Below are 54332 nucleotides of genomic sequence, written 5' to 3'. Positions count from 1 at the left end.
GGGACGAAGGTCACGATTTCACACTGCCAAGAAAAGCCTCTAGCGAGGTGGAAGGCGCCAGTACCGTAAACCGACACAGGTAGGCGAGATGAGAATTCTAAGACGCGCGGGATAACTCTCGTTAAGGAACTCGGCAAAATGGTCCCGTAACTTCGGGAGAAGGGACGCTCCGCCTCAGGCGGAGCCGCAGTGAATAGGCCCAAACGACTGTTTAGCAAAAACACAGGTCTCTGCTAAATCGCAAGATGACGTATAGGGGCTGACGCCTGCCCGGTGCTGGAAGGTTAAGGGGATGGGTCAGCGCAAGCGAAGCTCTGAACCGAAGCCCCAGTAAACGGCGGCCGTAACTATAACGGTCCTAAGGTAGCGAAATTCCTTGTCGGGTAAGTTCCGACCCGCACGAAAGGCGTAACGATTTGGGCACTGTCTCAACGAGAGACCCGGTGAAATCATAGTACCTGTGAAGATGCAGGTTACCCGCGACAGGACGGAAAGACCCCATGGAGCTTTACTACAGCCTGATATTGGGGCTTTGTGCATGATGTACAGGATAGGCGGGAGACGTCGAGCCCGGAGCGCCAGCTTCGGAGGAGTCACCCTTGGGATACCGCCCTTCATGCATAGAGTCTCTAACTCGCAGCCGTGATCCGGCTGGAGGACCGTGTCAGGCGGGTAGTTTGACTGGGGCGGTCGCCTCCTAAACAGTAACGGAGGCGCCCAAAGGTTCCCTCAGAATGGTTGGAAATCATTCGAAGAGCGCAAAGGCAGAAGGGAGCTTGACTGCGAGACCTACAAGTCGAGCAGGGACGAAAGTCGGGCTTAGTGATCCGGTGGTTCCGCATGGAAGGGCCATCGCTCAACGGATAAAAGCTACCCTGGGGATAACAGGCTGATCTCCCCCAAGAGTCCACATCGACGGGGAGGTTTGGCACCTCGATGTCGGCTCATCGCATCCTGGGGCTGGAGTAGGTCCCAAGGGTTGGGCTGTTCGCCCATTAAAGCGGTACGCGAGCTGGGTTCAGAACGTCGTGAGACAGTTCGGTCCCTATCCGTCGTGGGCGCAGGAAATTTGAGGAGAGCTGTCCTTAGTACGAGAGGACCGGGATGGACGCACCGCTGGTGTACCAGTTGTTCCGCCAGGAGCATCGCTGGGTAGCTACGTGCGGACGGGATAAGTGCTGAAAGCATCTAAGCATGAAGCCCCCTCCGAGATGAGATTTCCCTTTGAGCAATCAAGAAAGACCCCTCAGAGACGATGAGGTAGATAGGTCACGGGTGGAAGCATGGCGACATGCGGAGCTGAGTGATACTAATCGGTCGAGGCTTTGATCTAATCGATGTTTGTTGATGGCTTCAGTTTTGAGGGCGCGAGCCCGATCGTCTGGTGGCGATGGCCAGGTGGCCACACCCGTTCCCATGCCGAACACGGAAGTTAAGCACCTGAGCGCCGAAAGTAGTTGGGGGTTTCCCCCTGTGAGGATAGGACGCTGCCAGGCAAGAAAAAGAAGGCCGATTCGCAATAAAGCGAGTCGGTCTTTTTTTGTGTTTCAGAAAAATTCGCTTTGCTTGCTTTTCGAAAGCGAGATGATTACTATTAAAACAAACAATAGTCAAAGAAGGTCAGAGAGGTGGTGCCGATGCAGAATATTACGGATATCATCGAGGCATATCTGAAGCATATTTTGAATGAGACCGAATCAATCGAGATCAAAAGGCAGGAAGTCGCCCGTCAATTCGATTGTGTCCCTTCGCAGATCAACTATGTCATCAATACCCGATTCACTGTAGAAAAAGGATATTTCGTAGAGAGCAAGCGCGGTGGCGGTGGATATATTCGGATTCAAAAAATCATCATCCCGGACACCCACGATCTATTGAACGAGATGAATACGTTGATGGGTAATCGTGTATCGGAGCAGATGGCTGAAGACTTGCTGGTGCGTCTCTATAATGAGCAAATTTTGACGCAACGCGAAGCACTCTTGATTCAGACGATGATGAAAAAGGAGAGCTTACCAATGGCGCTGGATGACCAACATCTCTTACGGGCTCATATGCTAAAGAGTTTATTCCAGACATTGAAGCGTCTTTAGTGATGGAGGGATCAACATGCGTTGTCAGCGTTGTGGTAAGCGGGAGGCAGTCGTACGTGTCAAACTTCCAGAGGATATGGGGCAAACTGAACAGGCACTTTGCGAAGTGTGTGTCAGAGAAATCGCCCAGCAACATAAAGAGCGCCGCTGTCCGAATTGCGGAATGACGAGAAGGCAACTTCTTCATCTCCGTAAGGTAGGCTGTGCGAACTGCTATTCTTTCTTTAGTGAAGAAATTGAAAGCATGATTCGTCAGTTTCAGCATGGACATTCAAAGCATTATGGCACAAGACCGGAAGAAGAGTCTCCAGAACGTCGGCTGACTCAGGAGCTCAGTCGCTTAAAAGAACAACTGAACCGGGCTGTCTTGTCGGAGGAATATGAGGAAGCAGATAAACTGAAACGGCAGATTTTAGCGGTCGAGGAGGACTTACGCCATGTTTGAGAAACTGCTCGAAAGTCCGCTCAGTAAGAAAATGGATGAACGTGCACCATTTGACGACATCGTCGTATCGACACGTATCCGCCTCGCACGTAACTGCCGGAACTATCCTTTCTCGACGATGATGACGGAGCAGCAAGCAGAACAACTGATCAAGGAAACACAACACCAGCTCGAAGGGATGAAAGGTTTTTCGTTCGGGCGTGTCGACGGAGAAGATGCTTTGACAAGAACTGCTTTAGTAGAAAAACATCTTATCAGCCCTGCCTTAGCTTCTCACCCAAGGACGGCACTCTTCATCAGTGATGACGAGACGATCAGTGTGATGGTGAATGAGGAGGATCATTTTCGGATTCAGACCCTCCTGCCGGGTTTGCAGGCGGAGGAAGCTTTTAAGATTGGCAAGCAAGTGGATCAGTTGATCAGTGAACGTTTTCCGCTTGCGTTCGATGACAGGCTCGGCTACCTGACCACCTGCCCGAGCAACGTCGGAACCGGCCTGCGGGCATCCGTTATGTTGCATCTGCCCGGTCTCGTCCTGACGAACCAAATTCATGGATACATCAAGCGGCTCAGACAACTCGGATTCGCTATACGCGGGCGATACGGGGAGGGGAGCGATGCTGCCGGGCGGATGTTCCAGCTCTCGAATCAACGCACGCTCGGAGCAAGTGAAGAGATGCTGATCACGGACTATCTGTTTGCAGCCGATTCGCTTATCGAAGCAGAACAGGAAGCACGGAAAGGATTATTGGCGACCTATCAAGAAGAACTAGAGGACAGACTGTACCGTTCCTATGGAATCCTCACCTCTGCCCGATTGATAACGGCACGTGAGGCGACGGAACGACTTTCCGATATCCGGCTTGCCGACAGTCTGGGACTTGATGTCAAAGTTTCGCCAGTGTTGTTTCATCAACTGCTTGTTTCCATCCAAACAGGTTTTTTACAAAAGCAATTCGGGAAACAATTAACATCTAGAGAACGGGATATCGAGCGTGCAAGGTTGATTCGGACGACGCTCGCCGAACAGAAGAACAGGGATAACACACAAGGAGGTTTTGCGTAATGATGTTTGGAAGATTCACGGAACGTGCCCAGCGTGTACTCGCACTCGCACAAGAAGAGGCCGTTCGTCTCGGACACCATAATATCGGCACAGAACACATTTTACTTGGTCTTGTAAGAGAAGGAGACGGAATCGCTGCAAAGGCACTCGTCGCTCTTGGACTTAGTTCAGATAAGATTCAAATGGAAGTCGAAGCACTGATCGGTCGCGGTCAAGACGGGGCGACGACGATCCACTATACGCCGCGTGCGAAGAAGGTAATCGAGCTTTCGATGGATGAAGCACGGAAACTTGGACACTCTTATGTGGGAACAGAGCATCTCCTTCTCGGTTTGATTCGTGAGGGCGAAGGCGTAGCAGCACGTGTCCTGAACAATCTCGGCATCAGTTTGTCGAAGGCACGACAGCAAGTTCTTCAGCTTCTCGGAAACAGTGAGACGACAGCGAATGCTTCTCAAGCAGGTTCGGGCGTCGCGACACCTACGCTGGATGGCTTGGCTCGCGACCTGACACAGCAAGCACGCGAAACGCGCCTCGATCCGGTCATCGGACGGGCGAAGGAAATTCAACGAGTCATCGAGGTGCTCAGCCGCCGGACGAAGAACAACCCGGTGTTGATCGGAGAGCCGGGTGTCGGTAAGACGGCCGTCGTCGAAGGGCTCGCGCAGCAAATCATCAATAACGAAGTGCCTGAGACGTTGCGTAATAAGCGCGTCATGGTGCTTGATATGGGGACACTTGTTGCGGGAACCAAGTACCGCGGTGAGTTCGAAGATCGCTTGAAGAAGGTCATGGATGAGATACGGCAAGCAGGGAACATCATCCTCTTCATCGACGAGCTGCATACGTTGATCGGAGCAGGCGGAGCAGAAGGCGCGATCGATGCCTCGAACATCTTGAAACCGTCGCTTGCCCGCGGTGAGCTTCAATGTATCGGTGCGACGACGCTTGACGAGTATCGTAAGTATATTGAGAAGGATGCTGCGCTCGAGCGTCGCTTCCAGCCGATCCAGGTCGCAGAACCGACAACGGACGAAGCGCGTCAGATTCTATTCGGCCTCCGTGACCGCTATGAAGCCCACCACCGCGTCACGATCACCGATGAGGCGATCCAGGAGGCAGTAACACTCTCCGACCGTTATATCTCGGATCGTTTCCTCCCGGACAAAGCGATCGATTTGATCGACGAGGCAGCTTCGAAAGTCCGACTGCGTTCGTATACAGCTCCGCCGAACTTGAAGGAAGTCGAAGCACGTCTCGAATCGGTACGCAAGGATAAGGACGAAGCAGTCCAAAGCCAAGAATTCGAAAAAGCGGCAAGCCTTCGCGATACGGAACAGAAGCTCCGCGATGAACTTGAACGCCTGAAGGAAGAATGGCAGAACAAGCAAGGAAATGAGAAGCTCGAAGTGACGAAGGACGACATCGCACAGGTCGTAGCGAACTGGACGGGTGTCCCGGTCACGAAGATCGCGGAAGAAGAAACAGAACGTCTGCTCAAACTCGAAGAGATCCTTCATAACCGGGTGATCGGACAGAACGAGGCAGTCAAATCGATTTCACGGGCAATCCGCCGGGCACGTGCAGGTCTTAAGGATCCTAAACGGCCAATCGGTTCGTTCATCTTCCTCGGGCCGACCGGGGTTGGTAAGACGGAGCTCGCACGGGCTGTTGCGGAAGCGATGTTCGGAGATGAGGATGCGATCATCCGGATCGACATGTCGGAATACATGGAGAAGCATGCGACGAGCAGACTCGTCGGTTCGCCTCCGGGATATGTCGGTTATGAAGAGGGCGGCCAGTTGACTGAGAAGGTACGCAGAAAACCGTATTCCGTCATCCTGCTCGACGAGATCGAGAAGGCGCACCCTGAAGTGTTCAACATCCTGCTTCAAGTGCTTGACGATGGTCGCCTGACGGACTCGAAAGGCCGTACGGTCGATTTCCGCAATACGATCATCATCATGACGTCGAACGTCGGGGCAAGTGCTCTTAAGCGAAACAAATATGTCGGCTTTGCGGTTTCGGATGATACGGACCGCGAGTACAAGGACATGAAAGGGAAGGTCATGGAGGAACTGAAGAAGGCGTTCCGTCCAGAATTCCTGAACCGGATCGATGAGACGATCGTCTTCCATGCGCTCGAGAAGCAGCACATCGAGGAAATCGTCAAATTGATGGCGAAGACGCTCGAGAAACGCCTCGCCGAACAAGAGATCCATTTCGAATTGACGCCGAGTGCGCTCTCGAAGATCGCGGATGTCGGATATGACCCGGAATACGGGGCGCGTCCTCTCCGCCGTGCACTCCAGCGGGAAGCGGAGGATCGTTTGTCAGAGTCGTTGCTCTCCGGTGACATCAAAAAAGGTGAACGTGTCGCACTTGATGTCGAAGGTGACGAGTTCATCGTTCGACGAAACCAACCGACAACTACAGAGTAATCGTTCGAACCGTCCGGCTTTCTAGTTTCGAAAGCCGGATTTTTTCACGAACGGGAAGGATGACAGCAAGTGGCTAAAATCAAAACGAAATATGTCTGCCAGAGTTGCGGGGCGGAGGCACCTAAGTGGATGGGGCGCTGTCCGGGCTGTGGTGAGTGGAACACGATGGTGGAGGAGTTCGTCGAGGAGAAGAAGGCGAGACGCGGAGCGGCGTTCGTCCATACGACGACGAAACAGCTGAAACCGGAGCGCCTCGCGAACATCGTCTCGCAGGAGGAAAGTCGCGTCTTTACGGGAAGCGGAGAGTTCGACCGCGTTCTTGGCGGCGGGATCGTTCCGGGATCGCTCGTCCTCGTCGGCGGGGATCCTGGTATCGGTAAATCGACGATTCTTCTCCAGACGAGCGCTCAGCTCGCACACCGGGGGGAGAAAGTGCTTTATATCTCAGGCGAAGAATCCCTGAAACAGACGAAATTGCGGGCGGAACGCCTCGGACTGCCGACCGAGGAACTCTATGTCCTGAGCGAGACGGATATGAACCTGATCGAACGTGTCGTCGATGAGGAAAACCCCGGATTTCTGATCATCGACTCGATTCAGACGGTCTTCATCGACGAGATCCAGTCAGCACCCGGCAGCGTCGCCCAAGTAAGGGAGTGTACGGCGCTTCTCATGAAAATGGCGAAAAGCCGCGGTATCGCAGTCTTTATCGTCGGGCACGTCACGAAACAGGGATCGATCGCCGGTCCCCGTCTCCTGGAGCACATGGTCGATGCCGTGCTTTATTTCGAAGGGGAGCGGCACCATACGTTCCGTATCCTGCGGGCAGTGAAGAACCGCTTCGGCTCGACCAATGAGATCGGGATTTTCGAGATGCGGGAATCCGGGCTCGAGGAAGTACTGAACCCTTCCGAGATATTTCTTGAAGAGCGGACATCGGGCGTTTCCGGCTCGACCGTCGTCGCTTCGATGGAAGGGACACGGACCGTCCTCGTCGAACTGCAGGCCCTCATCTCCCCGACCTCGTTCGGAAATCCGCGCCGGATGGCGACGGGAATCGATCAGAACCGGGTGGCGCTGCTGATGGCCGTCCTTGAGAAGCGATCCGGACTGTTGCTTCAGACGCAGGACGCGTACTTGAAGGCTGCGGGCGGCGTAAAGCTCGATGAGCCGGCAATCGATCTCGCGATCTGCGTTTCGATCGCCTCGAGCTTCCGGGACAAACCGACACGTCCGACCGACGTATTGATCGGTGAGGTCGGATTGACGGGGGAAGTTCGCCGTGTATCAAGAATCGAGCAGCGCGTCGCTGAAGCGGCGAAACTAGGGTTTACGCGTGCCATCATCCCGAAGAACAATCTCGGCGGATGGACGCCGCCTAGCGGCATCACGGTCATCGGTGTCGAGACGGTGGACGAGGCGCTTCGAGAAGCGATTCCTTTTTAACTGAGATGAAGCTTTAACTGAGATGAAGCGTTAGGACGGTAAGAACGCGGGGGTTGTAACGGAATAGTAACCGTTATCCCCGCCTTTAGCCGTAGGTAAAGCTGAAAAATTCATGTTACAATGAACTCGAAATTAAAAAAGGAGGTGGGAAAGTTGAAAACGATCGTGCGCGTATTTTTCGCGTTGCTAGGACTTGCGCTAGGAATTTTGTTGCTTCCACAGCTCTTTAGCCTGATCGAAAAAAGCGGAATGCAATTGCCGGAATGGATATCTTCTGTCTACGTGACAGGAGCGATTGGTGCACTCATATTTTTTATAATCGGACTGTTCGTCGCTGATTCGGTCATTCGACTTCTCCGTTATTTAGAAGAAAAACTTGTTAAAGCGCCAGTTGCGGATTTGTTCTTCGGAACGTTCGGTCTGTTGCTCGGACTCGTGATGGCGTTTCTCGTCAGCATGCTGATCGAGCTCGTCGGGATTCCTTTGCTCAGCAATGTATTGACGATTTTCGCGACAGCCTTGTTCGGATATCTTGGTTTTACGGTAGGGTACCGAAAACGGCATGAACTGACGAAAATCTTCCTTCGCAACTCGAACAATCATGAGAAGAAGGGGAATGAAACCGAGGCGAGGGTTCCGAAGCGGACGAATGACAAAGTGCTTGATACGAGCGTCATCATCGACGGGCGGATCACGGACATCGCTCGGACCGGTTTCCTTGAAGGAAAGCTCATCGTGCCACAGTTCGTCATCGGAGAGCTGCAATACATCGCGGATTCATCCGATACGTTGAAGCGCAATCGCGGACGACGCGGCCTCGACGTCCTAAAGGATCTCCAGTCGATCCCGGGTGTCGAGGTAGAGATCTATGACGGAGACTTCGAGGATCTCGAGGTCGACATCAAGCTGATCAAGCTCGCAGAACAAATCAAAGGAATCGTCGTGACGAACGATTACAACCTGAACAAAGTATGCGAAGTACGGAACGTTCCAGTACTTAACATCAATGACCTTGCGAATGCAATCAAGCAGGTCGTCATACCGGGTGAGGAGATGACGGTTCTCGTGATCAAGGAAGGCAAGGAACAAAAGCAGGGCATCGCTTATCTCGAGGACGGGACGATGGTCGTCGTCGAGGAAGGGAAGCATCTGATCTCGAAGACGGTGCCGGTCGTCGTCACGAGCGTCCTGCAGACGTCTGCAGGGCGAATGATCTTTGCACGGCCACAAGGGAAATGAAAAACGGAACTGCCAAGTCGACTTGGCAGTTTTTCCATGTGAAAAGGGGAAATCAGAAATGAAGCAGACATATCGTGTCGTCATCCCTGCCGCCGGAGCAGGTAAACGGATGGGAGCAGGACATAACAAACTGATGCTTAGGCTTCAAGGGCGGACCATCATCGAGTGGACGCTCGACGTGTTTGACGCGGACCCTGCATGTACGGAAATCGTACTTGCGATCAACCCGGAGGAGGCAGACTGGTTCGTTGCCCGTGTCGCGGAGTACGAAACGACGATCCATCTCGTCGCAGGCGGAAGCGAGCGCCAGGAGAGTGTACGCAAAGGGCTAGAGGCACTGAAGGGGCAGGGGATCGTCCTGATCCATGACGGGGCACGGCCGTTCGTCGACCGTCATTCGATCGAGGCCGTCGTCGCGAAAGCGCATGAGACGGGCGCCGCCATCCTTGCCGTACCGGTGAAGGACACGGTCAAGCGGGTGCAGGGAGATACCATCCTCGATACGGTTCCGCGGGAAGAACTGATGGCGGCACAGACGCCGCAAGCGTTCGATTTGACATTGATCCGTGACGTCCATGAACGTGCCATGAATTTTTTAGGTACGGATGATGCCAGTTTGGTAGAATGGGACGGAGGAAAGGTGGCCGTCGTCACGGGCCGCTACGAAAACATAAAAGTCACGACACCGGACGACCTGGTGTTCGGTGAGGCGATTTTAAGGAAACGGGAGGAACAGCTATGATTCGGATTGGACAAGGGTTTGATGTACATGCGTTCGCAGAGGACCGGAAATTGATTCTTGGAGGAATCGAGATTCCACATACGAAAGGGCTGCTCGGGCACTCGGATGCAGATGTCCTGTTGCATACGATCGCAGACGCGGCACTTGGCGCGATCGCTGAAGGGGATATCGGCAAACACTTCCCGGACACGGATGCGGCGTTCAAGGACGCGGATTCGGCAAAGTTGCTTCAGCACGTCTATGCGCTCGTCAAGGAGAAGGGCTACGTGCTCGGGAATCTCGATGCGACAGTCATCGCTCAAGCGCCGAAACTCCGTCCTTACATCGATACGATGCGGGAGCGGATCGCGGAGTTGCTCGAGTCGGACGTCTCGCTGATTAACGTCAAGGCGACGACTACGGAGTGGCTCGGCTTCACGGGGCGGGGAGAAGGAATCGCCGCCCAAGCCGTGATCCTGCTGAAACGAATCGAAGAATAAGGTATACTAGATAGGCAAATTTTGAACTGACTGAAAGGTGTGCATACAAATGAACGAAGTACGCGTTCGCTACGCGCCGAGTCCGACGGGTCATCTCCATATCGGAAACGCGCGGACGGCATTATTCAACTATCTCTTCGCCCGCCACGCCGGCGGGAAAATGATCCTCCGTATCGAGGACACGGACCAGAAACGTAACATCGAAGGCGGCGTCGAAAGCCAGATGAAGTATCTGGAATGGCTCGGGATCGAATGGGACGAAGGTCCTGGACGTGGCGGCGACTACGGTCCTTACTTCCAAATGGAGCGGCTCGACCTCTACCGCAAGTACGTCGACCAGCTGCTTGAGAAGGGGATCGCTTACAAGTGCTACATGTCTGAGGAAGAGCTCGAAGCAGAACGCGAAGCGCAGATCGCGCGCGGTGAGGCTCCACGTTATTCAGGTGCGCACCGAGACCTCTCAGAAGAGCAGGAAGCCGCATACGTCGCAGAAGGACGGCAGCCGTCGATCCGGATTCGTGTGCCGGAAGGCGTGACGTACAAGTGGAACGACATCGTTAAAGAAGACGTCTCGTTCGAGTCGAAGGACTTCGGAGACTGGGTCATCGTCAAGAAGGACGGCATCCCGACCTACAACTTCGCAGTCGTCGTCGATGATCATCTGATGGCGATCAGCCACGTCCTCCGCGGAGATGATCATATCTCGAACACGCCGAAACAGATGATGGTCTATGACGCGTTCGGTTGGGAATATCCGACGTTCGGCCACATGACGCTCATCGTCAACGAACAGCACAAGAAGCTGTCAAAACGTGACCAGTCGATCATCCAGTACATCGAGCAATATAAAGACCTCGGTTACTTGCCTGAGGCGCTCCTGAACTTCATCACACTCCTCGGCTGGTCTCCGGTCGGCGAGCAGGAGATCTTCACGAAGGAAGAGTTCATCGAAATCTTCGACGCGAACCGCCTCTCGAAGAGCCCTGCCGTCTTCGACCAGAACAAGCTCGCCTGGATCAACGGACAATACATGAAACATCAATCATTCGAGGAAGTATTCGAAGCGAGCCTTCCGTTCCTCGTTGCAGCAGGTCGCTTGTCATCAGAACCATCAGCAGAAGAGCTGGAATGGGCGAAGGACCTCGTCGGACTCTATCGGGAACAGATGACGCACGGTGCAGAAATCGTCGAGTTGTCTGAGATGTTCTTCGAGGATGAAGTGGTGTATGATGAAGAAGCCAACACAGTGCTCGCAGGTGAGACGGTACCGACCGTGATCGCTGAGTTTGCGGAGCAGCTGCGTGCGCTCGAAGAATGGACACCGGAAGCAGTGAAGGGTGCGATCAAAGCGACCCAGAAGGCGACCGGACAAAAAGGAAAGAACCTTTTCATGCCGATTCGTGTCGCGACGACAGGACAGACGCATGGACCGGAACTTCCGAACACGATTCAACTGCTCGGAAAAGAGCGTGTGCTTGCACGCCTCGTGAAATTAATAGAAGAATAACAAAAGCGTAGACGAGGAAAGTAGATCGATTCAGCTGCCATAAAGAGAGGAGCCCACCTGGTGAGAGGGCTCTTGGCGGCGACCGGTTGAAATGCCCCTCTGAGTGCCGCCCGAAATCTCGAGAGAGTAGGCGCGGACGTACCTCCGGCGTTAACGGACCGAGGGGGACACGAACGTGTCCAAACAGAGTGGAACCGCGCTTTTTTTGCGTCTCTGTGCAGAGATGCACAGGGGCGCTTTTGTTTTGTAACGAGGAAGGAGAACAGACATGACGCGGATACGCGAAGATATCCAAAACGTATTTGAACAGGACCCCGCCTCAGGAAGCCGTCTGCAAGTCTTTTTGACATATCCAGGCCTTCATGCGGTGTGGCTGTATCGAATCGCTCATTTTTTCTGGGGACTGAAATTACCCCTGCTCGCACGGATGATCTCCCAGTTCGGTCGCTTCCTGACCGGGATCGAGATCCATCCCGGCGCTACGATCGGAAGACGTTTCTTCATCGATCACGGGATGGGCGTGGTCATCGGGGAAACGACGGTCATCGGTGACGACGTGACGATTTTCCAAGGGGTCACGCTCGGCGGGACCGGCAAGGAAGAGGGAAAGCGGCATCCGACGCTTGAGAATGGCGTGCTGGTCTCGGCCGGTGCACGCGTTCTAGGAAATATCACGATCGGTGCCTATTCGAAGGTCGGTGCGAGTTCCGTCGTCTTGAAGGATGTCCCGCCGAACTCGACGGTTGTCGGGATTCCGGGACGTGTCGTCATCCAGGACGGCATCAAGGTAGACGCACCGCTCGATCACAAGTTGCCCGATCCGGTCAGCGAATGCCAGGAACGCATGGAAATCGAACTCGAAAGACTGAGACAAGAAGTGGAATTGATAAAAGGAGGGCTTCATAAATGATTCAGATCTATAACAGCATGACCGGCAAAAAGGAAGAGTTCCGGCCGATCGAAGAAGGAAAGGTCCGCATGTACGTTTGCGGACCGACCGTCTATAACTATATCCATATCGGCAACGCGAGACCGGCAATCGTCTTCGATACGGTACGCCGCTATTTCACTTATCGCGGATATGACGTCAAGTACGTCTCGAACTTCACGGACGTCGATGACAAGATCATCCGGGCAGCGAACGAACTCGGAGAAGATTTCCATGACCTGACGAAGCGCTTCATCAAGGCCTATCATGAGGATACGGGCGCACTCAACGTCATGAAGGCGGACGTCCATCCGCTCGTGACGGAGACGATGGACGACATCATCGAGTTCATCAGCGTCCTGATCGAGAAGGGCCATGCCTATGCGGCTGGAGGGGACGTCTACTTCCGTACGCGCAGCTTCGAGGGATACGGCAAGCTCAGCCAGCAGTCGATCGATGAACTGCGGTCCGGCGCACGGATCGAGGTCGGCGACAAGAAGGAAGACCCGCTCGATTTCGTCCTTTGGAAAGCGGCGAAGCCGGGTGAGCCTGCTTGGAAGAGCCCGTGGGGAGAAGGGCGCCCCGGCTGGCACATCGAGTGCTCGGCCATGGCGAAGAAGTACCTCGGAGAGACGATCGACATCCATGCCGGCGGACATGACTTGAAGTTCCCCCACCACGAGAACGAGATCGCCCAGTCAGAAGCGTGCAACTCGAAACAATTCGCGAACTACTGGATGCATAACGGCTTCCTCAACATCGAGAACGAGAAGATGTCGAAGTCGCTCGGTAATTTCATGATGGTCCACGACGTCCTTCAAGTCATCGATCCGATGGTGCTTCGATTCTTCATGCTGTCGGTCCAGTACCGGCATCCGATCAACTACAGCCGCGAACTGATCGAACAAGCGGCGAACGGTCTCGACCGGATCCGGGAATCGGTCGCGAACCTCGAGCATCGTCTTGGCGTCACGGCAAATCTTGCGCCGGTCGACGCTAAATGGATGAAACGGATCGATGCGATCAAGGAGCACTTCATCGTCTCGATGGACGACGATTTCAACACGGCGAATGCCGTGACGGATCTGTTCGACCTGTCGAAGGAAGCGAACGTCTACCTCGGCGAGGCGCATGTATCGAAGGAAGTGCTGGAACATTTCCTCGCCGTCTTCCGGGAACTGTCGGATGTCCTCGGCGTGACGCTCACAATCGACAAAGGACTTCTCGATTCGGATGTCGACCGTCTGATCGCAGAGCGTGAGGAAGCACGTAAGAACCGTGACTTTGCCCGTGCGGATGCGATTCGTGACGAGTTGAAAGCGAAAGGCATCATCCTTGAGGATACAGCACAAGGAATGCGGTGGAAGCGGGCATGACAGATGCGAAACAACTGAATGCCCAGGCGCTCGCTTACATGGGGGACGTCATCTATGAGGTCCATGTCAGGCAGCGCCTGCTTGAGAAGGGATACGTCAAACCGAACGAGCTCCACCGGACCGCGGTCCGCTACGTCCGGGCGCAAGCCCAGGCGACAGTCATCACTGCCTGGCTCGAACGGGGCGTACTGACGGAGGAGGAGCAGGCCATCGTCCGCCGGGGAAAGAATGCGAAATCCGGTTCGATCCCGAAAAACGCGGATGTCCACACTTACCGGTACGCGACAGCCTTCGAGGCATTGCTCGGCTACCTACATCTTTCAGGAGGAGGAGATCGACTTGAAGAACTCGTCAGACAAGCGTTCGACATTCTCGAAGCGGAAGCAGACGGAACGAACGAATGACAAGAAGACGCCGCTGAGCCAGGAGCGGAAACACCAAGGGAAGCACCAGGAGCGCAAACAGCAGGAAAAGCCTCAAAAGCCGCGTGAGCGTGCAGAAAAAGAGCAGGACGCAACACCGGTCGTGCCGGAAGAAGGGACGGACTTCCTCTACGGGCGAAATCCGGTGCTCGAGGCACTCCGGAGCGGGCGTGAGATGAACAAGCTGTTCATCCAGGAAGGGCAGCAGAAAGGTCCACTCGCCGTCATCAATGCGATGGCGAAGGAGGCGGGCGTCCAAATCCTGACGGTACCGCGCTCGAAACTCCATGCATTGACTGGAAGCGACAACCACCAGGGTGTCGTCGCAGCGGTCGCTGCGTATGAATACGCAGAACTAGATGACATCTTCGCGCTCGCTGCGAAGAAGGGCGAGGAACCGCTCGTGATCCTGCTTGATGAGCTCGAGGATCCGCACAACCTCGGATCGATTCTCCGAACGGCTGACGCGGTCGGTGCCCACGGGATCATCATCCCGAAGCGCCGTTCCGTCGGCTTGACTCAAGTCGTGGCGAAGGCATCGACAGGGGCGATCGAGCATATCCCGGTCGTGCGCGTGACGAATCTTGCCCGGACGATGGATGACCTGAAGAAACGCGGCCTTTGGTTCGTCGGTACGGACGCACGCGAGAGCGATGACTACCGGACGCTCGACGGTTCGATGCCGCTCGGGATCGTCATCGGAAGTGAAGGGAAAGGGATGGGACGTCTCGTCCGTGAGAAGTGTGACTTCCTCGTCCACCTGCCGATGGTCGGTCACGTCACATCGCTGAACGCTTCAGTCGCGGCGTCACTCCTGCTGTATGAAGTGTTCCGGAAGAGAAAGCCGTTCGAGCGATGAACCCGACACGGCTGATCGTCGACGGCTATAACATCATTGGGGCGTGGCCCGAGTTTCGCGAGCTGAGGGACCAGGACTTCGAGCTCGCACGAGAGCGCTTGATTCACGCCATGGCAGAATACCAAGCCTTCACCGGCATCAGCGTCACGATCGTCTTCGATGCCTACCTTCAGGCGGGACGGGAGTCCCGCCTGAAGAAGGGCGGGGTCGAAGTCGTATATACACGAGAGAACGAGACGGCGGACGAGTGGATCGAGAAGACGGCCGCCGAGTGGCTCGAGGACATCCGCGTCACCCTCACCGTCGCGACGAACGACTATACGGAACAGTGGGTCATCTTTGCGCTCGGTGCGCTCCGGATATCCGCGCAGGAACTGAGGCGGGAATGGAAGTCGGCCGTCGCACAAATCCGGAGCCAGACTGGTGATCGGGCGGAGGCGAAACGCCCGAGAACAAAGATCGATTTGCCGGACGATGTCATCGAACGGCTCGAGAAGATCCGCCGCCGCAAGAACGGGGATACGTGAAAAATGGCATGGCCGAAACTGGTCATGCCATTTTTCATTGTGTGAAGATAGGGAATTATTGTATAATTGCGTATAATTGATTTCAGATCGCCACATGATGTTGGAGGGATGAAGGATGGGTCTCGATTCGTTCGAACAGTTTGAGTGCATGACCGATGAAGCGCTTGTGGAGCAAGCGAAAGAGTTCGACAACAGCGATGCGCTCGAATTTTTGATCGAGCGGTATCGAAACTTTGTGCGCGCGAAGGCCCGGTCCTATTTTTTGATCGGAGCGGACCGCGAAGACATCATCCAGGAAGGGATGATCGGACTCTACAAGGCAGTCCGGGACTACCGTACGGATAAGCTGGCCTCGTTCAAAGGATTCGCCGAACTCTGCGTGACGCGCCAGATGATCACTGCGATCAAGACGGCTACGCGCCAAAAACATATTCCGCTCAATTCGTACATCTCGCTCGACAAGCCGATCTTCGACGACGAGTCGGACCGGACGTTGCTCGATGTCATCACGTCGACGTACCCGAGCGATCCGCAAGTCCTCGTCGTCAATCGTGAGGCCTATGCCGATATCGAGACGAAGATGGAGGAGGTTTTGAGTGACCTCGAACGAAAAGTCCTCGCTCTCTACCTCGATGGGAGGACCTATCAGGAAATTTCGGAGGATCTCGATCGCCATGTCAAATCGATCGATAACGCTTTGCAGCGAGTGAAACGTAAACTCGAACGCTATCTCGAGGCACGCGAACTGACGGTTTGAACCGAAGGTGAGATTGACCGATACACCTAAGTATGCTACTGTGTGAATAGCGCCTTACTAGCGAGACGCCGCTCCTAGGCGTTTTTTTTTACGCTTTTTTTCCATTATGTCCAATCGTCTGAAAGGACTGGCGGACGGGAAAGGAAACGTATAGAAGGAGGTCATGCGTGTGGCGAAGAAAGTAGGCCTTGCTTGTGAAAAATGCGGTGCCCGCGATTACACGACGATGAAGAAGGAGGACGTCACCGTCCGCCTCGAACTGAAGAAATTCTGTCGGCGATGTAACGCGCATACTATTCATAAAGAAGCGAAATGACGGCTTTATCGATCCCGATTTCATACATCTTTGGAGGGAAAGTACGATGAATTTTTTGCGTGACGTATGGAAAGAATTGAAGAAGACGAGCTGGCCGAAACGACAAGAACTGACGAAGTACACGCTGACGGTCATCGGGACCGTCATATTCATGGGTGTGTTCATTTTCGGAGTCGACTCGGGTATCAACGCGTTGATCAACTGGTTGATCAAGTAATCAAGAAGAGGTGACGTACCATGGAAAAGCAATGGTTTGTCGTCCAGACGTATTCTGGATTCGAAAATAACGTCAAGGCGAACCTTGAGCGTCGGATCGAATCGATGAACATGGACGAAAAGATCTTCCGTGTACTCGTTCCAATCGAAACGGTACAGGAAGAAGTGACGAACAAAAAAGGCGAGACGAAAATCAAGGAACGTGAAGTCAAGATCTTCCCGGGGTACGTCCTCGTAGAGATGGTCATGACGGATGATTCTTGGTACGTCGTCCGTAACACGCCGAACGTAACCGGCTTCCTCGGTTCTGTAGGGGGCGGTTCGAAACCGACCCCGCTCCTCCCGGAGGAAGTGGAGAACATCCTCGGCTCGATGGGACTCATCGACAAGAAGAGCCGTTACAACTTCGCTGTCGGCGAAATCGTCCGGATCAAAGAGGGCGCGTTCAAGAACTTCGAAGGAACGGTCGAAGAGATCGAACTCGAGAAGGAAAAGATGAAAGTCTCAGTCGACATGTTCGGCCGCGAGACGAAAGTCGAAGTCGATTTCGTCCACGTCGAAAAAATCGACTAAGTTTTTACTGCTACTTTTCGTTTTACATGTTGCGCGTTCTTTTATTTAATGTTACAATTTTTCCTGTTTGATGTTGTGCTTATTTCGATAAACAACTCGTCGAATAGAATGAGTGGGAGGACGCGCAACGTCCAATTAAACCACATTAAAGAATTAAGGAGGTGTGTCCTGTGGCGAAGAAGGTTATCAAACTCGTTAAACTTCAAATTCCTGCGGGCAAAGCAAACCCAGCTCCACCAGTTGGACCGGCACTCGGTCAAGCAGGTGTGAACATCATGGGCTTCTGTAAAGAGTTCAACGCTCGTACACAAGACCAAGCCGGCTTGATTATTCCTGTAGTCATCACGGTTTTTGAAGATCGTTCATTTACGTTTATCACAAAAACTCCTCCAGCAGCAGTTCTCTTGAAGAAAGCAGCTGGAATCGAGAGCGGTTCAGGTGAGCCTAACCGTAAGAAAGTAGCGACTGTCAAGCGTGACAAAGTTCGTGAAATCGCTGAAACGAAAATGCCTGACCTCAATGCATCATCTGTTGAAACAGCAATGTTGATGGTTGAAGGTACAGCACGTTCGATGGGTATCGTAATCGAAGACTAATCGTTTTCGAAAAAATGGGGTCGCAGGCGGATAGTTTTTGAAGCCTTGCTACCCTTTCATTATGTGGGAGGATTTTCCGCACAACCACAAAGGAGGAACCTAATCATGGGTAAGAAGTACAAAGAAGCTGCTAAACTCATCGACCGTACGGTTTCGTACGACCTCGCTGAAGCAGTAGACCTTTCTAAAAAAGCAGCTACTGCGAAATTCGACGAAACGATCGAACTCGCTGTTCGACTCGGCGTTGACCCGAAGAAAGCTGACCAACAGATCCGTGGAGCAGTCGTATTGCCACACGGTACTGGTAAAACACAAAAAGTTCTCGTCTTCGCGAAAGGTGAGAAATTGAAAGAAGCTGAAGCAGCTGGTGCAGACTTCGCTGGCGATGCAGAGTACATCACTAAAATCCAACAAGGATGGTTCGACTTCGACGTTATCGTCGCGACACCTGACATGATGGGTGAAGTTGGTAAACTCGGTCGTGTCCTCGGACCAAAAGGCCTCATGCCTAACCCGAAAACTGGAACAGTTACTTTCGATGTGACGAAAGCGATCAACGATATCAAAGCTGGTAAAGTTGAATACCGCGTCGACAAATCAGGTAACATCCACGTACCAGTCGGTAAGAAATCGTTTGACAACGAGAAGCTCGTCGACAACATCAACACTGTCATCGAGACACTCCTCAAAGTCAAACCAGCTACTGCGAAAGGTGTTTACCTTAAAAACATCTCGATCGCTTCGACAATGGGTCCTGGCGTTCGCGTAGCATCTGCTGACTTCACGAAGTAATTCCTCGTTAAAAACGAACTTGACAACGTTGATAGAACGCTGTTACAGTATTAAACGTTGATATAATCGACATTACCGTAGACAGAAGGTGCTCCTAGCCGAGCGTAATTCCTTCCGAGGTGTTCTTGCTCAGAGAGCCTGCTTGTTCAGGTATCCTTTTTGACGATTACGCCTCCTCTGTCCTCGGACGGACGGAGGCTTTTTATTTGAAAGCGAGCAGCCCCTCGTACCGGTATATCTTAACGACCAGGAGGTGCAAACAGATATGGCAAGCGAAAAAGTTATCGCCCACAAATCAGGTCTCGTCACTGAGATCGCTGAGAAAATGCAAGCGAGCGTTGGAACGATCATCGTCGACTACCGTGGTCTCACAGTAGAAGAAGTAACTGAACTTCGTAAACAACTCCGCGACGCGGGTGTTGAGTTCAAAGTTTACAAAAACGGTCTTCTCCGCCGCGCAGCAGCTCAAAACGGTTTGGAAGGTCTTGACGAAGTGTTCACAGGCCCGACTGCAGTAGCATTCAGCAACGAAGACGTTGTAGCTCCTGCTAAGATCCTCAACACATTCTCGAAAGACCACAAAGCGCTCGAGCTTAAAGGTGGTATCATCGAAGGCAAAGTCTCTTCACTCGAAGACGTCAAAGCACTTGCAGAACTTCCATCGCGCGAAGGTCTCCTTTCGATGCTCCTCAGCGTGCTTCAAGCGCCAATCCGCGGACTCGCGGTGGCAACGAACGCAATCGCAGAGCAAAAAGAAGAACAAACTGCTTAATGTCCGCTTAGCGGGATAGGCAAACACATCATTTCAACCCCAACGTGGGAAAAACAAGGAGGAAAACCAAAATGGCTTTCAACAAAGAGCAATTCATTGAAGACCTCAAGAACATGACTGTTCTCGAACTTAACGAACTCGTAAAAACAATCGAAGAAGAATTCGGCGTATCTGCAGCAGCTCCAGTAGCAGCAGCAGGCGGCGGAGCAGCAGTTGCTGAAGAGCAAACTGAATTCGACGTAATCCTCACAAACGCTGGCGCTGGAAAAATCAACGTCATCAAAGCTGTTCGTGAACTCACAGGCCTCGGTCTTAAAGAAGCGAAAGCACTCGTTGACGGAACTCCGGCTCCAGTTAAAGAAGGCGTTTCGAAAGAAGACGCTGACGCAGTCAAAGCTAAGCTTGAAGAAGCTGGCGCTACTGTAGAAGTGAAGTAATTCCTTCTATTTCGAAGACAAAAGAAGCTCGCGCTGCGAGCTTCTTTTCTTTTCACGATTATTTCGAAAGGGGAGCAGGGCATGGCAGACCATTATTATTCGAATGATCCCTCGTCAAAGAGTGATCCGAAGACATGGAGTTACGAGCTCCGGGGCGAGACGTTCCGCTTCACGTCGGATTATGGCGTCTTCTCGAAAGGGGATGTCGATTTCGGCTCGCGTCTGTTGATCGAGTCGTTCGCAGAACCTGAAGTCGGAGGGGATATTCTTGATGTCGGTTGCGGTTACGGACCGATGGGGATTTCACTCGCGAAGACGACGGGACGTGGTGCGATGCTCGTCGACGTGAATGAACGTGCGCTTGCGCTTGCCGCCTCGAATGCGGTTGCGAACGGTGTGTCCGTGACGACCGGTGTGAGTGATGGATATGCAGGTGTAGGGAATAAGGCGTTTGCAGCGATCGTGACGAACCCGCCGATTCGCGCCGGGAAACAAGTCGTCCACCGGATTCTTCGGGAAGCGTATGACCATCTCCTTCCGGGCGGTGCCCTCTGGGTCGTCATTCAGAAGAAGCAGGGTGCTCCTTCCGCGAAGAAGTTGATGGAGGAAGTATTCGGATCGTGCGAGACGATGGCTAAGGATAAAGGATATTTCATTTTTCGGTCAATTCGGTCTTGACAAACTGCTCAGTTTGTCGTTGACCTGCCTATTTGTATATGATAGTATTATAAAATGCCATTGGAGTGATTTTTGGATAAGAAAGGTGAAGCAGCTGGCGTTCTCGACTACAGATGATTGAGTAGACAAGACGTCGCTTTTTTGCGCTTATCGGTCAAAAAATGGCTTCAATGTTCGATATTACACCCGTCCTTCCTTAAGAAGAAGTGGGTCTGAGAGGTGAATCAGTTGACTGGTCAACTTGTTCAGTACGGTCGTCACCGTCAGAGAAGAAGCTATGCACGTATCAGCGAAGTGTTAGAACTTCCAAACCTAATCGAGATTCAAACTACTTCTTATGAGTGGTTCCTCCGTGAAGGTCTGCGCGAAATGTTTCATGACATCTCGCCGATTTCGGATTTCACAGGAAATCTCGTATTAGAATTCATCGATTACTCACTCGGAGATCCGAAGTATTCGATCGATGAATCAAAAGAACGCGACGTGACCTATTCGGCACCGCTTCGCGTGAAAGTCCGTCTTCAAAATAAAGAGACGGGTGAATTGAAAGAACAAGAAGTGTTTATGGGTGACTTCCCGCTTATGACGGAGTCGGGAACATTCATCATCAATGGTGCAGAGCGCGTCATCGTATCGCAGCTCGTTCGTTCACCGAGTGTCTATTACAGCAACAAGTTGGATAAGAACGGTAAACGTGGATTCTCGGCAACGGTCATCCCGAACCGTGGAGCATGGCTCGAACTTGAGACGGATGCGAAGGATATCGTCTATGTACGAATCGATCGCACACGTAAGATTCCGGTAACGGTTCTTTTGCGTGCCCTTGGATTCGGGTCGGATCAGGAAATCATCGATCTTCTCGGTGATGATGAGTATCTCCGCAATTCCCTTGAAAAAGATAATACAGAATCAACAGAAAAAGCCCTCATCGAAATCTATGAGCGTCTGCGCCCGGGCGAGCCGCCGACAGTCGAGAACGCGAAAGCACTTCTCGTGTCGCGCTTCTTCGACCCGAAACGCTATGACTTGGCAAACGTTGGTCGCTATAAAATCAACAAGAAGCTCCATTTGAAAAACCGTCTCTTCGGACAAAAGCTTGCCGAGACACTCGTCGACCCGGAAACGGGCGAAGTGATCGCGGAAGTAGGAACGGTCCTGGATCGTCGTATGCTCGACAAAGTCTTGCCGTACCTCGAAGAGTCAGTCGGCTATCTCGAAGCGACGCCAACGGGCGGCGTGACGCAAGGTGAGCCATTCACACTCCAGTCGATCAAGGTGTTCGCACCGGACGACGCGGAAGGCGAGCGTATCATCAACATCATCGGCAATGGCAACATCGATCGCGACATCAAGCACATCACGCCGGCTGATATGATCGCAGCCATCAACTATTTCTTCAACCTTCTCCACGAAGTCGGTACGACGGATGACATCGATCACCTCGGTAACCGCCGTCTGCGTTCGGTCGGGGAATTGCTTCAAAACCAATTCCGGATCGGTCTCTCGCGGATGGAACGTGTCGTCAAGGAACGTATGTCGATCCAAGACCAGAATGCGATCACGCCGCAGGCACTGATCAACATCCGCCCGGTCATCGCATCGATCAAGGAGTTCTTCGGCAGCTCGCAGCTCTCGCAGTTCATGGACCAGACGAACCCGCTCGCGGAATTGACGCACAAACGCCGTCTGTCTGCCCTCGGGCCTGGTGGTTTGACGCGTGAGCGCGCTGGTTTCGAAGTTCGAGACGTTCACTATTCGCACTATTCGCGTATGTGTCCGATCGAGACGCCAGAGGGTCCGAACATCGGGCTCATCAACTCGCTTTCTTCGTTCGCGAAGGTCAACGAGTATGGCTTCATCGAGGCGCCTTACCGCCGCGTCGATCCGGAGACGAGTGTCGTCACGAATGAAATCCACTATATGACGGCTGACGAAGAAGATCTCTACGTCGTCGCCCAGGCGAACATGCTTCTGACAGAAGAAGGTACGTTCCAGGATTCGCACGTCCTTACGCGTTTCCGTGGACAGAACTTGTCTGTCGAACCTGCTCGCGTCGATTACATGGACGTTTCTCCGAAACAGGTCGTTTCGGCAGCGACGGCATGTATCCCGTTCCTTGAGAACGATGACTCGAACCGTGCCCTCATGGGTGCGAACATGCAGCGGCAGGCCGTACCACTTCTCGATCCTGAATCGCCAATCGTCGGGACTGGGATGGAGTACGTGTCTGCGAAGGACTCTGGGGCGGCTGTCGTCGCGAAGTACCCAGGGATCGTCGAGCGCGTCACGGCACGCGAAGTCCTCGTCCGTCGTGTGACGGAAGTTGACGGCAACGATGTCCAAGGCGAACTCGACCGCTACAAGATCCAGAAGTTCATCCGTTCGAACCAAGGGACTTGCTACAACCAAAAACCAATCATCCAAGCGGGCGACCGCGTGGAAAAAGGTGAAATCCTAGCAGACGGCCCATCGATGGATGGCGGCGAGCTCGCGCTCGGACGCAACGTCCTCGTCGGCTTCATGACTTGGGATGGATATAACTATGAGGATGCTGTCATCATGAGCGAACGCCTCGTCAAGGACGATGTCTATACATCGATCCACATCGAGGAGTACGAATGTGAGTCACGTGATACGAAGCTCGGACCTGAAGAGATCACGCGTGACATCCCGAACGTCGGTGACGACGCCTTGAAGAACCTCGACGACCGCGGAATCATCCGCGTCGGAGCGGAAGTCAAGGACGGGGACATCCTCGTCGGTAAAGTCACGCCTAAAGGTGTGACGGAGCTGACGGCTGAGGAGCGCTTGCTCCACGCGATCTTCGGTGAGAAGGCGCGTGAAGTCCGTGATACATCACTCCGTGTACCGCACGGTGGGGATGGAATCATCCTCGACGTGAAGATCTTCGACCGCGACAACGGCGATGAGCTCTCACCTGGTGTCAACCAGTTGATCCGTGCTTACATCGTTCAGAAGCGGAAGATCCACGAAGGCGATAAAATGGCGGGTCGTCACGGTAACAAAGGTGTTATCTCGCGCATCCTGCCAGAAGAAGATATGCCGTATATGCCTGACGGTACCCCAATCGACATCATGTTGAACCCGCTTGGTGTACCATCACGGATGAACATCGGTCAGTTGCTCGAGCTTCACCTCGGCATGGCAGCACGCCAGCTCGGCATCAAAGTCGCGTCTCCGGTATTCGATGGAGCACGTGAGGAAGATGTATGGGCGACGATCGAAGAAGCGGGAATGGATCGTGACGCGAAGACCGTCCTTTATGACGGCCGTTCAGGCGAAGCGTTCGATAACCGTATCTCGGTCGGTGTCATGTACATGATCAAACTCGCGCACATGGTCGATGATAAGCTTCACGCTCGTTCGACAGGTCCTTACTCGCTCGTCACGCAACAGCCGCTCGGTGGTAAAGCCCAGTTCGGTGGACAGCGCTTCGGGGAGATGGAAGTATGGGCACTCGAAGCATATGGTGCGGCTTACACGCTCCAAGAGATTCTTACGATCAAGTCGGATGATACGATCGGACGTGTCAAAGCGTACGAAGCGATCGTCAAAGGCGAGAACGTACCACAAGCGGGCGTACCGGAATCGTTCCGCGTACTCATCAAGGAGCTCCAGTCGCTCGGTATGGACGTCAAGATGATGTCTGCCGAAGATGAAGAGATCGAGATGAAGGACGAGGACGAGGACAATATCCCGAACGCGACACCAGCGCTTGAAGAAATTCAACCGCCCGTCGCACCAGTCGTAACTGAAGAGGAATAAGCGAAAGGGAGGTCCACCCCTTGGTAGATGTTAATAGATTTGAATATATGAAAATCGGCCTCGCTTCCCCTGAAAAGATCCGTTCGTGGTCTTTCGGGGAAGTGAAGAAGCCGGAGACGATCAACTATCGTACGCTCAAGCCAGAGAAAGACGGCTTGTTCTGTGAACGTATCTTTGGTCCGACGAAAGACTGGGAGTGCTACTGCGGCAAGTACAAACGGATCCGTTATAAAGGGATTATTTGTGACCGCTGTGGCGTTGAAGTCACGAAGGCGAAAGTGCGTCGCGAGCGGATGGGTCACATCGAACTCGCAGCACCTGTCTCGCACATCTGGTACTTCAAAGGAATCCCGAGCCGAATGGGACTCGTCCTCGACATGTCGCCGCGTGCACTCGAAGAAGTCATTTACTTCGCGTCGTACGTCGTGACGGATCCGGGCGAATCGACGCTCGAGAAGAAGCAACTCCTCTCAGAGAAAGAATACCGTGCGTACCGTGAGAAGTTCGGCAACACGTTCACGGCTGAAATGGGTGCGGAAGCTGTACGTAAGCTTCTCCGCGACGTTCAGCTCGAGACGGAAGTCGCCGGTCTCCGTGAAGACCTCCGGATGATCCAAGGTCAACGCCGGACGCGCGCGATCAAACGTCTTGAAGTACTCGACGCATTCCTCAATTCCGGTAACCAACCGGAATGGATGGTGCTCGAAGTCCTTCCGGTCATCCCGCCTGAGCTTCGCCCGATGGTGCAGCTCGACGGCGGACGTTTCGCGACGTCTGACTTGAACGACCTGTATCGCCGCGTCATCAACCGTAACAACCGTCTGAAGCGTCTTCTCGACCTCGGGGCTCCGAACATCATCGTCCAGAACGAGAAGCGGATGCTTCAAGAAGCGGTCGATGCCCTGATCGATAACGGTCGTCGCGGCCGTCCGGTAACAGGACCTGGTAACCGTCCGCTCAAATCACTTTCACACATGCTGAAAGGGAAACAAGGACGTTTCCGTCAAAACTTGCTCGGTAAACGTGTCGACTATTCCGGTCGTTCGGTTATCGTCGTTGGTCCGAACCTGAAGATGTATCAATGTGGTCTCCCGAAAGAGATGGCTCTTGAGCTCTTCAAACCGTTCGTCATGAAGGAACTCGTCTCACGCGGAATCGCACCGAACATCAAGAGCGCGAAGCGGAAGATCGAACGTGTACAACCTGAAATCTGGGACGTACTCGAAGAAGTCATCCGTGAGCATCCAGTCCTCTTGAACCGTGCACCGACGCTTCACCGTCTCGGTATCCAGGCGTTCGAGCCGACGCTCGTCGAAGGACGCGCGATTCGCCTTCACCCGCTCGTATGTACGGCTTACAACGCCGACTTCGATGGTGACCAAATGGCGGTCCACGTACCACTCTCTGCAGAAGCGCAAGCAGAAGCCCGTCTTCTCATGCTCGCTGCACAAAACATCTTGAACCCGAAAGACGGTAAGCCTGTCGTAACACCATCGCAGGATATGGTCCTCGGTAACTACTACCTGACGCTCGAGCGCGAAGGCGCGATCGGCGAAGGGAAAATCTTCTCGACTGTAAACGAAGCGATCATCGCCTACCAAAACGGCTATGTCCACTTCCACACACGTGTCGCGATTCCGGCTGGCGTCCTGAAAAACCCGACGTTCACGGAAGAGCAAAACGAGAAGCTGCTCGTCACGACTGTCGGTAAGCTGATCTTCAACGAGATCCTCCCAACGACATTCCCGTACTTGAACGAGCCTTCGATGGAGAACCTCCAGGAAGCAACGCCTGAGAAGTACTTCCTCGATAAAGGGATCGACGTCGCGGAAGAGATCAAAAATCGTCCGCTCATCGACCCGTTCAAGAAAGGGTTCCTCGGAAACGTCATCGCAGAGGTCTTCAAACGCTTCGAGACGACGGAAACGAGCCGGATGCTTGACCGCATGAAGAACCTCGGTTTCAAACACTCGACTAAAGCTGGTATCACGGTCGGGATCTCGGACATCATCGTCCTTCCTGACAAGCAGGAGATCCTCGTCGAGGCACAAGACAACGTCGATCGTGTCATGAAATCGTACCGCCGCGGTCTCATCACGGAAGACGAGCGCTATGAGCGCGTCGTCAAATCGTGGAATGACGCGAAGGATGAAATTCAGTCACGACTGATGAAATCCCTCAACCGTCTCAACCCGATCTTCATGATGAGTGACTCCGGTGCCCGTGGTAACGCGTCGAACTTCACGCAGCTCGCTGGTATGCGTGGGCTCATGGCCGCTCCAAGTGGACGGATCATCGAGCTCCCGATCAAATCATCGTTCCGTGAAGGTCTGACGGTTCAGGAATACTTCATCTCGACACACGGTGCGCGTAAAGGTCTTGCCGATACAGCACTGAAAACGGCTGACTCAGGTTACCTGACACGTCGTCTCGTCGACGTCGCGCAAGACGTCATCATCCGCGAAGATGATTGCGGCACAGACCGCGGGATTCGCGTCTCTGCTCTCCGTGAGGGGACAGAGGAAATCGAGAGCCTGTACGACCGACTCGTCGGCCGGACTGCTTTCGAGAACGTCGTCCACCCTGAGACAGGCGAGCTCCTCGCGAGCACGAACCAGCTCATCGATGAGGATGTCGCACGCCTCATCACGGACGCGGGAATCGACAACGTCGAGATCCGTACGGCGTTCACTTGTAACACTAGCCACGGTGTCTGTAAGAAATGTTACGGACGCAACCTCGCGACAGGTAATGACGTCGAGGTCGGCGAAGCGGTCGGTATCATCGCCGCGCAATCGATCGGTGAGCCAGGAACGCAGCTTACGATGCGTACCTTCCACACAGGCGGGGTTGCAGGGGATGACATCACGCAAGGTCTTCCGCGTATCCAAGAGCTTTTCGAAGCCCGTAACCCGAAAGGTCAGGCGGTCATCTCGGAAATCGACGGTACAGTGATCGACTTCACGGAATCGCGCGACAAGCGTGAGCTCACGGTCCAAGGACTGAGCGAGACACGTTCGTACACGATCCCGTTCGGCTCGCGTCTGCGTGTCCAACTCGGAGACGAGGTCAAAGCTGGCCAAGTCTTCACAGAAGGTTCGATCGATCCGAAAGAACTGTTGAACGTCAAAGGCGTCTCGGGCGTACAGAACTACCTTCTCCAGGAAGTTCAAAAAGTATACCGGATGCAAGGGGTAGAGATCGGGGACAAACACGTCGAGGTCATGGTTCGCCAAATGATCCGCCGCGTCAAGGTCATCGAGTCTGGTGAGACTTCGCTTCTCCCAGGTTCGCTCGTCGATATCTCGACGTTCAAGGAAGCTTGTAAAGAAGCGCTCCGCGCAGGCAAAGCCCTCGCGTCAGCGAAGCCAGTCCTCCTTGGTATCACGAAAGCATCGCTCGAGACGGATTCGTTCCTCTCGGCAGCATCGTTCCAGGAGACGACACGCGTCCTTACAGACGCAGCCATCAAAGGGAAGAGCGACTACCTTCGCGGCTTGAAAGAGAACGTCATCATCGGTAAGCTGGTTCCTGCAGGTACAGGTATGAACCGTTACCGTCAAATCGGTCTCGAAATAGCCGGAGAAGAACCAGTAGAAGTGGATTCTCCAGTAGAATAAAACGCCTTGACACGCCGGTTTGGCGGTGCTACTATGATATAGTGTTGCCAACCGGCCGTGTTATTTTGGAGGATATCTTCATGTCTTACAAAAAAGTGGTCGGCGCAGATTTGAAGTTTGTTGGTCAAAAACAAACGCTCAAAGCATTGCGATCTGGCAAGGCGTCGGAAGTGATCATCGCGGATGACGCAGATGAACACGTTAAACAAGCACTGCTCGATGCAGCGATGCAGGCAGGCGTTCCGATCGTGAACGTCCCATCCAAGGTCGAACTTGGAAAAGCTTGCGGGATTGATGTCGCAGCAACTGCTGTTGCCATTAAGAAAGTTTGATAATGCGTTTTGTGTGGCAATGGAATGCCTGAGCCACGCAAAACGTTTCATTATGACTTTCGATGAACCACCCGGCTCGGTGGTTTTAAAATCGTCACGAATTCAAGAAGGGAGGATCTCAAAGATGCCTACTATCAACCAATTGGTCCGTAAAGGTCGCCAATCGAAAGTCGTCAACTCGAAATCACCAGCACTTAACAAAGGTTACAACAGCTTCGCGAAAGCTCAAACCAATGTGAGTTCGCCACAAAAACGTGGTGTTTGTACTCGTGTAGGTACAATGACTCCGAAGAAACCGAACTCGGCTCTTCGTAAGTATGCTCGTGTTCGCTTGACGAACCAAATCGAAGTAACAGCTTACATCCCAGGTATCGGCCACAACCTGCAAGAGCACAGCGTAGTGCTTATCCGCGGCGGTCGTGTAAAAGACTTACCAGGGGTACGTTACCACATCGTTCGTGGTGCGCTCGATACAGCTGGTGTCGACGGCCGTATGCAAGGTCGTTCGAAATACGGTACAAAACGTCCTAAAGTTAAAAAATAATTCAGATGTCGCCTAAGACATCACCTCACTATATGAAAGGAGGGACTCGGAATGCCACGTAAAGGTCAAGTAGAACGTCGCGACGTAATGGCTGATCCGATCTACAACTCGAAACTCGTCACTCGCCTTATCAACCGTCTTATGTTGGATGGTAAAAAAGGTACAGCTCAACAAATTCTCTACAAAGCTTTCGAAACAATCGCTGAGCGCTCAGGCCGCGATGCAATGGAAGTATTTGAAGAGGCGATGAACAACATCATGCCAGTTCTTGAAGTTAAAGCACGCCGTGTAGGTGGAGCTAACTATCAAGTTCCAATCGAAGTTCGTCCAGAGCGCCGTACGACACTCGCTCTTCGTTACCTCGTGAACTACTCACGTCTCCGTAACGAAAAAACAATGGACATGCGTCTCGCTAACGAGATCATGGACGCTGCTAACAACACTGGTGCTTCTGTCAAGAAGCGCGAAGATATGCACAAAATGGCGGAAGCGAACAAAGCGTTCGCACACTACCGCTGGTAATTCCGAAATTGACCACCTCATTGATGCCATTTTTGATGGAATGATGAGGTGGCTTTCGGGTATAGTCATGACGTGCACTCCTGCACGCAACCAAACTAAAATGCGAAAGGAGAATGTTTTAAGATGGCAAGAGAATTCTCCCTAAAGAACACTCGTAACATCGGAATCATGGCTCACATCGATGCTGGTAAGACAACAACGACTGAGCGGATCCTTTATTACACGGGTCGTATCCACAAGATTGGTGAAACGCACGAAGGTGCTTCGCAAATGGACTGGATGGCACAAGAGCAAGAGCGTGGGATCACGATCACATCGGCAGCAACGACTGCTCAATGGAAAGGTCACCGCGTAAACATCATCGATACTCCAGGACACGTAGACTTCACAGTTGAAGTTGAACGTTCACTCCGCGTACTTGATGGTGCGGTAGCAGTACTTGACGCTCAGTCTGGTGTTGAGCCACAAACTGAGACAGTATGGCGCCAAGCAACGACATACGGCGTACCACGTGTCGTCTTCGTCAACAAGATGGATAAAATCGGTGCAGACTTCCTGTACTCGGTCGGAACGCTTCGCGATCGCCTTCAAGCGAACGCACACGCGATCCAGCTTCCAATCGGTGCTGAAGATGAGTTCCGCGGTATCATGGACCTCGTTGAACGCAAAACATACATGTACACGAATGACCTCGGTACAGACATCGAAGTAACAGACGGTTTCCCGGCTGAGTTCGAAGAGCAAGCTGAAGAGCTCCGCGCTTCACTCATCGAAGCTGTTGCTGACTACGAAGAAGAAATGATGATGAAATACCTCGAGGGCGAGGAAGTCACGGTCGAAGAGCTTAAAGCGGGTATCCGTAAAGCGACATTGAGCGTAGATTTCTATCCTGTTCTCGTTGGTTCGGCATTCAAGAACAAAGGTGTCCAGCTCATGCTCGACGCAGTTCTCGACTACCTCCCATCACCAGTCGACGTAGAAGCAATCAAAGGAATCGACATGGACACGGATGAAGAGATCCTGCGTGAGTCTTCGGACGAAGCGCCATTCTCAGCACTCGCGTTCAAAGTCATGACTGACCCTTACGTCGGTAAATTGACGTTCTTCCGTGTGTACTCTGGTACAGCTTCGGCAGGTTCTTACGTCAAGAACTCGACTAAAGGCAAGCGGGAACGTCTCGGACGTATCCTTCAAATGCACGCGAACAGCCGTGAGGAGATCCCGATGGTCTTCGCTGGTGATATCGCTGCAGCAGTAGGTCTTAAAGACACTACGACTGGAGATACGCTCTGTGCAGAGAAAGACAACGTCGTTCTCGAATCAATGACATTCCCAGAACCAGTTATCTCGGTCGCTATCGAACCAAAAACGAAAGCTGACCAAGATAAAATGGGTCAAGCCCTCGCTAAGCTTGCTGAAGAGGATCCAACGTTCCGCACTGAAACAAACCCAGAGACTGGTCAAACGATCATCTCAGGTATGGGTGAGCTTCACCTCGACATCATCGTTGACCGTATGCGTCGCGAGTTCAAAGTCGAAGCAAACGTTGGTGCTCCACAAGTAGCTTACCGTGAGACGATTCGCCAAGCGGCGAAGATCGACTCGAAGTTCGCTCGTCAATCAGGTGGTCGTGGTCAGTATGGTCACGTCGTCGTTGAGTTCGAGCCGAACGAAGAAGGCGCTGGCTTCGAGTTCAACAACAAAATCGTCGGTGGTGTCGTTCCACGTGAATACATCCCAGCGGTCGAGAACGGAATCGAAGAAGCACTTCAAAACGGTATCCTTGCTGGTTACCCAGTAGTCGACGTCAAAGCGGCTCTCGTCTTCGGATCGTACCACGATGTCGACTCGAACGAGATGGCGTTCAAAATCGCAGCTTCGATGGCTGTCAAACAACTTAAAGATAAGAGCGGCGCTGTTATCCTTGAGCCAATGATGAAAGTCGAAGTCGTCATCCCAGACGAATACATGGGAGACATCATGGGTGACATCACGTCACGCCGTGGTCGCGTAGAAGGTATGGAAGCTCGCGGTAACGCTCAAGTCGTTCGTGCGATGGTTCCACTCTCAGAGATGTTCGGATATGCAACGGGCCTCCGTTCGCGCACACAAGGTCGCGGTACGTACTCGATGCACTTCGATCACTATGAAGAAGTACCGAAATCAGTCGCTGAAGAAATCATCAAAAAAGCAAACGGCTAATCCCTTAGAGGTACAGGTTGTCACGCTTATTTGATTAGTGTAAGCTAAGGAAGGTGTACGTTATTCGACGACTCACCTTCCTAGTTAATAAATTATGAGACACATAGAGGAGGAATTCGGAATGGGTAAGGAAAAATTCGACCGTTCTAAACCGCACGTTAACGTTGGTACAATCGGCCACGTCGACCACGGTAAAACAACTTTGACTGCAGCGATCTCTGCTGTACTTGCAAAAGCACAAGGTAAGGCTGCTACTAAGTTCGACCAAATCGATGGTGCTCCAGAAGAGCGCGAGCGCGGTATCACAATCGCAACAGCTCACATCGAGTACGAAACTGAAAAACGCCACTACGCACACGTTGACTGCCCAGGTCACGCTGACTATGTTAAAAACATGATCACTGGTGCTGCTCAAATGGACGGCGCGATCCTCGTTGTATCTGCAACTGATGGTCCAATGCCACAAACACGTGAGCACATCCTGCTTTCACGTCAAGTAGGTGTTCCTTTCATCGTAGTATTCATGAACAAAGTCGACATGGTTGACGACGAAGAGCTTCTTGAACTCGTTGAAATGGAAATCCGTGAGCTTCTTTCTGAATACGACTTCCCAGGCGACGATCTCCCAGTAATCAAGGGTTCTGCTCTTGGCGCGCTTAACGGCGAACCACAATGGGAAGAAAAAATCATGGAACTCATGAACGCTGTTGATGAGTACATCCCTGAGCCAACTCGCGACACTGACAAAGACTTCATGATGCCAGTCGAGGACGTATTCTCGATCACTGGTCGTGGTACAGTAGCAACTGGCCGCGTTGAGCGTGGAGTTCTTAAAGTCAACGACGAAGTTGAAATCGTTGGTCTTCACGAAGAGACTAAAAAATCAGTATGTACTGGTGTAGAGATGTTCCGTAAGCTTCTTGACTATGCTGAAGCTGGCGACAACATCGGTGCACTTCTCCGTGGTGTATCGCGTGACGACATCGAGCGTGGACAAGTTCTCGCTAAGCCGAACACGATCACTCCGCACAAAAAGTTCAAAGCGCAAGTTTACGTTCTTTCTAAAGAAGAGGGTGGCCGTCACACGCCGTTCTTCGCTAACTACCGCCCGCAGTTCTACTTCCGTACAACTGACGTAACTGGTATGTGCCAACTTCCAGAAGGAACTGAAATGGTAATGCCTGGGGACAACATCGAAATGACTGTTGAACTCATCGCGCCAATCGCTCTTGAAAAAGAGACTCGTTTCTCAATCCGTGAAGGCGGCCGTACTGTAGGCGCTGGATCTGTAACTGAAATCGTTGAGTAATCAATGAGATAAAAACCTTCCGTCTCCCGTGGCGGAAGGTTTTTTCTATAGTGAAAACAGATCGTTAATTTTCAAACAGGTGTTGCAACATGGTCTGACATCTTATATACTATAAAAAGTGTTTGTGCGAGTGGTGAGAGACTTGAAAACATATTCTATTTAATTTGCTTGCTTTCCGTTCTGGAATTGAGTAAACTAGAATATGTTGGTCACAAACACAACGCGATGAAGCGGGAGGTTATGACACGCCCGGCGGCATTGCCATGGCTGGGGTGGAAATTTCCGCGGAGAATGTCTATTTAGAAAAGTAGGCGAAAAGGAGGGAAACAACATGGCAAACGAAAAAATTCGGATCCGTTTGAAAGCATACGATCACCGCGTGCTTGATCAATCGGCTGAGAAGATTGTCGAAACAGCGAAACGTTCAGGTGCGAAAGTATCAGGTCCGATCCCACTCCCAACGGAGAAATCGATCTACACGATCCTTCGTGCGGTTCACAAGTACAAAGATGCTCGTGAGCAGTTCGAAATGCGCACACACAAACGCTTGATCGACATCGTTAACCCAACACCGAAAACAGTTGATGCGCTTATGCGTCTTGAACTTCCATCGGGCGTTGACATCGAAATCAAACTTTAATTCTTCTATAGATAGTTGATACTAGCCAGAAGATCAAAACATTCAATATTTAGGAGGTGTATCTCATGGCTAAAGGAATCTTAGGAACTAAACTCGGTATGACACAAATCTTCAACGAATCAGGCGAAGTAGTACCTGTTACTGTCGTTTCAGTAGAAGGTAACGTCGTTCTTCAAGTGAAGACGATGGAAGTGGACGGTTACGAAGCAGTCCAACTCGGCTTTGGTGATATCAAAGAAGGTCGTCAAAACAAACCGCAAAAAGGTCACGCTGCGAAAGCAAACGCGACTCCTAAGCGCTTCATTAAAGAAATCCGTACATCCGTATCAGATTTCACAATCGGTCAAGAGATTAAGGCAGATACTTTCGCTGCAGGCGAAATGGTTGATGTAACAGGTACGTCGAAAGGTAAAGGTTTTGCTGGTGCGATCAAGCGCCACAACCAATCACGTGGTCCAATGGCTCACGGTTCGCGTTACCACCGTCGCCCAGGTTCAATGGGTCCAGTCGCTCCTAACCGTGTATTCAAAGGGAAACTTCTCCCAGGACGCATGGGTGGCGAGCAAATCACTGTTCAAAACCTTGAAATCGTAAAAGTTGATGCTGAACGCGGCTTGCTCCTCGTCAAGGGTGCTATCCCAGGCGCACGTAAGAGCCAAGTAGTCATCAAATCTGCGGTAAAAGGCAACTAATCGTTTGCAAGGAAAGGAGGAATAACGAATGCCTAAAGTAGCTTTGCTTAACCAAACAGGTACACAAGTCGGAGACATCGAGCTCGCAGATGCCGTTTTCGGAATCGAGCCGAACGAAGCAGTCCTGTATGACGCAATCGTCATGCAACAAGCTTCACGTCGCCAAGGTACACATGATACGAAGGGTCGCTCGGAAGTTCGCGGTGGCGGCCGTAAACCATGGAAACAAAAAGGTACTGGTCGTGCACGCCAAGGTTCGATCCGTTCGCCACAATGGGTTGGCGGTGGAACGGTCTTCGGTCCAACACCACGTTCGTACTCTTACAAGCTTCCTAAAAAAGTTCGTCGTCTCGCACTTCGTTCGGCATTGTCGTCGAAGGTCGCTAACAACGAGTTCATCGTCCTCGAAGGATTGACAATCGATGCACCGAAAACAAAAGACATGATTTCGGTCTTCGCTGCTCTTTCAATCGAGCGTAAAGTTCTCGTCGTCACAGCTGACTACAATGAGATGGTCGTTCTTTCAACACGCAACATCCCGGGTGTCACAGTCGTTGACGCTGCTGGTGTAAACGTCCTTGACCTTGTCGCACACGACAAAGTCGTCATTACGAAGGACGCTGTTGCGAAAGTAGAGGAGGTGCTTGCATAATGGCACACACACACGATATTCTCAAACGTCCTGTAATCACTGAACGCTCAGTGAATCAAATGGCTGAGAAAAAGTACACTTTCGAAGTAGACGTGAAGGCATCTAAGGGTCAAATCAAAGATGCTGTTGAAGCGATCTTCGGAGTGAAAGTTGCGAAAGTCAACACACTTATCTCAAAACCAAAAGCAAAACGCGTAGGTCGTCACGCTGGTTACACAGCACGCCGCAAAAAAGCGGTCGTCACGCTTACTGCAGATAGCAAAGAACTCGATTACCTCGGTTAATCGGTATTCTGTAGAAAAGGAGGGAACTCTCGATGGGAATTAAAAAGTTTAAACCGACCACTAACGGTCGTCGTAATATGACTGCACTCGACTTCGCTGAAATTACGGCTTCACGTCCTGAAAAATCGTTGACTGAAAAGCTTTCGAAAAAGGGCGGTCGTAACAACCAAGGTCGTTTGACAGTACGTCACCAAGGTGGCGGACACAAACGTAAATACCGTATCATCGACTTCAAACGGAACAAGGACGGCATCGCTGGCCGCGTAGCAACGATCGAGTACGATCCGAACCGCTCAGCTAACATCGCTCTTATCCACTACATCGATGGTGAAAAACGCTACATCCTCGCACCTAAAGGATTGAAAGTAGACATGCAGATCATGTCTGGCGCAGAGGCTGACATCAAAGTCGGTAACGCGCTTCCGCTTTCTAACATCCCAGTCGGTACGCTCATCCACAACATCGAACTCAAGCCAGGTAAAGGTGGTCAGCTCGTTCGCGCAGCTGGTACTTCTGCTCAGCTTCTCGGTAAAGACGGGAAATACGCGATCGTTCGTCTCCAATCAGGCGAAACACGCATGATCCTCGCTACTTGCCGTGCAACAGTCGGTGCTGTCGGTAACGAAGAGCACGAGCTCGTCAACATCGGTAAAGCCGGTCGTTCACGCTGGCTCGGAAAACGTCCAACAGTTCGTGGTTCTGTAATGAACCCGGTTGATCACCCACACGGTGGTGGTGAAGGTCGCGCACCAATCGGTCGTTCAGGCCCACTCACTCCTTGGGGTAAACCAGCTCTTGGATACAAAACACGTAAGAAAAACAAAGCGAGCGACAAATACATCGTTCGTCGTTCTAAAAAATAATCACATGATTTGCGAGCGGTTCGCCGAACGAGCCGTTCCGAAATCATGCCAAAGGGAGGTACAACTATGGGTCGCAGCTTGAAAAAAGGTCCATTCGCAGATCACCACTTGCTCGCTAAAGTCGACAAGGCTAACGAAGCTGGTGATAAGCACGTTATCAAAACTTGGTCACGCCGCTCGACAATCTTCCCAGAGTTCATCGGTCACACGATCGCTGTATACGATGGTCGTAAACACGTACCGGTTTACGTGACAGAAGATATGGTCGGTCACAAACTTGGTGAATTCGCTCCTACGCGTTCTTACAAAGGACACGCTGGAAACGATAAGAAGACGAAACGTTAATCTGAGGGGAGGTACTCAACATGCAATCTAAAGCATCGGCTAACATGGTTCGCATTGCTCCTCGTAAGGCACGTCTCGTCGTAGACCTTATCCGCGGGAAGCAAGTCGGCGAAGCACTTTCAGTTCTCGCTTACACGAACAAGGCTGCAACGCCTATCGTCGAGAAAGTATTGAAATCGGCAATCGCGAACGCTGAGCATAACTTCGACATGAATATCGAAAACCTCGTAGTAACAGAGGCTTACGTCAACGAAGGTCCAACGCTCAAACGTTTCCGCCCACGCGCAATGGGGCGCGCAAGCCGCATCAACAAACGCACGAGCCACGTACACATCGTGGTATCTGAAAAATAAGGAGGGATTACCGTGGGTCAGAAGATTAACCCAACTGGTCTTCGCGTAGGTATCATCAAAGACTGGGAATCACGTTGGTTCGCAGATAAAGACTATGCTGATCTCCTTCATGAAGACTACGTAGTTCGTGAATATATCGAAAAACGTCTTAAAGACGCGAGCGTTTCACAAATCGAAATCGAGCGCGCTGCAAACCGCGTAAACATTTCGCTCCACACTGCTAAACCTGGTATGGTTATCGGTAAAGGCGGATCGGAGATCGAAACACTCCGTAAAGACATCACTAACCTTACAAACGGCAAACGCGTTCACGTCAACGTCGTTGAAGTGAAAAACCCGGATGCTGTAGCTAAACTCGTAGCTGAGAACATCGCTCGCCAGCTTGAAGGCCGCGTATCGTTCCGTCGTGCGATGAAGCAATCGATCCAACGCTCAATGCGTTCTGGTATCAAAGGAATCAAGACTGAAGTTTCTGGTCGTCTTGGCGGCGCTGATATCGCTCGTTCTGAGAAGTACTCGGAAGGTACTGTCCCACTTCATACACTCCGTGCAGACATCGACTACGGTACTGCAGAAGCTGATACGACTTACGGCAAAATCGGCGTAAAAGTATGGCTCCACCACGGTGAAGTACTTCCGACTAAAAAAGTCGCAGCAAACGAAGAATAATCCAGATCCGATCTAGGGAAGGAGGCAACACAACATGTTGTTACCAAAACGTGTAAAATATCGTCGTGTTCACCGCGGCAACATGCGTGGTAAAGCGAAACGTGGTACTACAGTACACTTCGGTGAGTTCGGTATCCAAGCGCAAGAAGCAAGCTGGATCACTAGCCGTCAAATCGAATCAGCGCGTATCGCGATGACTCGTTATATGAAACGTGGTGGTAAAGTGTGGATCAAGATCTTCCCACACAAGCCATACACTAAAAAACCTCTCGAAGTCCGAATGGGTTCGGGTAAAGGTGCTCCGGAGGGCTGGGTAGCAGTCGTCAAACCGGGCAAAGTCATGTTCGAAATCGCAGGAGTATCGGAAGAGATCGCACGCGAAGCTCTCCGTCTTGCATCACACAAACTTCCAGTAAAATGTAAGTTCGTAAAACGTGAAGAAAATGGTGGTGATACGAATGAAAGCAACTGATCTCCGTCAGCAAACAACAGAAGAGCTCAACGGTAAAGTCGGTTCGTGGAAAGAAGAGTTGTTCAACCTTCGCTTCCAACTTGCGACTGGTCAGCTTGAGAACCCTGCTCGTATCCGTGAAGTGCGCAAGTCGATTGCACGCGCGAAAACCGTTCTTCGTGAACGCGAACTCGGCATCAACAACGCATAATTCACTCGGATTCTGAGAGGAGGTACACTCAATGGAACGCACTAACAACCGCAAAGTGTTAACTGGACGCGTCGTATCTGACAAAATGGATAAGACGATCGTCGTATCAGTTGAAACAAAAGTAAAGCACAAGCTCTACGGCAAACGCGTAAACTACTCGAAAAAGTACAAAGCGCACGATGAGAACAACACAGCTAAAATCGGTGATGTCGTACGCATTCAAGAAACACGTCCACTTTCTAAGGACAAACGTTTCCGTCTCGTATCTGTCGTTGAAGAAGCAGTAATCATCTAAACTCTAATTAGTTCGGATCATTAAATATCCGGAGGGAGGTACAATCGTATGATTCAACAAGAATCTCGCTTGAAAGTAGCAGATAACTCAGGAGCTCGTGAAGTCTTGACGATCAAGGTCCTCGGTGGTTCTGGTCGCAAAACTGCTAACATCGGTGATGTAATTGTTTGTACAGTTAAACAAGCAACACCAGGTGGCGTTGTCAAAAAAGGTGACGTTGTACGCGCAGTAGTCGTTCGTACTAAACGTGGTGTTCGTCGTAAAGACGGTTCGTACATCCGTTTCGACGAAAACGCAGCTGTCATCATCAAGGATGACAAAAGCCCGCGTGGCACACGTATCTTCGGGCCAGTCGCACGTGAACTTCGTGAAAAAGACTTCATGAAGATCGTCTCGTTGGCACCGGAAGTACTTTAATTCCAATAGATTCCTACAAGGAGGTGCTCTAACGATGCATGTCAAAAAAGGTGATAAAGTTATGGTCACGACTGGTAAAGATAAAGGCAAACAAGGCGTTATCCTTACTGCGATGCCAAAGAAAAATCGCGTTATCGTCGAAGGCGTTAACATGATTAAAAAACACTCGAAACCTTCTCAACTCAACCCGCAAGGCGGAATTGTAGAGAAAGAAGCACCGATTCACGTATCGAACGTCATGCTCATCGACCCTAAGACAGGAACTCCAACTCGTGTTGGTTACTCTGTGGTTGACGGCAAGAAAGTACGTATCGCTAAAAAATCGGGCGAAGCGCTAGATAAATAAGATTTGAAGAAAGGAGGTCCACTTTCTGATGAACCGTTTAAAAGCTAAATACCAAGATGAAATCGTAAAATCTATGATGGAGAAGTTCAACTACTCTTCAGTTATGCAAGCTCCTAAGGTCGACAAGATCGTAATCAACATGGGTGTTGGTGACGCAGTGTCGAACTCGAAAGCACTTGACATGGCAGTAGAAGAGTTGCAACTCCTCACTGGTCAAAAGCCACTCATCACGAAAGCGAAGAAATCAATCGCTGGTTTCAAACTTCGTGAAGGTATGCCAATCGGTGCGAAAGTAACACTTCGCGGCGAGCGCATGTACGAATTCCTCGACAAGTTGATCAACGTGTCACTTCCACGTGTACGTGACTTCCGTGGTGTCTCGAAGAAATCATTCGACGGCCGCGGTAACTACACGCTCGGCGTGAAGGAACAATTGATCTTCCCTGAGATCGATTACGATCGCGTATCTAAAGTCCGTGGTATGGACATCGTCATCGTAACGACAGCTAACACAGATGAAGAGTCACGTGAGCTTCTCACAGCACTCGGCATGCCATTCCAAAAATAATAGAGGGAGGTCGACAACATGGCTAAGAAATCAATGATCGCACGCGAAGTAAAACGTCAAGTACTCGTTGAGCGTTATGCTGAAAAACGTGCAGAATTGAAAGCACAAGGCGACTACATCGGTTTGAGCAAACTCCCACGTAACTCGTCATCGGTTCGTCTTCACAACCGTTGCCGTATCACTGGCCGTCCACACGGTTACATTGGTAAGTTCGGTATCAGCCGGATTATGTTCCGTGAGCTCGCTCATAAAGGTCAAATCCCTGGTGTTAAAAAAGCAAGCTGGTAATCCACTAGAATTGTGAAAGGAGGTACATCGCATGGTTATGACAGATCCGATTGCAGATATGCTTACACGCATTCGTAACGCAAACATGGTTCGCCATGAGAAGTTGGAAATGCCAGCTTCGACAATCAAACGTGAAGTCGCTGAAATCCTCAAACGTGAAGGTTTCATCCGCGATGTTGAATATCTCGAGGACAACAAACAAGGTACGCTTCGCGTATTCCTTAAATACGGCGCTAGCAACGAGCGCGTAATCACTGGCCTCAAACGTATCTCGAAACCAGGTCTCCGCGTTTACGCGAAGGCTGACGAAGTCCCGAAAGTACTCGGTGGTCTCGGAATCGCTATCATCTCAACATCTAAAGGTGTAATGACAGACAAAGAAGCTCGCCAACAAAAAGTCGGCGGCGAAGTGATCGCATACATCTGGTAATTCACGCATAAAAGAACGGAGGTGTCTTAAATGTCACGTATTGGTAAAAAGCCAGTCGTCATCCCAGCAGGCGTTACAGTAACAGTCGAGAACAACTCGGTTACAGTAAAAGGTCCTAAAGGGGAACTCACACGTGAGTTCAGCCCGACAATGGCAATCAACGTAGAAGAAAACCAAGTCATCGTCACTCGTCCGAACGACGAGAAAGCGAACCGTACTATCCACGGAACGACTCGTGCGCTTATCGCGAACATGGTCGAAGGTGTGAACAACGGCTTCTCGAAGACGCTTGATATTCAAGGTGTCGGTTACCGTGCACAAAAACAAGGTAACAAGATCGTACTCAACCTCGGTTATTCACACCCAATCGAGTACACTCCGGAACAAGGCATTGAAGTCGAAGTTCCTACGAACACGCAAATCATCGTTCGCGGTATCAGCAAGGAACGTGTTGGACACGTTGCTGCTCTCATCCGTTCGTACCGTCAACCTGAGCCGTACAAAGGTAAAGGGATCCGTTACAGTGATGAAGTCGTTCGTCGTAAAGAAGGTAAAACAGGTAAGTAATTCGCTACGAATTGACCGGAAAGGAGTGGCATAAATGATCTCAAAGGCAGATAAGAACGCTTCGCGTAAAAAACGTCATGGTCGTGTCCGTCGTACAATCATCGGGACTGCAACTCGTCCACGTATGAACGTATTCCGCTCGAACAAGAACATTTACGTACAGATCATCGACGATGCAACTCATGCGACTATCGCATCTGCATCATCACTTGATCTTGAGAAAGGCAACACGACTGACGCTGCAACAGCGGTCGGTAAGCTCGCAGCTGAGCGCGCTATTGAAAAAGGAATCGAAACAGTCGTATTCGACCGTGGAGGATACCTCTATCATGGACGTATCAAAGCTGTAGCTGAAGCAGCTCGTGAAGCTGGTCTCAAATTCTAATAGAAAAGGAGGGAACCTCTACATGCGCCAGTTAGAAATTAACATGGATCAACTCGAAGAACGCGTTGTTACCGTAAACCGCGTCGCGAAAGTAGTAAAAGGTGGCCGTCGCTTCCGTTTTGCTGCACTCGTCGTCGTTGGTGACAAGAATGGTCACGTAGGTTTCGGTACGGGTAAAGCTCAGGAAGTGCCTGAAGCGATCCGTAAAGCAATCGAAGATGCAAAGAAAAACATGGTACAAGTGCCAATCGTCAACACGACTATCCCACACGAAGTCAACGGTGTGTTCGGTGCAGGTAAAGTCTTCATGAAGCCTGCTTCTGAAGGTACTGGAGTCATCGCTGGTGGTCCAGTTCGTGCGGTTCTCGAGCTCGCGGGAATCAATGACATTCTCTCGAAATCACTTGGATCTAGCACGCCGATCAACATGGTCCGTGCAACGGTCGAAGGTCTCAAATCGCTTAAGCGTGCTGAAGAAGTTGCGAAACTACGTGGTAAGAGCGTAGAAGAACTTCGCGGTTAAGAAAGGGAGGGAAAACAAATGGCGAAACTCGCAGTTACCCTCACACGCAGCATGATCGGTCGTCCTGAGAACCAACGCGTCACAGTCCGTACGCTTGGTCTCAACAAGATGCACCAAACTGTTGTCGTTCCTGACAACGATGCTATGCGTGGGATGATTAACCATGTGTCACACTTGCTGACAGTAAAAGAAATTCAAGAGTAATCGTAGTTCGATATAAATCTAGGAGGAGGTGCCACTATGAAACTCCATGAATTGAAACCAGCTGAAGGGTCACGTTCTACACGTAACCGTGTTGGTCGCGGTATGGCTACTGGTAACGGTAAGACATCTGGTCGCGGTCACAAAGGTCAAAAAGCTCGTTCAGGCGGTGGTGTACGTCCAGGTTTCGAAGGTGGTCAAAACCCACTTTACCGTCGTTTGCCAAAACGCGGCTTCAACAACCCGACTCGTAAAGAGTTCGCGGTCATCAACCTTGACACACTCAACCGTTTCGAGGACGGTACTGAAATCACACCGGAACTTCTTGCTGAGACTCGTGCAGTCAAAGGCTTGAAAGACGGCGTTAAAGTACTCTCAAACGGTAAGCTTGAAAAGAAACTGACGGTCAAAGCTCATAAGTTCTCCGAAGCTGCGAAGCAAGCAATCGAAGCTGCTGGCGGTACGGTTGAGGTGATCTAATGTTTCGATCGATTTCCAATATGTGGCGCGTAGCCGACATTCGTCGGCGCATTCTCTTCACACTCGCGATGGTGATTGTGTTCCGTCTAGGAGCACACATCCCTGTCCCGATGGTGAATACGGAAGTGTTCAAGATTGACGAGAACGGGATCTTGGGCTTCTTGAACTCCTTCGGCGGGAATGCTTTGCAGAACTTCTCACTCTTTGCGATGGGAATAATGCCGTACATCACGGCCTCGATCGTTGTCCAACTCTTACAGATGGACGTTGTTCCAAAGTTTGCCGAATGGGCGAAACAAGGAGAGGCGGGCCGTAAGAAGTTAGCAACGGTGACGCGCTATGGAACGATCGTACTCGGTTTAGTCCAAGCGTTTGGAATTTCGCTTGGATTTAACCGTATCTACCCAGGTCTCGTCGATGAAAGATTCGGCACCTGGACATACGTTGTCATTGCACTCGTCTTGACGGCGGGTACTGCATTCCTCATGTTCATCGGTGAGCTTATCACGGAGAAGGGGATTGGGAACGGGATCTCAATCATCATCTTCGCAGGTATCGTCGCCGGTTTCCCGAATGCGTTCCGTCAGATCTACGAAACGAAGCTCCAAAATGCAGGGGATGCTTTGTTCATCAATGTGCTTTACATCGTACTGCTGCTCTTGATCGTGCTCGCGGTCACTGTCGGTGTCATCTACGTGCAGCAAGCTGCGCGTAAGATTCCGATTCAATACGCCAAGCGTATGGTGAACCGTGCACCAGTTGGCGGTCAATCGACTCACTTGCCGATTAAATTGAACGCCGCTGGGGTCATCCCAGTCATCTTCGCGGTGTCGTTCATGGTGACGCCACCGACGATTGCTGGATTCTTTGCAGATGCAGATACGGCAGCGAAGATTCAAAACATCTTCGACTATACGAGCCCGCTCGGCATGTCGATCTATGTTGCTTTGATCATCGCCTTCTCGTACTTCTACACGTTCGTTCAGGTCAATCCTGAGCAGATGGCTGAGAATCTCCAGAAGCAAGGCGGATACATTCCTGGTATCCGACCTGGTAAGCAGACGGAACAGTATATCACGAAGATCCTCTATCGTCTGACATTGTTCGGCTCGCTCTTCCTCGCGTTGATCGCGGTCGCACCGACGTTCTTCATCAAGTTCGCCGGTCTTCCGAACTCCGTTCAAATCGGGGGTACGAGCTTGCTGATCGTCATCAGCGTCGGACTAGAGACGATGAAGCAGATCGAAAGTCAGCTTGTAAAACGACACTACAAAGGCTTTATCCGATAAAGCGGGAGGAAGGGGACCATCCCTTTCCTTTCTGTTGTGTCTATAGAAAGTGGAGGCTACCGACATGAATCTAGTATTGATGGGCTTGCCGGGTGCTGGAAAAGGGACGCAGGCTGCGAAAATCATCGAAGACTACGCCATTCCGCATATCTCGACAGGCGACATGTTCCGTGCGGCGATCAAAGATCAAACACCGCTCGGGCAGGAAGCGAAATCGTACATGGATAAAGGGGAACTCGTTCCGGATGAAGTCACTATCGGCATCGTTCGTGAACGTCTCGCCAAAGAAGACTGTGCGAACGGTTTTCTTCTTGACGGTTTCCCACGTACGGTCAAACAGGCAGATGCTCTCGAAGCTCTCCTTGCTGACCTCGGCAAGAAAATCGACCACGTCGTTCACATCGAAGTCGATCCTGAAAAGCTTGTCCCTCGTTTGACAGGCCGCCGGATCTGCCCGACATGTGGCGCTACGTATCACGTGATCTACAACCCGCCAAAGGTTGAAGGCATCTGTGATAACGATGGGTCGGCGCTCGTACAGCGTGAAGACGATCAAGAGGAGACGGTCCGCCGCCGCCTTGAGGTCAACGTTGCACAAGCACAACCACTCATTGACTTTTACGGCGAAAAAGGGTATCTTCGTAATTTGGACGGTGATCGTCCAATCAACGAGGTATACACGGATGTTCAAGCACTGTTCGGTGCGAAGTAATGATCATCACCAAGGCGCCACGTGAAATCGACATCATGCGGGAAGCGGGGCGAATCGTCGCCCGGACGCATAAGGAGCTCAAAGCTCACATTCGTCCAGGGGTGACGACGGGGGAACTCGACGCCATCGCGGAACGTATCATTAGAAGTTACGGGGCAACACCGTCGTTTAAAGGATATAATGGGTTTACCGGCAGCATTTGCGCGTCGGTGAACGAAGAACTCGTCCATGGCATCCCTGGTAAGCGTGTATTGAAGGATGGCGACATCATCTCGATCGATATCGGGGCTCAGTACAACGGTTACCATGGTGACTCTGCCTGGACCTATCCGGTAGGAACAATCTCTGAGGAGACGAGGCGGTTACTTGACGTGACCGAGGAATCTCTGTATAAAGGATTGGAGCGCGCCAAGGCTGGCGTGCATCTGACAGATATTTCGCATGCGATACAGTCACATGTCGAAGCAGCGAATTTTTCTGTAGTCCGCGAATACGTGGGCCATGGAGTGGGTCAAAATTTGCATGAAGATCCGCAAATTCCACACTACGGACCACCGGGGAAAGGGCCGCGCCTGAAAACCGGCATGACACTGGCCATTGAGCCAATGGTCAATGTCGGGAAACGCTATGTTCGCACACTATCCGACAATTGGACGGTAGTGACGGTGGACGGTAGCATGTGCGCCCACTTTGAGCACACCATCGCCATCACAGACGACGGCTACGAGATCTTAACGGTCGATGCAGAGTGAGCTGTGCGCGTTATTGGTGTCACCTTTTTAAGCCGCTGCCACTCGTGTTTGTGACCGATATCTCTCTCACGGCTTAGAAAGCCCCTAGCGCTACAAATCGTCTGGGCTCCCAATCAACTTTATAGAGAAAGGGGTATAATTGATGGCGAAACAAGATGTAATTGAAGTGGAAGGCACGGTTATCGAGCCGCTTCCAAACGCGATGTTTAAAGTGGAGTTAGAAAACGGCCACACGGTCCTCGCGCACGTTTCAGGTAAAATTCGGATGCACTTCATTCGGATCCTTCCAGGAGACAAAGTAACGGTCGAGTTGTCACCATACGACTTGACTCGCGGACGGATCACATACCGTTTCAAATAAAAACTCCGATTTTTTCAGGAGGAGGTAATTCACAATGAAAGTAAGACCTTCGGTTAAACCGATCTGTGAAAAGTGTAAAGTTATCCGCCGTAAAGGCAAAGTAATGGTTATTTGCGAAAACCCTAAGCATAAACAAAAACAAGGGTAATTAAACAAGGAGGTGCACACATGGCACGTATTGCTGGTGTAGATATTCCACGTGAGAAACGTATCGTAATCTCACTCACTTACATCTATGGTGTTGGTAAAACAACTGCTCAAAAAGTCTTGAAGGAAGTTGGTATCTCTGAAGATACTCGTACTCGCGACTTGACTGAGGAAGAACTCAACCAACTCCGTGATGCTTTGGATAAAGTTAAAGTCGAAGGTGACCTTCGTCGTGAAATCTCACTCAACATCAAACGTTTGATCGAAATCGGTTGCTACCGTGGTGTCCGTCACCGTCGTGGTCTTCCAGTTCGTGGTCAAAACACTAAAAACAACTCGCGTACGCGTAAAGGCCCGCGCCGTACAGTCGCGAACAAGAAGAAGTAAGGGAGGGTAAACTAATATGGCTAAACGTAAACAAAATGTCCGTAGCAAACGCAAAGTCAAAAAGAATATTGAATCTGGTGTCGTTCACATCCGTTCAACATTCAACAACACGATCATCACGATCACTGACACACAAGGGAACGCTATCTCTTGGGCAACTGCAGGAAACATGGGCTTCAAAGGTTCGCGTAAATCGACTCCATTCGCAGCTCAACTTGCTTCTGAAACAGCAGCAAAGACAGCAATGGACAACGGTATGCGTACTGTAGAAGTAAACGTTAAAGGTCCTGGCGCAGGTCGTGAAGCTGCAATTCGTGCACTTCAAGCTGTCGGTCTCGAAGTTACAGCGATCCGCGACGTAACTCCAGTTCCACACAACGGTTGCCGCCCTCCAAAACGTCGTCGCGTGTAACCCGTCTTGTACTGCGGAACGGGAAATCGAGTATAATCTGTTCGTTTGACCAAGCAGTCGAAACATTACACAAGACGGTTGGCGATTGAACGCGATGGCCAACATGGACGATATTCAAGGAGGGGTTCAGATGATCGAAATCGAAAAACCGAAGATTGAAACGGTCGAATTAAGCGAGAACGCTACGTTTGGTAAATTCGTAGTCGAGCCGCTTGAGCGTGGATTCGGTACTACGCTTGGTAACTCATTGCGTCGTATCCTGTTGTCTTCACTTCCGGGTGCTGCAGTCACTGCAGTGCAAATCGATGGCGTTCTTCATGAGTTCTCGACGATTGATGGCGTAGTAGAAGACGTTACCCAAATCATCTTGAACCTGAAAAAACTCGCCCTCAAAGTGTACTCGGATGAAGAGAAAACACTCGAGATCGATATTCAAGGCGCTGGCGATGTGACTGCTGCGAACATCACGCACGACAGTGACGTCGAAATCCTCAACCCAGAACTTCACATCGCAACACTTGCTGAAGGCGCATCGCTTCATATGCGTTTGACTGCACGTCGCGGCCGTGGGTATGTTCAGGCTGAAGATAACAAGCGGGACGATATGCCAATCGGCGTCATCCCGATCGACTCGATCTACACACCGATTCAACGTGTGAACTATCAAGTCGAAAAAACACGTGTCGGTCAAGATGCTAGCTTCGATAAGTTGACACTCGACGTTTGGACAGACGGTTCGATCCGTCCTGAAGAAGCGGTGTCGCTCGGTGCGAAAATCATGACAGAACACTTGAACATCTTTGTTGGTCTTACGGACGAAGCGCTCCATGCTGAAATCATGGTCGAAAAGGAAGAAGATCAAAAAGAGAAGGTACTCGAAATGACGATCGAAGAACTCGATCTCTCAGTTCGTTCGTACAACTGTTTGAAACGCGCTGGCATCAATACGGTTCAAGAACTCGCGAACAAGAGCGAAGACGAGATGATGAAGGTCCGTAACCTCGGACGTAAATCCCTCGAGGAAGTTCAAGCGAAACTCGACGAACTCGGACTTGGTCTGCGCAAAGAAGACTAATACTAATTGCAAGAAGGAGGGACTCTATCCATGGCATACTCGAAACTAGGCCGTACAAGCTCGCAACGTAAGGCACTTTTCCGTGACCTTGCGACTGATCTCATCATCAACGAGCGTATCCAAACAACTGAACAAAAAGCGAAAGAACTTCGCCCGATCGTTGAGAAACTCATCACACTAGGTAAACGCGGTGATCTCCACGCTCGTCGTCAAGTTGCATCTTTCGTTCGTCGTGAAGCAGCTGGTCAAAACGAAGCAGGTAAAGATCAAGACGCGATCCAAAAGTTGTTCGCTGAAATCGCACCACGCTTCGCTGAACGTCAAGGCGGCTACACACGCATCATGAAAGTCGGCCCACGTCGCGGTGACGGCGCTGAAGTCGTAATCATCGAACTCGTTTAATCTTTTGAGCGAATTCAAAAGGGCAGTGCGCATCCCGCTTCTGCCCTTTTTCTACAAATGAAATTGTTGATTTGATGAAGGAGGAGAGCTTATGCAGACGCTGATCGAACTAGACCGTGTGACGTTCCGTTACCCGGATCAGGAGAAACCAGCCTTGCAGGACGTCTCTCTTTCCATTGCGGCAGGCGAATGGGTAGCCATCGTCGGCCACAATGGCTCCGGAAAATCGACGCTGACGAAATTGTTCAACGGGCTCTTGCTTCCGGAACAAGGGACGGTTACCGTCGCTTCGCGCTATTCGAGCGCGGTGGAAGAAGAGATCTGGGAGATGCGCCGCGCAATCGGCATCGTCTTCCAAAATCCCGATAACCAATTCGTCGGCACGACCGTGCGCGACGACGTGGCATTCTCCTTAGAGAACTGGGGAGTGCCACGCGAGGAAATGGTTCGTCGAATCGACGACAGTCTAGCGCGCGTTGGCCTAACGGAGTTTGTTGAACGGGAACCCCATCAACTCTCCGGCGGACAGAAGCAGCGTGTCGCGATCGCTTCGGCAATCGCGATGCGCCCTGAAGTCCTCGTGCTCGATGAAGCAACATCGATGCTCGACCCACTCGCACGGCGAGAGGTCATGTCGACCGTTCAAGAATTGTATGAAAACAATCCGATGGCCGTAGTGGCGATCACGCATGAGCTCGACGAGGTACTTGCTGCCAGCCGTGTCATCGTGATGGAAGCAGGCCGCATCGTACTTGAAGGAACACCACTCGAAGTTTTCAAGGAAGCCTCTTTTCTCAAAGGCATCGGACTCGACGTCCCATTCGTCATCCGGATGCAGGAGCTGCTTAAAGATCGAGGGATGGATCTCGGAGAGACGATAGTAGACGAAAGAAAATTGGTGAACCGCATATGCCAATCCTAATCCAGGATCTTAATTTTTCGTACCAACTCCATACACCGTTCGAACGTGTCGCGCTGCGTGATGTGAATCTCGAGATTCCGTCAGGGGCGCTTGTTGCGTTTGTAGGGCATACGGGATCCGGCAAGTCGACGCTCGTCCAACATATGAATGGACTGCTCAAACCGACGTCCGGGAAAATCCAGGTCGATGACATCATCATCGAACCGAAGAAGAAACAAGATTTGAAACCGCTCCGTAAACGAGTCGGTCTCGTCTTTCAATATCCGGAGTACCAGCTGTTCGAGGAGACGGTCCTAAAGGACGTCATGTTCGGGCCGCGCAATTTCGGGCATTCGGAGGAGGAGGCGAAAGCACTCGCCGAGGAAGCGCTGCGGACCGTGGAGCTCGATGAACGGTTCTGGTCGCGTTCGCCGTTTGACCTGTCTGGTGGGCAAATGAGGCGCGTTGCGATCGCAGGCGTCCTTGCTAGTCGACCAGACGTGTTGATCGTCGATGAACCGACGGCAGGACTTGATCCTGACGGCAGGCAGAAGATGCTCCGTCTGTTCGCCCGCCTGCATGCCGAGAGCGGCATGACACTGCTGCTCATCACCCACGATATGGATCAGGTGCTCGAATATACGGAACGCGTCGTCGTCATGGCGGACGGAAGGGTCGCCTTTGACGGGACACCGCTCGAACTGTTTGCGCAAGAAACGCTCGTCGAGCAGTTCCGGCTCGATCTGCCGCACGTCCTGTCCTTGACGTGGGCGCTCGCTGATCGTCTCGGGCGGGAACGTCCGCTTCTTCGGACGGAAGCCGAGGCGGCCGACTGGATCATCGCGCTGAAGGAGGGACGCCCATGATCGTCGGACAACATATACCGGGTGATTCGTTCCTTCACCGGACGTCAGCGCCCGCGAAGCTGATCTTCGCGCTCTGCTTCATCCCGCTCGTGTTCCTTGCGAACAATGCCGCGACGAACATCTTCCTGCTCGTCTTCACGTTCGCAGCGCTCGCGAGCAGCCGCTTGTCGCTTCGCTACGTCCTGAAGGGGCTGCGGCCTGTCTTATTCCTGATCGCGTTCACGTTCGTGATCCAGCTGCTCTTTACGCGTCAGGGGGAGGTCCTCTTGACGTTCGGCTGGTTCAAGATCTACTCGGAAGGCTTACGTCTCGCTGTCTTCGTTTCGCTTCGCTTCTTCTATCTCGTCTCGATCACGACGCTCGTCACGTTGACGACTTCGCCGATCGAGCTGACGGATGCAGTGGAGCTGATGTTGAAACCGCTTCGTGTCTTCCGTCTGCCGACCCACGAGATCGCTCTCATGCTGTCGATCTCGCTCCGTTTCCTGCCGACGCTCGCGGAGGAGACGGACAAAATCATGAAGGCGCAGCAGGCGAGAGGCGTCGACTTGACGGCCGGGCCGATCAAGGAACGTCTCCGGGCGATCATCCCGCTCCTCATCCCGCTCTTCATCTCGGCGTTCAAGCGGGCGGAGGACCTGGCGACGGCGATGGAGGCACGCGGCTACCGCGGCGGCGAAGGGCGAACGCGGCTGCGGGAGACGACGTGGACGAGCCGGGATACGATCCTGCTGCTCATCCTCGGCGTGTTCGCCGTCATCCTCGTCGCCTTGAGAGGGGTGACGTCATGAGACGTCTGAAATGCATCATCCAATATGACGGAACGAACTATTCAGGTTATCAGGTCCAGCCGAACGGCTTGACGATCCAGGAGGTGCTCGAGAAGACGCTTGAGCGGATGCATAAGCACCCGGTCAAAGTGATCGGTTCCGGACGCACAGACGCCCGTGTGCACGCGCAGGGGCAAGTCATCCATTTCGATACGGAACTGTCGATCTCTCCTGAGAACATGGTTCGTGCACTCAACACGCTTCTGCCGGGGGACATCCGTGTCCGAACGTGTGAGGAGGCCGCTCCTGATTTTCAGGCACGGTATGATGTGACCGGCAAGGAATACCGCTACTTCGTCAGAAGGAGCGAGGACGCCTTCCGGAGAAACTATGCCGTCGCGGTACCGTACAAGCTCGATATCGGGCGCATACGGGAAGCGCTCCGGCATGTCGTCGGCACGCACGACTTCAGCTCGTTCTGTGTCGCGAAGACGGAGACCGACAACCGGGTCCGGACGATCCATGAGGCGGAACTGATCGAGCAGGGGGACGAACTCATCTTCCGCTTCCGGGGGAGCGGCTTCCTGTACAATCAGGTGAGGATCCTCGTCGGGACGATGCTCGACATCGGGCGCGGTCGCTTCAGCCCGGACGACGTCCCACTCATGCTGGCAGCGAAGAATCGGAGCGCTGCCGGTGTGACGGCACCGCCGCACGGTCTCTATTTGTGGGAAGTTTTCTATCCCGTTCAAAAAGAGGTTTGACAATATCCGATAAAAAACATACAATGTTTATTGGCATTTCATTTATTATGAAACCACAATCTTAGCCCCGTACACCTAAGATTATGATAGATTCACAGTCAGTGAATAAATGAAAAATCAAAAAGAAACTTGAAATCCTTGGGAGGTATTTTACATGCGCACAACTTTCATGGCGAAAGCTACTGATGTAGAACGCAAATGGCTCCTTATCGACGCTGAAGGAAAAACTCTCGGTCGCCTTGCGAGCGAAGTTGCTTCACTTCTCCGCGGTAAGCACAAAGCTACGTTCACACCACACGTTGACTGTGGGGATCACGTTATCCTCGTTAACGTCGAAAAAATCGTATTGACTGGTAACAAACTCAACAACAAGATGTACTACCGTCACTCAGGTCACCCAGGCGGCCTTAAAGTAACAGTAGCGAAAGACTTGCTCGCTAACAAACCTGAGCGTATGCTCGAACTCGCGATCAAAGGGATGCTTCCAAAAGGTAGCCTCGGTCGTCAAATGTTCAACAAACTCCACGTCTACGCTGGAGAAGCTCATAAGCACGAAGCACAACAACCAGAAGTTTACGAACTTCGCGGTTAATACGAATTTAGGAGGCACAAACGATGGCAGATGTACGTTACTACGGCACAGGTCGCCGTAAACACGCGGCAGCTCGCGTTTTCCTCGTTGCTGGCGACGGTAAAGTCACAGTAAACGGACGCGATATCAGCGAATACTTCGGTTATGAGACTTTGATCATGACTGCGAAAGAACCACTCGTTATCACAGAAACAGAAGGCAAGTACGATGTAATCGTAACGGTCAAAGGCGGCGGCTTCACTGGTCAAGCAGGCGCTATCCGTCACGGTATCTCACGTGCTCTTCTCCAAGCGGATCCAGAATTCCGTGGCGCTCTCAAAGCGAAAGGCTTCTTGACACGCGATGCTCGTATGAAAGAGCGTAAGAAATACGGTCTTAAAGCAGCTCGTCGTGCACCACAGTTCTCAAAACGTTAATCTTTCGAATCAACCTCTCTCCTTCGGGAGAGAGGTTTTTTTGTGTGAAAATGAAAGAAACACGGGTTGGGAATGTACGTTCGCATATCCCTTTCGCTTTTGTTAAAATGAGCGTATAGGCTGACACTCATTTTAACAAAGGAAGGATTCAGCGATGAAGAACGAAGAGAGATGGATCCCGGTCCCGGGATATGAAGGGTACTACGAGGTGGCGAACACAGGGCGCGTCCGCTCCGTCGACCGGACGATCCGCGTCAACGGATTCGAACAGCAGCGGCGGGGAAGACCGTTGAAGACGTCATTGGGAAGGGACGGATATTTGAAAGTCACACTCTGCAGGGAGGGACGGCGGGATCGCCGGTCTCTGCATGAACTCGTCGCAGAGGCTTTTCTCGAAAGACCTGCTCTGCATGAAGGAATCGTTCATGTAGATGGCCGGATGAACAATGCGGCAGAGAACCTCGTCTACGTGAAACCGGCGAAAGAACGCCTCGACGAGTTTTTAGAAGAGCTTGAACGGACGGAGCGCGTCACCCTTGCGCCTTCAGAGCTCCGCTTGATGCGAAGCGCCTATGAGCAGGGAACACCTCTCCGGAAAGTCGCGGAACGCTTTCACGTATCAGAGAACAGGGCATGGAACGCGGTCCGGCATCATGGGAAGCGTGTTGAACGTATTTAGAGTTTCCAGAAATCGGAGCCACATCGTGCAAGCGCTCTCTCGTTTTTGCTATACTGAGATTGAAATCAAGTCGAACGCTCTCAGGGGGAAACACAATGTTGAATGAAACAGAAATTCGCGAGGTGGTAGGCAAGCTCGTCGACCCGACGATCGACCGCCCGCTTGCTGATACGAATGGAATTCGTGACGTACGCATCAAGGGTGACTACGTCAGTTTGAAGATCGCGTTGGCTCAGGCAGGCTCAGGCGAGCAGCTCGTGCTCCAGCAACAGATCGTCAAGGAACTGAAGGAGAAAGGATTCAAGACGGTCGGGCTTCGTTTCGAGGCACTGGGCGACCATGGCATCCAGGCGGCGACCACGCCGGCTCTCCTTCGTCCGGAATCCGGTACGACGTTCATCGCGATCGCATCCGGTAAAGGGGGCGTCGGGAAATCGACGGTATCCGTGAACCTCGCCGTCGCTCTCGCACGGGCAGGTAAGAAGGTCGGTCTGATCGATGCAGACATCTACGGGTTCAGTGTCCCTGACATGATGGGAATCGAAAACCGTCCGACTGTCGTCGACGACCGGATCGTCCCGGTCGAACGATTCGGTGTCAAAGTCATCTCGATGGGCTTCTTCGTCGAAGACAACGCACCGGTCATCTGGCGCGGACCGATGCTTGGGAAGATGCTCAACAACTTCTTCGCTGATGTCCACTGGGGCGACCTCGATTACTTGCTGCTCGACCTGCCGCCAGGGACGGGAGACGTCGCACTCGACATCCATTCGATGCTGCCAAGCTGCCAGGAACTGATCGTCACGACACCGCACGCGACTGCGGCATTCGTCGCTGCCCGTGCAGGCGCGATGGCGATCAAGACGAACCACCGTCTGCTTGGTATCGTCGAGAACATGGCATACTTCGAAAGTAAGCTGACAGGAGAGAAGGAGTACGTGTTCGGAAGCGGTGGAGGAGAGCGTCTCTCAGAAGCGCTCAAAACGGATATCCTTGCGAAAATTCCGCTCGGACAGCCTTACGAGAACGATGCGGACTTCGCGCCATCCATTTATCGGGATGGACATCCGTTCGAAACGTATTATAATGAGCTTGCGCACCGCGTAATTCAAAAAGTAGAGGAAT

At 51.9% G+C, this 54332-nt stretch carries 68 protein-coding genes, 2 rRNA genes and 2 other annotated features (1 of these 72 cut by a window edge); all 70 genes read left to right on the top strand.

Features of this window, described 5'->3' with window-relative positions:
• Window positions 1-1333, top strand: a 23S ribosomal RNA gene (locus tag DFG60_RS12980); the annotation flags it as partial.
• A gap of 47 nt (window positions 1334-1380) precedes the next feature.
• A 5S ribosomal RNA gene (gene rrf / locus DFG60_RS12975) occupies window positions 1381-1496 on the top strand.
• Window positions 1497-1637: 141 nt separating this feature from the next.
• Window positions 1638-2093 (top strand): CtsR family transcriptional regulator, encoded by a 456-nt coding sequence (locus DFG60_RS12970; RefSeq protein WP_114572199.1) that lies wholly within the window; start codon window positions 1638-1640, stop codon window positions 2091-2093.
• Between the two features lie 16 nt (window positions 2094-2109).
• Window positions 2110-2538, top strand: a complete 429-nt coding sequence (locus tag DFG60_RS12965) for a UvrB/UvrC motif-containing protein (RefSeq protein WP_114572198.1) — start codon at window positions 2110-2112, stop codon at window positions 2536-2538.
• Complete coding sequence (locus DFG60_RS12960) at window positions 2531-3604, top strand: protein arginine kinase (RefSeq protein WP_114572197.1); 1074 nt, start codon at window positions 2531-2533, stop codon at window positions 3602-3604. Before DFG60_RS12965 ends, DFG60_RS12960 begins: the two co-directional genes overlap by 8 nt.
• Window positions 3604-6045, top strand: coding sequence for an ATP-dependent Clp protease ATP-binding subunit (locus DFG60_RS12955; RefSeq protein ID WP_114572196.1), 2442 nt, complete (start codon window positions 3604-3606; stop codon window positions 6043-6045). The genes DFG60_RS12960 and DFG60_RS12955 overlap by 1 nt, the downstream gene beginning before the upstream one ends.
• A gap of 69 nt (window positions 6046-6114) precedes the next feature.
• Window positions 6115-7491 (top strand): DNA repair protein RadA, encoded by a 1377-nt coding sequence (radA, locus tag DFG60_RS12950; RefSeq protein ID WP_114572195.1) that lies wholly within the window; start codon window positions 6115-6117, stop codon window positions 7489-7491.
• Between the two features lie 120 nt (window positions 7492-7611).
• Window positions 7612-8730 (top strand): PIN/TRAM domain-containing protein, encoded by a 1119-nt coding sequence (locus DFG60_RS12945; protein ID WP_198661602.1) that lies wholly within the window; start codon window positions 7612-7614, stop codon window positions 8728-8730.
• A gap of 58 nt (window positions 8731-8788) precedes the next feature.
• On the top strand, window positions 8789-9472 hold the full coding sequence (gene ispD, locus DFG60_RS12940; RefSeq protein ID WP_114572193.1) for a 2-C-methyl-D-erythritol 4-phosphate cytidylyltransferase: 684 nt from the start codon (window positions 8789-8791) through the stop codon (window positions 9470-9472).
• On the top strand, window positions 9469-9951 hold the full coding sequence (gene ispF / locus DFG60_RS12935; protein ID WP_157964549.1) for a 2-C-methyl-D-erythritol 2,4-cyclodiphosphate synthase: 483 nt from the start codon (window positions 9469-9471) through the stop codon (window positions 9949-9951). The genes ispD and ispF overlap by 4 nt, the downstream gene beginning before the upstream one ends.
• Window positions 9952-10000: 49 nt before the next feature.
• Window positions 10001-11458 carry a glutamate--tRNA ligase gene (gltX, locus tag DFG60_RS12930; protein ID WP_114572192.1) on the top strand — a complete coding sequence of 486 codons (1458 nt, stop codon included), beginning with the start codon at window positions 10001-10003 and terminating at the stop codon, window positions 11456-11458.
• Window positions 11458-11676 (top strand) — a binding site (T-box leader). Its footprint overlaps the gene before it by 1 nt.
• 50 nt (window positions 11677-11726) lie before the next feature.
• Entirely contained in the window at window positions 11727-12368 is a 642-nt protein-coding gene (cysE, locus tag DFG60_RS12925) for a serine O-acetyltransferase (protein WP_114572191.1), read from the top strand.
• Window positions 12365-13762: a cysteine--tRNA ligase gene (gene cysS / locus DFG60_RS12920; RefSeq protein WP_114572190.1), complete on the top strand. Its 1398-nt coding sequence runs from the start codon at window positions 12365-12367 to the stop codon at window positions 13760-13762. The genes cysE and cysS overlap by 4 nt, the downstream gene beginning before the upstream one ends.
• On the top strand, window positions 13759-14166 hold the full coding sequence (locus tag DFG60_RS12915) for a Mini-ribonuclease 3 (protein WP_114572189.1): 408 nt from the start codon (window positions 13759-13761) through the stop codon (window positions 14164-14166). Before cysS ends, DFG60_RS12915 begins: the two co-directional genes overlap by 4 nt.
• 193 nt (window positions 14167-14359) lie before the next feature.
• On the top strand, window positions 14360-15043 hold the full coding sequence (gene rlmB, locus DFG60_RS12910; RefSeq protein ID WP_408608669.1) for a 23S rRNA (guanosine(2251)-2'-O)-methyltransferase RlmB: 684 nt from the start codon (window positions 14360-14362) through the stop codon (window positions 15041-15043).
• Window positions 15040-15570 carry an NYN domain-containing protein gene (locus DFG60_RS12905; RefSeq protein ID WP_114572188.1) on the top strand — a complete coding sequence of 177 codons (531 nt, stop codon included), beginning with the start codon at window positions 15040-15042 and terminating at the stop codon, window positions 15568-15570. Before rlmB ends, DFG60_RS12905 begins: the two co-directional genes overlap by 4 nt.
• A gap of 115 nt (window positions 15571-15685) precedes the next feature.
• The gene (gene sigH, locus DFG60_RS12900; RefSeq protein ID WP_114572187.1) at window positions 15686-16327 is read left to right on the top strand and encodes an RNA polymerase sporulation sigma factor SigH; all 642 of its coding nucleotides are present in this window, start codon (window positions 15686-15688) and stop codon (window positions 16325-16327) included.
• Between the two features lie 169 nt (window positions 16328-16496).
• On the top strand, window positions 16497-16643 hold the full coding sequence (rpmG, locus tag DFG60_RS12895) for a 50S ribosomal protein L33 (RefSeq protein WP_114572186.1): 147 nt from the start codon (window positions 16497-16499) through the stop codon (window positions 16641-16643).
• Window positions 16644-16689: 46 nt separating this feature from the next.
• Window positions 16690-16860 (top strand): preprotein translocase subunit SecE, encoded by a 171-nt coding sequence (gene secE, locus DFG60_RS12890; protein ID WP_114572185.1) that lies wholly within the window; start codon window positions 16690-16692, stop codon window positions 16858-16860.
• Between the two features lie 20 nt (window positions 16861-16880).
• Entirely contained in the window at window positions 16881-17432 is a 552-nt protein-coding gene (nusG, locus tag DFG60_RS12885; RefSeq protein ID WP_114572184.1) for a transcription termination/antitermination protein NusG, read from the top strand.
• A 170-nt stretch (window positions 17433-17602) separates the two neighbouring features.
• Window positions 17603-18028 (top strand): 50S ribosomal protein L11, encoded by a 426-nt coding sequence (gene rplK / locus DFG60_RS12880; protein ID WP_157964548.1) that lies wholly within the window; start codon window positions 17603-17605, stop codon window positions 18026-18028.
• Between the two features lie 105 nt (window positions 18029-18133).
• The gene (gene rplA / locus DFG60_RS12875) at window positions 18134-18820 is read left to right on the top strand and encodes a 50S ribosomal protein L1 (RefSeq protein WP_114572182.1); all 687 of its coding nucleotides are present in this window, start codon (window positions 18134-18136) and stop codon (window positions 18818-18820) included.
• Between the two features lie 57 nt (window positions 18821-18877).
• Window positions 18878-19034, top strand: a sequence feature (ribosomal protein L10 leader region).
• A 51-nt stretch (window positions 19035-19085) separates the two neighbouring features.
• On the top strand, window positions 19086-19592 hold the full coding sequence (gene rplJ, locus DFG60_RS12870) for a 50S ribosomal protein L10 (protein ID WP_114572181.1): 507 nt from the start codon (window positions 19086-19088) through the stop codon (window positions 19590-19592).
• A gap of 71 nt (window positions 19593-19663) precedes the next feature.
• Window positions 19664-20029, top strand: coding sequence for a 50S ribosomal protein L7/L12 (gene rplL, locus DFG60_RS12865; protein ID WP_114572180.1), 366 nt, complete (start codon window positions 19664-19666; stop codon window positions 20027-20029).
• An 81-nt stretch (window positions 20030-20110) separates the two neighbouring features.
• A complete protein-coding gene (locus DFG60_RS12860; protein ID WP_114572179.1) occupies window positions 20111-20707 on the top strand; it encodes a class I SAM-dependent methyltransferase in 597 nt (198 codons plus the stop codon).
• 228 nt (window positions 20708-20935) lie between these two features.
• Window positions 20936-24493 (top strand): DNA-directed RNA polymerase subunit beta, encoded by a 3558-nt coding sequence (gene rpoB / locus DFG60_RS12855; RefSeq protein WP_114572200.1) that lies wholly within the window; start codon window positions 20936-20938, stop codon window positions 24491-24493.
• A 20-nt stretch (window positions 24494-24513) separates the two neighbouring features.
• Window positions 24514-28113 carry a DNA-directed RNA polymerase subunit beta' gene (gene rpoC / locus DFG60_RS12850; protein WP_114572178.1) on the top strand — a complete coding sequence of 1200 codons (3600 nt, stop codon included), beginning with the start codon at window positions 24514-24516 and terminating at the stop codon, window positions 28111-28113.
• An 80-nt stretch (window positions 28114-28193) separates the two neighbouring features.
• Complete coding sequence (locus DFG60_RS12845; protein ID WP_114572177.1) at window positions 28194-28445, top strand: ribosomal L7Ae/L30e/S12e/Gadd45 family protein; 252 nt, start codon at window positions 28194-28196, stop codon at window positions 28443-28445.
• Between the two features lie 124 nt (window positions 28446-28569).
• Entirely contained in the window at window positions 28570-28989 is a 420-nt protein-coding gene (gene rpsL / locus DFG60_RS12840) for a 30S ribosomal protein S12 (protein WP_114572176.1), read from the top strand.
• Between the two features lie 51 nt (window positions 28990-29040).
• Window positions 29041-29511, top strand: a complete 471-nt coding sequence (rpsG, locus tag DFG60_RS12835) for a 30S ribosomal protein S7 (RefSeq protein ID WP_114572175.1) — start codon at window positions 29041-29043, stop codon at window positions 29509-29511.
• Between the two features lie 123 nt (window positions 29512-29634).
• The gene (gene fusA / locus DFG60_RS12830; protein WP_114572174.1) at window positions 29635-31713 is read left to right on the top strand and encodes an elongation factor G; all 2079 of its coding nucleotides are present in this window, start codon (window positions 29635-29637) and stop codon (window positions 31711-31713) included.
• 121 nt (window positions 31714-31834) lie between these two features.
• Entirely contained in the window at window positions 31835-33022 is a 1188-nt protein-coding gene (gene tuf, locus DFG60_RS12825; protein WP_114572173.1) for an elongation factor Tu, read from the top strand.
• A 331-nt stretch (window positions 33023-33353) separates the two neighbouring features.
• Window positions 33354-33662 carry a 30S ribosomal protein S10 gene (rpsJ, locus tag DFG60_RS12820; RefSeq protein WP_114166682.1) on the top strand — a complete coding sequence of 103 codons (309 nt, stop codon included), beginning with the start codon at window positions 33354-33356 and terminating at the stop codon, window positions 33660-33662.
• Between the two features lie 65 nt (window positions 33663-33727).
• On the top strand, window positions 33728-34354 hold the full coding sequence (gene rplC, locus DFG60_RS12815) for a 50S ribosomal protein L3 (RefSeq protein ID WP_114572172.1): 627 nt from the start codon (window positions 33728-33730) through the stop codon (window positions 34352-34354).
• A 28-nt stretch (window positions 34355-34382) separates the two neighbouring features.
• Entirely contained in the window at window positions 34383-35006 is a 624-nt protein-coding gene (gene rplD, locus DFG60_RS12810) for a 50S ribosomal protein L4 (protein ID WP_114572171.1), read from the top strand.
• Entirely contained in the window at window positions 35006-35290 is a 285-nt protein-coding gene (gene rplW, locus DFG60_RS12805; RefSeq protein WP_114572170.1) for a 50S ribosomal protein L23, read from the top strand. The genes rplD and rplW overlap by 1 nt, the downstream gene beginning before the upstream one ends.
• 32 nt (window positions 35291-35322) lie before the next feature.
• Window positions 35323-36153 carry a 50S ribosomal protein L2 gene (rplB, locus tag DFG60_RS12800; protein WP_114572169.1) on the top strand — a complete coding sequence of 277 codons (831 nt, stop codon included), beginning with the start codon at window positions 35323-35325 and terminating at the stop codon, window positions 36151-36153.
• Between the two features lie 66 nt (window positions 36154-36219).
• Complete coding sequence (gene rpsS / locus DFG60_RS12795) at window positions 36220-36498, top strand: 30S ribosomal protein S19 (RefSeq protein WP_012369013.1); 279 nt, start codon at window positions 36220-36222, stop codon at window positions 36496-36498.
• A 20-nt stretch (window positions 36499-36518) separates the two neighbouring features.
• Entirely contained in the window at window positions 36519-36851 is a 333-nt protein-coding gene (gene rplV, locus DFG60_RS12790; RefSeq protein WP_114572168.1) for a 50S ribosomal protein L22, read from the top strand.
• A 12-nt stretch (window positions 36852-36863) separates the two neighbouring features.
• Window positions 36864-37520, top strand: a complete 657-nt coding sequence (gene rpsC, locus DFG60_RS12785; RefSeq protein ID WP_114572167.1) for a 30S ribosomal protein S3 — start codon at window positions 36864-36866, stop codon at window positions 37518-37520.
• Between the two features lie 34 nt (window positions 37521-37554).
• Entirely contained in the window at window positions 37555-37992 is a 438-nt protein-coding gene (rplP, locus tag DFG60_RS12780) for a 50S ribosomal protein L16 (protein WP_012369016.1), read from the top strand.
• Window positions 37979-38182 (top strand): 50S ribosomal protein L29, encoded by a 204-nt coding sequence (gene rpmC, locus DFG60_RS12775; RefSeq protein ID WP_012369017.1) that lies wholly within the window; start codon window positions 37979-37981, stop codon window positions 38180-38182. The genes rplP and rpmC overlap by 14 nt, the downstream gene beginning before the upstream one ends.
• Before the next feature lie 31 nt (window positions 38183-38213).
• Window positions 38214-38477: a 30S ribosomal protein S17 gene (rpsQ, locus tag DFG60_RS12770; RefSeq protein ID WP_114572166.1), complete on the top strand. Its 264-nt coding sequence runs from the start codon at window positions 38214-38216 to the stop codon at window positions 38475-38477.
• Between the two features lie 48 nt (window positions 38478-38525).
• A complete protein-coding gene (gene rplN, locus DFG60_RS12765) occupies window positions 38526-38894 on the top strand; it encodes a 50S ribosomal protein L14 (protein ID WP_114572165.1) in 369 nt (122 codons plus the stop codon).
• A 34-nt stretch (window positions 38895-38928) separates the two neighbouring features.
• Window positions 38929-39240: a 50S ribosomal protein L24 gene (gene rplX, locus DFG60_RS12760; RefSeq protein WP_114572164.1), complete on the top strand. Its 312-nt coding sequence runs from the start codon at window positions 38929-38931 to the stop codon at window positions 39238-39240.
• Between the two features lie 28 nt (window positions 39241-39268).
• Window positions 39269-39808, top strand: a complete 540-nt coding sequence (rplE, locus tag DFG60_RS12755; protein ID WP_114572163.1) for a 50S ribosomal protein L5 — start codon at window positions 39269-39271, stop codon at window positions 39806-39808.
• Window positions 39809-39826: 18 nt separating this feature from the next.
• Window positions 39827-40096, top strand: coding sequence for a 30S ribosomal protein S14 (gene rpsN / locus DFG60_RS12750; RefSeq protein ID WP_114572162.1), 270 nt, complete (start codon window positions 39827-39829; stop codon window positions 40094-40096).
• Between the two features lie 31 nt (window positions 40097-40127).
• Window positions 40128-40526, top strand: coding sequence for a 30S ribosomal protein S8 (gene rpsH / locus DFG60_RS12745; protein ID WP_114572161.1), 399 nt, complete (start codon window positions 40128-40130; stop codon window positions 40524-40526).
• 30 nt (window positions 40527-40556) lie between these two features.
• On the top strand, window positions 40557-41093 hold the full coding sequence (gene rplF, locus DFG60_RS12740; protein WP_114572160.1) for a 50S ribosomal protein L6: 537 nt from the start codon (window positions 40557-40559) through the stop codon (window positions 41091-41093).
• A gap of 34 nt (window positions 41094-41127) precedes the next feature.
• The gene (gene rplR, locus DFG60_RS12735; RefSeq protein ID WP_114572159.1) at window positions 41128-41478 is read left to right on the top strand and encodes a 50S ribosomal protein L18; all 351 of its coding nucleotides are present in this window, start codon (window positions 41128-41130) and stop codon (window positions 41476-41478) included.
• A gap of 22 nt (window positions 41479-41500) precedes the next feature.
• On the top strand, window positions 41501-42001 hold the full coding sequence (gene rpsE / locus DFG60_RS12730; protein ID WP_114572158.1) for a 30S ribosomal protein S5: 501 nt from the start codon (window positions 41501-41503) through the stop codon (window positions 41999-42001).
• A gap of 18 nt (window positions 42002-42019) precedes the next feature.
• Window positions 42020-42205, top strand: a complete 186-nt coding sequence (rpmD, locus tag DFG60_RS12725) for a 50S ribosomal protein L30 (protein WP_114572157.1) — start codon at window positions 42020-42022, stop codon at window positions 42203-42205.
• Window positions 42206-42241: 36 nt separating this feature from the next.
• A complete protein-coding gene (rplO, locus tag DFG60_RS12720) occupies window positions 42242-42682 on the top strand; it encodes a 50S ribosomal protein L15 (RefSeq protein WP_114572156.1) in 441 nt (146 codons plus the stop codon).
• On the top strand, window positions 42682-43971 hold the full coding sequence (secY, locus tag DFG60_RS12715) for a preprotein translocase subunit SecY (RefSeq protein ID WP_114572155.1): 1290 nt from the start codon (window positions 42682-42684) through the stop codon (window positions 43969-43971). The genes rplO and secY overlap by 1 nt, the downstream gene beginning before the upstream one ends.
• 64 nt (window positions 43972-44035) lie before the next feature.
• A complete protein-coding gene (locus DFG60_RS12710) occupies window positions 44036-44683 on the top strand; it encodes an adenylate kinase (RefSeq protein WP_114572154.1) in 648 nt (215 codons plus the stop codon).
• A complete protein-coding gene (gene map, locus DFG60_RS12705; RefSeq protein WP_114572153.1) occupies window positions 44683-45435 on the top strand; it encodes a type I methionyl aminopeptidase in 753 nt (250 codons plus the stop codon). Before DFG60_RS12710 ends, map begins: the two co-directional genes overlap by 1 nt.
• 142 nt (window positions 45436-45577) lie before the next feature.
• Window positions 45578-45796 (top strand): translation initiation factor IF-1, encoded by a 219-nt coding sequence (infA, locus tag DFG60_RS12700; RefSeq protein ID WP_012369032.1) that lies wholly within the window; start codon window positions 45578-45580, stop codon window positions 45794-45796.
• A 34-nt stretch (window positions 45797-45830) separates the two neighbouring features.
• The gene (gene rpmJ / locus DFG60_RS12695) at window positions 45831-45944 is read left to right on the top strand and encodes a 50S ribosomal protein L36 (protein ID WP_003156543.1); all 114 of its coding nucleotides are present in this window, start codon (window positions 45831-45833) and stop codon (window positions 45942-45944) included.
• 20 nt (window positions 45945-45964) lie between these two features.
• Window positions 45965-46330, top strand: coding sequence for a 30S ribosomal protein S13 (gene rpsM / locus DFG60_RS12690; protein ID WP_114572152.1), 366 nt, complete (start codon window positions 45965-45967; stop codon window positions 46328-46330).
• Window positions 46331-46346: 16 nt separating this feature from the next.
• On the top strand, window positions 46347-46742 hold the full coding sequence (rpsK, locus tag DFG60_RS12685; RefSeq protein ID WP_114572151.1) for a 30S ribosomal protein S11: 396 nt from the start codon (window positions 46347-46349) through the stop codon (window positions 46740-46742).
• A 130-nt stretch (window positions 46743-46872) separates the two neighbouring features.
• Window positions 46873-47817 carry a DNA-directed RNA polymerase subunit alpha gene (locus DFG60_RS12680; RefSeq protein WP_114572150.1) on the top strand — a complete coding sequence of 315 codons (945 nt, stop codon included), beginning with the start codon at window positions 46873-46875 and terminating at the stop codon, window positions 47815-47817.
• Between the two features lie 30 nt (window positions 47818-47847).
• On the top strand, window positions 47848-48219 hold the full coding sequence (rplQ, locus tag DFG60_RS12675; RefSeq protein ID WP_114572149.1) for a 50S ribosomal protein L17: 372 nt from the start codon (window positions 47848-47850) through the stop codon (window positions 48217-48219).
• A 91-nt stretch (window positions 48220-48310) separates the two neighbouring features.
• On the top strand, window positions 48311-49141 hold the full coding sequence (locus DFG60_RS12670; protein ID WP_114572148.1) for an energy-coupling factor ABC transporter ATP-binding protein: 831 nt from the start codon (window positions 48311-48313) through the stop codon (window positions 49139-49141).
• The gene (locus DFG60_RS12665) at window positions 49129-49986 is read left to right on the top strand and encodes an energy-coupling factor transporter ATPase (protein ID WP_114572147.1); all 858 of its coding nucleotides are present in this window, start codon (window positions 49129-49131) and stop codon (window positions 49984-49986) included. Before DFG60_RS12670 ends, DFG60_RS12665 begins: the two co-directional genes overlap by 13 nt.
• Entirely contained in the window at window positions 49983-50777 is a 795-nt protein-coding gene (locus DFG60_RS12660; RefSeq protein WP_114572146.1) for an energy-coupling factor transporter transmembrane component T family protein, read from the top strand. Before DFG60_RS12665 ends, DFG60_RS12660 begins: the two co-directional genes overlap by 4 nt.
• Window positions 50774-51520 carry a tRNA pseudouridine(38-40) synthase TruA gene (gene truA / locus DFG60_RS12655; protein ID WP_114572145.1) on the top strand — a complete coding sequence of 249 codons (747 nt, stop codon included), beginning with the start codon at window positions 50774-50776 and terminating at the stop codon, window positions 51518-51520. Before DFG60_RS12660 ends, truA begins: the two co-directional genes overlap by 4 nt.
• 154 nt (window positions 51521-51674) lie before the next feature.
• Window positions 51675-52112 (top strand): 50S ribosomal protein L13, encoded by a 438-nt coding sequence (rplM, locus tag DFG60_RS12650; RefSeq protein ID WP_114572144.1) that lies wholly within the window; start codon window positions 51675-51677, stop codon window positions 52110-52112.
• Between the two features lie 23 nt (window positions 52113-52135).
• Window positions 52136-52528 carry a 30S ribosomal protein S9 gene (gene rpsI / locus DFG60_RS12645; protein ID WP_023466655.1) on the top strand — a complete coding sequence of 131 codons (393 nt, stop codon included), beginning with the start codon at window positions 52136-52138 and terminating at the stop codon, window positions 52526-52528.
• A gap of 154 nt (window positions 52529-52682) precedes the next feature.
• A complete protein-coding gene (locus DFG60_RS12640; RefSeq protein ID WP_114572143.1) occupies window positions 52683-53207 on the top strand; it encodes an NUMOD4 domain-containing protein in 525 nt (174 codons plus the stop codon).
• 95 nt (window positions 53208-53302) lie between these two features.
• A protein-coding gene (locus tag DFG60_RS12635; RefSeq protein WP_114572142.1) for an Mrp/NBP35 family ATP-binding protein crosses the window boundary here: on the top strand, window positions 53303-54332 show its 5' portion. Its footprint extends 2 nt past the window's final position; the window shows 1030 of its 1032 coding nt (coding positions 1-1030); its start codon is at window positions 53303-53305; its stop codon straddles the right edge of the window (only 1 of its three bases is visible, at window position 54332).

This window comes from Exiguobacterium flavidum, assembly GCF_003344535.1.
GTDB classification, from domain to species: domain Bacteria; phylum Bacillota; class Bacilli; order Exiguobacteriales; family Exiguobacteriaceae; genus Exiguobacterium_A; species Exiguobacterium_A flavidum.
The sequence above is the reverse complement of the archived record's forward strand: the minus strand, read 5'-3'. Positions and strand labels throughout refer to the sequence as shown.

What these genes read in the sequence shown, in the direction of transcription:
- rplX (WP_114572164.1), top strand. Translation starts at nt 38,929, where the DNA reads ATGCATGTCAAAAAAGGTGATAAAGTTATGGTCACGACTGGTAAAGAT.
- DFG60_RS12680 (WP_114572150.1), top strand. Translation starts at nt 46,873, where the DNA reads ATGATCGAAATCGAAAAACCGAAGATTGAAACGGTCGAATTAAGCGAG.
- DFG60_RS12945 (WP_198661602.1), top strand. Translation starts at nt 7,612, where the DNA reads ATGAACTCGAAATTAAAAAAGGAGGTGGGAAAGTTGAAAACGATCGTG.
- rpsH (WP_114572161.1), top strand. Translation starts at nt 40,128, where the DNA reads ATGGTTATGACAGATCCGATTGCAGATATGCTTACACGCATTCGTAAC.
- cysE (WP_114572191.1), top strand. Translation starts at nt 11,727, where the DNA reads ATGACGCGGATACGCGAAGATATCCAAAACGTATTTGAACAGGACCCC.
- rplD (WP_114572171.1), top strand. Translation starts at nt 34,383, where the DNA reads ATGCCTAAAGTAGCTTTGCTTAACCAAACAGGTACACAAGTCGGAGAC.
- rpsK (WP_114572151.1), top strand. Translation starts at nt 46,347, where the DNA reads ATGGCTAAACGTAAACAAAATGTCCGTAGCAAACGCAAAGTCAAAAAG.
- rpsI (WP_023466655.1), top strand. Translation starts at nt 52,136, where the DNA reads ATGGCAGATGTACGTTACTACGGCACAGGTCGCCGTAAACACGCGGCA.
- DFG60_RS12860 (WP_114572179.1), top strand. Translation starts at nt 20,111, where the DNA reads ATGGCAGACCATTATTATTCGAATGATCCCTCGTCAAAGAGTGATCCG.
- rpsQ (WP_114572166.1), top strand. Translation starts at nt 38,214, where the DNA reads ATGGAACGCACTAACAACCGCAAAGTGTTAACTGGACGCGTCGTATCT.
- DFG60_RS12845 (WP_114572177.1), top strand. Translation starts at nt 28,194, where the DNA reads ATGTCTTACAAAAAAGTGGTCGGCGCAGATTTGAAGTTTGTTGGTCAA.
- gltX (WP_114572192.1), top strand. Translation starts at nt 10,001, where the DNA reads ATGAACGAAGTACGCGTTCGCTACGCGCCGAGTCCGACGGGTCATCTC.
- DFG60_RS12970 (WP_114572199.1), top strand. Translation starts at nt 1,638, where the DNA reads ATGCAGAATATTACGGATATCATCGAGGCATATCTGAAGCATATTTTG.
- rlmB (WP_408608669.1), top strand. Translation starts at nt 14,360, where the DNA reads ATGAACAAGCTGTTCATCCAGGAAGGGCAGCAGAAAGGTCCACTCGCC.
- tuf (WP_114572173.1), top strand. Translation starts at nt 31,835, where the DNA reads ATGGGTAAGGAAAAATTCGACCGTTCTAAACCGCACGTTAACGTTGGT.
- rplM (WP_114572144.1), top strand. Translation starts at nt 51,675, where the DNA reads ATGCGCACAACTTTCATGGCGAAAGCTACTGATGTAGAACGCAAATGG.
- rplC (WP_114572172.1), top strand. Translation starts at nt 33,728, where the DNA reads ATGGCTAAAGGAATCTTAGGAACTAAACTCGGTATGACACAAATCTTC.
- rplA (WP_114572182.1), top strand. Translation starts at nt 18,134, where the DNA reads ATGGGTAAGAAGTACAAAGAAGCTGCTAAACTCATCGACCGTACGGTT.
- fusA (WP_114572174.1), top strand. Translation starts at nt 29,635, where the DNA reads ATGGCAAGAGAATTCTCCCTAAAGAACACTCGTAACATCGGAATCATG.
- rpsG (WP_114572175.1), top strand. Translation starts at nt 29,041, where the DNA reads ATGCCACGTAAAGGTCAAGTAGAACGTCGCGACGTAATGGCTGATCCG.
- infA (WP_012369032.1), top strand. Translation starts at nt 45,578, where the DNA reads ATGGCGAAACAAGATGTAATTGAAGTGGAAGGCACGGTTATCGAGCCG.
- ispD (WP_114572193.1), top strand. Translation starts at nt 8,789, where the DNA reads ATGAAGCAGACATATCGTGTCGTCATCCCTGCCGCCGGAGCAGGTAAA.
- rplL (WP_114572180.1), top strand. Translation starts at nt 19,664, where the DNA reads ATGGCTTTCAACAAAGAGCAATTCATTGAAGACCTCAAGAACATGACT.
- rplF (WP_114572160.1), top strand. Translation starts at nt 40,557, where the DNA reads ATGTCACGTATTGGTAAAAAGCCAGTCGTCATCCCAGCAGGCGTTACA.
- rplN (WP_114572165.1), top strand. Translation starts at nt 38,526, where the DNA reads ATGATTCAACAAGAATCTCGCTTGAAAGTAGCAGATAACTCAGGAGCT.
- rplR (WP_114572159.1), top strand. Translation starts at nt 41,128, where the DNA reads ATGATCTCAAAGGCAGATAAGAACGCTTCGCGTAAAAAACGTCATGGT.
- secE (WP_114572185.1), top strand. Translation starts at nt 16,690, where the DNA reads ATGAATTTTTTGCGTGACGTATGGAAAGAATTGAAGAAGACGAGCTGG.
- DFG60_RS12710 (WP_114572154.1), top strand. Translation starts at nt 44,036, where the DNA reads ATGAATCTAGTATTGATGGGCTTGCCGGGTGCTGGAAAAGGGACGCAG.
- rpsJ (WP_114166682.1), top strand. Translation starts at nt 33,354, where the DNA reads ATGGCAAACGAAAAAATTCGGATCCGTTTGAAAGCATACGATCACCGC.
- rpsS (WP_012369013.1), top strand. Translation starts at nt 36,220, where the DNA reads ATGGGTCGCAGCTTGAAAAAAGGTCCATTCGCAGATCACCACTTGCTC.
- rpsE (WP_114572158.1), top strand. Translation starts at nt 41,501, where the DNA reads ATGCGCCAGTTAGAAATTAACATGGATCAACTCGAAGAACGCGTTGTT.
- DFG60_RS12640 (WP_114572143.1), top strand. Translation starts at nt 52,683, where the DNA reads ATGAAGAACGAAGAGAGATGGATCCCGGTCCCGGGATATGAAGGGTAC.
- rplJ (WP_114572181.1), top strand. Translation starts at nt 19,086, where the DNA reads ATGGCAAGCGAAAAAGTTATCGCCCACAAATCAGGTCTCGTCACTGAG.
- cysS (WP_114572190.1), top strand. Translation starts at nt 12,365, where the DNA reads ATGATTCAGATCTATAACAGCATGACCGGCAAAAAGGAAGAGTTCCGG.
- DFG60_RS12915 (WP_114572189.1), top strand. Translation starts at nt 13,759, where the DNA reads ATGACAGATGCGAAACAACTGAATGCCCAGGCGCTCGCTTACATGGGG.
- rpsN (WP_114572162.1), top strand. Translation starts at nt 39,827, where the DNA reads ATGGCTAAGAAATCAATGATCGCACGCGAAGTAAAACGTCAAGTACTC.
- rplB (WP_114572169.1), top strand. Translation starts at nt 35,323, where the DNA reads ATGGGAATTAAAAAGTTTAAACCGACCACTAACGGTCGTCGTAATATG.
- rplO (WP_114572156.1), top strand. Translation starts at nt 42,242, where the DNA reads ATGAAACTCCATGAATTGAAACCAGCTGAAGGGTCACGTTCTACACGT.
- DFG60_RS12905 (WP_114572188.1), top strand. Translation starts at nt 15,040, where the DNA reads ATGAACCCGACACGGCTGATCGTCGACGGCTATAACATCATTGGGGCG.
- rplV (WP_114572168.1), top strand. Translation starts at nt 36,519, where the DNA reads ATGCAATCTAAAGCATCGGCTAACATGGTTCGCATTGCTCCTCGTAAG.
- rpmJ (WP_003156543.1), top strand. Translation starts at nt 45,831, where the DNA reads ATGAAAGTAAGACCTTCGGTTAAACCGATCTGTGAAAAGTGTAAAGTT.
- DFG60_RS12955 (WP_114572196.1), top strand. Translation starts at nt 3,604, where the DNA reads ATGATGTTTGGAAGATTCACGGAACGTGCCCAGCGTGTACTCGCACTC.
- rplE (WP_114572163.1), top strand. Translation starts at nt 39,269, where the DNA reads ATGAACCGTTTAAAAGCTAAATACCAAGATGAAATCGTAAAATCTATG.
- DFG60_RS12965 (WP_114572198.1), top strand. Translation starts at nt 2,110, where the DNA reads ATGCGTTGTCAGCGTTGTGGTAAGCGGGAGGCAGTCGTACGTGTCAAA.
- DFG60_RS12670 (WP_114572148.1), top strand. Translation starts at nt 48,311, where the DNA reads ATGCAGACGCTGATCGAACTAGACCGTGTGACGTTCCGTTACCCGGAT.
- rplP (WP_012369016.1), top strand. Translation starts at nt 37,555, where the DNA reads ATGTTGTTACCAAAACGTGTAAAATATCGTCGTGTTCACCGCGGCAAC.
- map (WP_114572153.1), top strand. Translation starts at nt 44,683, where the DNA reads ATGATCATCACCAAGGCGCCACGTGAAATCGACATCATGCGGGAAGCG.
- DFG60_RS12960 (WP_114572197.1), top strand. Translation starts at nt 2,531, where the DNA reads ATGTTTGAGAAACTGCTCGAAAGTCCGCTCAGTAAGAAAATGGATGAA.
- rpmD (WP_114572157.1), top strand. Translation starts at nt 42,020, where the DNA reads ATGGCGAAACTCGCAGTTACCCTCACACGCAGCATGATCGGTCGTCCT.
- rplQ (WP_114572149.1), top strand. Translation starts at nt 47,848, where the DNA reads ATGGCATACTCGAAACTAGGCCGTACAAGCTCGCAACGTAAGGCACTT.
- rpsM (WP_114572152.1), top strand. Translation starts at nt 45,965, where the DNA reads ATGGCACGTATTGCTGGTGTAGATATTCCACGTGAGAAACGTATCGTA.
- secY (WP_114572155.1), top strand. Translation starts at nt 42,682, where the DNA reads ATGTTTCGATCGATTTCCAATATGTGGCGCGTAGCCGACATTCGTCGG.
- nusG (WP_114572184.1), top strand. Translation starts at nt 16,881, where the DNA reads ATGGAAAAGCAATGGTTTGTCGTCCAGACGTATTCTGGATTCGAAAAT.
- truA (WP_114572145.1), top strand. Translation starts at nt 50,774, where the DNA reads ATGAGACGTCTGAAATGCATCATCCAATATGACGGAACGAACTATTCA.
- rpsL (WP_114572176.1), top strand. Translation starts at nt 28,570, where the DNA reads ATGCCTACTATCAACCAATTGGTCCGTAAAGGTCGCCAATCGAAAGTC.
- DFG60_RS12660 (WP_114572146.1), top strand. Translation starts at nt 49,983, where the DNA reads ATGATCGTCGGACAACATATACCGGGTGATTCGTTCCTTCACCGGACG.
- ispF (WP_157964549.1), top strand. Translation starts at nt 9,469, where the DNA reads ATGATTCGGATTGGACAAGGGTTTGATGTACATGCGTTCGCAGAGGAC.
- rplW (WP_114572170.1), top strand. Translation starts at nt 35,006, where the DNA reads ATGGCACACACACACGATATTCTCAAACGTCCTGTAATCACTGAACGC.
- rpmC (WP_012369017.1), top strand. Translation starts at nt 37,979, where the DNA reads ATGAAAGCAACTGATCTCCGTCAGCAAACAACAGAAGAGCTCAACGGT.
- sigH (WP_114572187.1), top strand. Translation starts at nt 15,686, where the DNA reads ATGGGTCTCGATTCGTTCGAACAGTTTGAGTGCATGACCGATGAAGCG.
- DFG60_RS12665 (WP_114572147.1), top strand. Translation starts at nt 49,129, where the DNA reads ATGCCAATCCTAATCCAGGATCTTAATTTTTCGTACCAACTCCATACA.